Origin of the sequence: Jannaschia formosa (genome assembly GCF_003340555.1) — a bacterium.
In the GTDB taxonomy this organism is placed as follows: domain Bacteria; phylum Pseudomonadota; class Alphaproteobacteria; order Rhodobacterales; family Rhodobacteraceae; genus Jannaschia; species Jannaschia formosa.
In genome coordinates, this window is the sequence record NZ_QPLJ01000008.1 from 113,431 (window position 1) to 168,124 (window position 54,694).

Annotated in this window: 55 protein-coding genes (2 of these 55 running past the window's edge); 26 read left to right on the plus strand and 29 right to left on the minus strand. The window is 70.6% G+C overall.

Going from position 1 to position 54,694, the window contains the following annotated elements:
• Positions 1–1,151: the 3' portion of a cysteine desulfurase gene (locus DR046_RS10805; protein WP_115382393.1), read on the plus strand. The gene continues 70 nt to the left of window position 1, outside the view; only the last 1,151 of its 1,221 coding nucleotides appear in the window; its start codon lies off the left edge, out of view; the stop codon is at positions 1,149–1,151.
• On the opposite strand, the gene DR046_RS10810 is transcribed toward DR046_RS10805, so the two are convergent.
• Positions 1,152–1,619 carry a YbaK/EbsC family protein gene (locus DR046_RS10810; protein ID WP_115382394.1) on the minus strand — a complete coding sequence of 156 codons (468 nt, stop codon included), beginning with the start codon at positions 1,617–1,619 and terminating at the stop codon, positions 1,152–1,154. It abuts the gene before it with no gap.
• A gap of 52 nt (positions 1,620–1,671) precedes the next feature.
• Between DR046_RS10810 and DR046_RS10815 the strand changes: the two genes are divergently transcribed.
• Together DR046_RS10815 and DR046_RS10820 are read left to right on the plus strand one after the other, a co-directional pair.
• The gene (locus DR046_RS10815; RefSeq protein WP_115382395.1) at positions 1,672–4,401 is read left to right on the plus strand and encodes a [protein-PII] uridylyltransferase family protein; all 2,730 of its coding nucleotides are present in this window, start codon (positions 1,672–1,674) and stop codon (positions 4,399–4,401) included.
• Positions 4,402–4,421: 20 nt separating this feature from the next.
• Complete coding sequence (locus tag DR046_RS10820; RefSeq protein ID WP_115382453.1) at positions 4,422–4,688, plus strand: hypothetical protein; 267 nt, start codon at positions 4,422–4,424, stop codon at positions 4,686–4,688.
• A gap of 4 nt (positions 4,689–4,692) precedes the next feature.
• Here the strand turns inward: DR046_RS10820 and DR046_RS10825 are convergent, their stop codons facing one another.
• Entirely contained in the window at positions 4,693–5,697 is a 1,005-nt protein-coding gene (locus tag DR046_RS10825) for a GlxA family transcriptional regulator (RefSeq protein ID WP_115382396.1), read from the minus strand.
• A gap of 138 nt (positions 5,698–5,835) precedes the next feature.
• On the opposite strand from DR046_RS10825, the gene DR046_RS10830 reads away from it, so the two are divergent.
• Positions 5,836–7,200: a class II 3-deoxy-7-phosphoheptulonate synthase gene (locus DR046_RS10830; protein ID WP_115382397.1), complete on the plus strand. Its 1,365-nt coding sequence runs from the start codon at positions 5,836–5,838 to the stop codon at positions 7,198–7,200.
• Positions 7,201–7,236: 36 nt separating this feature from the next.
• On the opposite strand, the gene DR046_RS10835 is transcribed toward DR046_RS10830, so the two are convergent.
• The gene (locus DR046_RS10835) at positions 7,237–7,911 is read right to left on the minus strand and encodes a PAS domain-containing protein (protein ID WP_115382398.1); all 675 of its coding nucleotides are present in this window, start codon (positions 7,909–7,911) and stop codon (positions 7,237–7,239) included.
• Between the two features lie 197 nt (positions 7,912–8,108).
• On the opposite strand from DR046_RS10835, the gene DR046_RS10840 reads away from it, so the two are divergent.
• Genes DR046_RS10840 through DR046_RS10850 form a run of 3 tightly spaced genes read left to right on the plus strand, consistent with a single transcriptional unit; the run spans position 8,109 to position 10,140 of the window.
• Complete coding sequence (locus DR046_RS10840; RefSeq protein ID WP_306418043.1) at positions 8,109–8,969, plus strand: YicC family protein; 861 nt, start codon at positions 8,109–8,111, stop codon at positions 8,967–8,969.
• The gene (gene gmk / locus DR046_RS10845; protein WP_115382400.1) at positions 8,966–9,625 is read left to right on the plus strand and encodes a guanylate kinase; all 660 of its coding nucleotides are present in this window, start codon (positions 8,966–8,968) and stop codon (positions 9,623–9,625) included. Before DR046_RS10840 ends, gmk begins: the two co-directional genes overlap by 4 nt.
• Positions 9,622–10,140 (plus strand): gamma carbonic anhydrase family protein, encoded by a 519-nt coding sequence (locus tag DR046_RS10850; RefSeq protein WP_115382401.1) that lies wholly within the window; start codon positions 9,622–9,624, stop codon positions 10,138–10,140. The genes gmk and DR046_RS10850 overlap by 4 nt, the downstream gene beginning before the upstream one ends.
• 83 nt (positions 10,141–10,223) lie before the next feature.
• Here the strand turns inward: DR046_RS10850 and DR046_RS10855 are convergent, their stop codons facing one another.
• On the minus strand, positions 10,224–10,859 hold the full coding sequence (locus DR046_RS10855) for a histidine phosphotransferase family protein (protein ID WP_167767061.1): 636 nt from the start codon (positions 10,857–10,859) through the stop codon (positions 10,224–10,226).
• Between the two features lie 12 nt (positions 10,860–10,871).
• Here DR046_RS10855 and DR046_RS10860 point away from each other — a divergent pair, with 12 nt between their 5' ends.
• The 3 genes from DR046_RS10860 (at position 10,872) to olsA (ending at position 12,703) form a co-directional block, all read left to right on the plus strand.
• The gene (locus tag DR046_RS10860) at positions 10,872–11,054 is read left to right on the plus strand and encodes a DUF3553 domain-containing protein (RefSeq protein WP_115382454.1); all 183 of its coding nucleotides are present in this window, start codon (positions 10,872–10,874) and stop codon (positions 11,052–11,054) included.
• A gap of 84 nt (positions 11,055–11,138) precedes the next feature.
• On the plus strand, positions 11,139–11,867 hold the full coding sequence (locus DR046_RS10865) for a GNAT family N-acetyltransferase (RefSeq protein ID WP_167767063.1): 729 nt from the start codon (positions 11,139–11,141) through the stop codon (positions 11,865–11,867).
• Between the two features lie 5 nt (positions 11,868–11,872).
• The gene (olsA, locus tag DR046_RS10870) at positions 11,873–12,703 is read left to right on the plus strand and encodes a lyso-ornithine lipid O-acyltransferase (protein WP_245190905.1); all 831 of its coding nucleotides are present in this window, start codon (positions 11,873–11,875) and stop codon (positions 12,701–12,703) included.
• A 107-nt stretch (positions 12,704–12,810) separates the two neighbouring features.
• Here the strand turns inward: olsA and DR046_RS10875 are convergent, their stop codons facing one another.
• Both DR046_RS10875 and DR046_RS10880 read right to left on the minus strand, forming a co-directional pair.
• Positions 12,811–13,419: a thiamine phosphate synthase gene (locus DR046_RS10875; protein WP_245190906.1), complete on the minus strand. Its 609-nt coding sequence runs from the start codon at positions 13,417–13,419 to the stop codon at positions 12,811–12,813.
• 56 nt (positions 13,420–13,475) lie between these two features.
• The gene (locus tag DR046_RS10880; RefSeq protein WP_167767065.1) at positions 13,476–13,859 is read right to left on the minus strand and encodes a DUF1761 domain-containing protein; all 384 of its coding nucleotides are present in this window, start codon (positions 13,857–13,859) and stop codon (positions 13,476–13,478) included.
• Between the two features lie 100 nt (positions 13,860–13,959).
• On the opposite strand from DR046_RS10880, the gene DR046_RS10885 reads away from it, so the two are divergent.
• The 3 genes from DR046_RS10885 (at position 13,960) to DR046_RS10895 (ending at position 17,420) form a co-directional block, all read left to right on the plus strand.
• Entirely contained in the window at positions 13,960–14,709 is a 750-nt protein-coding gene (locus DR046_RS10885; RefSeq protein ID WP_115382457.1) for an RNA methyltransferase, read from the plus strand.
• A gap of 111 nt (positions 14,710–14,820) precedes the next feature.
• A complete protein-coding gene (gene ctaA / locus DR046_RS10890) occupies positions 14,821–15,951 on the plus strand; it encodes a heme A synthase (protein ID WP_115382405.1) in 1,131 nt (376 codons plus the stop codon).
• A gap of 2 nt (positions 15,952–15,953) precedes the next feature.
• On the plus strand, positions 15,954–17,420 hold the full coding sequence (locus DR046_RS10895) for a carboxypeptidase M32 (RefSeq protein WP_115382406.1): 1,467 nt from the start codon (positions 15,954–15,956) through the stop codon (positions 17,418–17,420).
• 19 nt (positions 17,421–17,439) lie between these two features.
• Here the strand turns inward: DR046_RS10895 and DR046_RS10900 are convergent, their stop codons facing one another.
• From DR046_RS10900 to pta, 4 genes are all read right to left on the minus strand, one after another.
• Complete coding sequence (locus DR046_RS10900) at positions 17,440–18,327, minus strand: dimethyl sulfoxide reductase anchor subunit family protein (protein ID WP_115382407.1); 888 nt, start codon at positions 18,325–18,327, stop codon at positions 17,440–17,442.
• A complete protein-coding gene (locus DR046_RS10905; protein ID WP_115382408.1) occupies positions 18,327–19,112 on the minus strand; it encodes a 4Fe-4S dicluster domain-containing protein in 786 nt (261 codons plus the stop codon). The genes DR046_RS10900 and DR046_RS10905 overlap by 1 nt, the downstream gene beginning before the upstream one ends.
• Before the next feature lie 115 nt (positions 19,113–19,227).
• The gene (locus tag DR046_RS10910; RefSeq protein ID WP_115382409.1) at positions 19,228–22,053 is read right to left on the minus strand and encodes a molybdopterin oxidoreductase family protein; all 2,826 of its coding nucleotides are present in this window, start codon (positions 22,051–22,053) and stop codon (positions 19,228–19,230) included.
• A complete protein-coding gene (gene pta, locus DR046_RS10915; RefSeq protein ID WP_115382410.1) occupies positions 22,050–23,045 on the minus strand; it encodes a phosphate acetyltransferase in 996 nt (331 codons plus the stop codon). The genes DR046_RS10910 and pta overlap by 4 nt, the downstream gene beginning before the upstream one ends.
• A gap of 80 nt (positions 23,046–23,125) precedes the next feature.
• On the opposite strand from pta, the gene DR046_RS10920 reads away from it, so the two are divergent.
• A complete protein-coding gene (locus DR046_RS10920; protein WP_115382411.1) occupies positions 23,126–23,635 on the plus strand; it encodes a hypothetical protein in 510 nt (169 codons plus the stop codon).
• Between the two features lie 53 nt (positions 23,636–23,688).
• Here the strand turns inward: DR046_RS10920 and xsc are convergent, their stop codons facing one another.
• From xsc to DR046_RS10940, 4 genes are all read right to left on the minus strand, one after another.
• Entirely contained in the window at positions 23,689–25,467 is a 1,779-nt protein-coding gene (gene xsc / locus DR046_RS10925) for a sulfoacetaldehyde acetyltransferase (protein ID WP_115382412.1), read from the minus strand.
• Between the two features lie 136 nt (positions 25,468–25,603).
• A complete protein-coding gene (gene pdxR, locus DR046_RS10930; RefSeq protein ID WP_115382413.1) occupies positions 25,604–27,055 on the minus strand; it encodes a MocR-like pyridoxine biosynthesis transcription factor PdxR in 1,452 nt (483 codons plus the stop codon).
• Between the two features lie 36 nt (positions 27,056–27,091).
• Positions 27,092–27,301 (minus strand): hypothetical protein, encoded by a 210-nt coding sequence (locus DR046_RS10935; protein ID WP_115382414.1) that lies wholly within the window; start codon positions 27,299–27,301, stop codon positions 27,092–27,094.
• A gap of 68 nt (positions 27,302–27,369) precedes the next feature.
• The gene (locus DR046_RS10940; RefSeq protein ID WP_115382415.1) at positions 27,370–28,767 is read right to left on the minus strand and encodes an aminotransferase family protein; all 1,398 of its coding nucleotides are present in this window, start codon (positions 28,765–28,767) and stop codon (positions 27,370–27,372) included.
• A 213-nt stretch (positions 28,768–28,980) separates the two neighbouring features.
• Here DR046_RS10940 and DR046_RS10945 point away from each other — a divergent pair, with 213 nt between their 5' ends.
• From DR046_RS10945 to DR046_RS10955, 3 genes are all read left to right on the plus strand, one after another.
• Positions 28,981–29,988, plus strand: a complete 1,008-nt coding sequence (locus DR046_RS10945; protein WP_115382416.1) for a taurine ABC transporter substrate-binding protein — start codon at positions 28,981–28,983, stop codon at positions 29,986–29,988.
• A gap of 68 nt (positions 29,989–30,056) precedes the next feature.
• Positions 30,057–30,860: a taurine ABC transporter ATP-binding protein gene (locus tag DR046_RS10950; protein WP_115382417.1), complete on the plus strand. Its 804-nt coding sequence runs from the start codon at positions 30,057–30,059 to the stop codon at positions 30,858–30,860.
• A gap of 10 nt (positions 30,861–30,870) precedes the next feature.
• Positions 30,871–32,124, plus strand: coding sequence for an ABC transporter permease (locus tag DR046_RS10955; RefSeq protein ID WP_115382458.1), 1,254 nt, complete (start codon positions 30,871–30,873; stop codon positions 32,122–32,124).
• Between the two features lie 66 nt (positions 32,125–32,190).
• Here the strand turns inward: DR046_RS10955 and DR046_RS10960 are convergent, their stop codons facing one another.
• Together DR046_RS10960 and DR046_RS10965 are read right to left on the minus strand one after the other, a co-directional pair.
• Positions 32,191–33,408: a porin family protein gene (locus DR046_RS10960; protein ID WP_115382418.1), complete on the minus strand. Its 1,218-nt coding sequence runs from the start codon at positions 33,406–33,408 to the stop codon at positions 32,191–32,193.
• Positions 33,405–34,124: a hypothetical protein gene (locus tag DR046_RS10965; RefSeq protein ID WP_115382419.1), complete on the minus strand. Its 720-nt coding sequence runs from the start codon at positions 34,122–34,124 to the stop codon at positions 33,405–33,407. Before DR046_RS10965 ends, DR046_RS10960 begins: the two co-directional genes overlap by 4 nt.
• A 245-nt stretch (positions 34,125–34,369) precedes the next feature.
• Here DR046_RS10965 and DR046_RS10970 point away from each other — a divergent pair, with 245 nt between their 5' ends.
• Both DR046_RS10970 and DR046_RS10975 read left to right on the plus strand, forming a co-directional pair.
• Positions 34,370–36,472: a sensor histidine kinase gene (locus tag DR046_RS10970; protein WP_115382420.1), complete on the plus strand. Its 2,103-nt coding sequence runs from the start codon at positions 34,370–34,372 to the stop codon at positions 36,470–36,472.
• A 3-nt stretch (positions 36,473–36,475) separates the two neighbouring features.
• Positions 36,476–37,108, plus strand: a complete 633-nt coding sequence (locus tag DR046_RS10975) for a response regulator (protein WP_115382421.1) — start codon at positions 36,476–36,478, stop codon at positions 37,106–37,108.
• Here DR046_RS10975 and DR046_RS10980 read toward each other — a convergent pair.
• From DR046_RS10980 to cobA, 3 genes are all read right to left on the minus strand, one after another.
• Positions 37,105–38,328: an MFS transporter gene (locus DR046_RS10980; RefSeq protein ID WP_115382422.1), complete on the minus strand. Its 1,224-nt coding sequence runs from the start codon at positions 38,326–38,328 to the stop codon at positions 37,105–37,107. The two genes, DR046_RS10975 and DR046_RS10980, sit on opposite strands and share 4 nt — an antisense overlap.
• 10 nt (positions 38,329–38,338) lie before the next feature.
• On the minus strand, positions 38,339–39,607 hold the full coding sequence (locus DR046_RS10985) for a cobyrinic acid a,c-diamide synthase CobB (RefSeq protein ID WP_115382423.1): 1,269 nt from the start codon (positions 39,605–39,607) through the stop codon (positions 38,339–38,341).
• 97 nt (positions 39,608–39,704) lie between these two features.
• Entirely contained in the window at positions 39,705–40,547 is an 843-nt protein-coding gene (cobA, locus tag DR046_RS10990; RefSeq protein ID WP_115382424.1) for a uroporphyrinogen-III C-methyltransferase, read from the minus strand.
• A gap of 96 nt (positions 40,548–40,643) precedes the next feature.
• On the opposite strand from cobA, the gene DR046_RS10995 reads away from it, so the two are divergent.
• The 6 genes from DR046_RS10995 to DR046_RS11020 all read left to right on the plus strand — a co-directional run bounded on the left by DR046_RS10995 (position 40,644) and on the right by DR046_RS11020 (position 45,386).
• The gene (locus DR046_RS10995) at positions 40,644–41,669 is read left to right on the plus strand and encodes a cobalt-precorrin-5B (C(1))-methyltransferase (protein WP_115382425.1); all 1,026 of its coding nucleotides are present in this window, start codon (positions 40,644–40,646) and stop codon (positions 41,667–41,669) included.
• On the plus strand, positions 41,659–42,378 hold the full coding sequence (locus DR046_RS11000) for a precorrin-6A/cobalt-precorrin-6A reductase (RefSeq protein ID WP_115382426.1): 720 nt from the start codon (positions 41,659–41,661) through the stop codon (positions 42,376–42,378). Before DR046_RS10995 ends, DR046_RS11000 begins: the two co-directional genes overlap by 11 nt.
• A complete protein-coding gene (locus DR046_RS11005) occupies positions 42,353–42,976 on the plus strand; it encodes a DNA-3-methyladenine glycosylase family protein (RefSeq protein ID WP_115382427.1) in 624 nt (207 codons plus the stop codon). The genes DR046_RS11000 and DR046_RS11005 overlap by 26 nt, the downstream gene beginning before the upstream one ends.
• On the plus strand, positions 42,973–43,635 hold the full coding sequence (locus tag DR046_RS11010) for an alpha/beta hydrolase (protein WP_115382428.1): 663 nt from the start codon (positions 42,973–42,975) through the stop codon (positions 43,633–43,635). The genes DR046_RS11005 and DR046_RS11010 overlap by 4 nt, the downstream gene beginning before the upstream one ends.
• Positions 43,636–43,821: 186 nt before the next feature.
• Complete coding sequence (locus DR046_RS11015) at positions 43,822–44,436, plus strand: HNH endonuclease (RefSeq protein ID WP_115382429.1); 615 nt, start codon at positions 43,822–43,824, stop codon at positions 44,434–44,436.
• A complete protein-coding gene (locus DR046_RS11020; protein ID WP_115382430.1) occupies positions 44,433–45,386 on the plus strand; it encodes an agmatinase in 954 nt (317 codons plus the stop codon). The genes DR046_RS11015 and DR046_RS11020 overlap by 4 nt, the downstream gene beginning before the upstream one ends.
• A gap of 177 nt (positions 45,387–45,563) precedes the next feature.
• Here the strand turns inward: DR046_RS11020 and DR046_RS11025 are convergent, their stop codons facing one another.
• The 9 genes from DR046_RS11025 to mazG all read right to left on the minus strand — a co-directional run bounded on the left by DR046_RS11025 (position 45,564) and on the right by mazG (position 53,364).
• Entirely contained in the window at positions 45,564–45,986 is a 423-nt protein-coding gene (locus DR046_RS11025; protein ID WP_115382431.1) for a cupin domain-containing protein, read from the minus strand.
• A complete protein-coding gene (locus DR046_RS11030; protein ID WP_115382432.1) occupies positions 45,983–46,900 on the minus strand; it encodes a DMT family transporter in 918 nt (305 codons plus the stop codon). The genes DR046_RS11025 and DR046_RS11030 overlap by 4 nt, the downstream gene beginning before the upstream one ends.
• The gene (gene eno / locus DR046_RS11035; protein WP_115382433.1) at positions 46,897–48,174 is read right to left on the minus strand and encodes a phosphopyruvate hydratase; all 1,278 of its coding nucleotides are present in this window, start codon (positions 48,172–48,174) and stop codon (positions 46,897–46,899) included. The genes DR046_RS11030 and eno overlap by 4 nt, the downstream gene beginning before the upstream one ends.
• Before the next feature lie 39 nt (positions 48,175–48,213).
• Complete coding sequence (locus DR046_RS11040) at positions 48,214–49,083, minus strand: DMT family transporter (protein ID WP_245190907.1); 870 nt, start codon at positions 49,081–49,083, stop codon at positions 48,214–48,216.
• A gap of 256 nt (positions 49,084–49,339) precedes the next feature.
• On the minus strand, positions 49,340–49,588 hold the full coding sequence (locus DR046_RS11045; RefSeq protein ID WP_167767067.1) for a PilZ domain-containing protein: 249 nt from the start codon (positions 49,586–49,588) through the stop codon (positions 49,340–49,342).
• A gap of 81 nt (positions 49,589–49,669) precedes the next feature.
• Entirely contained in the window at positions 49,670–50,095 is a 426-nt protein-coding gene (locus DR046_RS11050; protein ID WP_115382435.1) for a Fur family transcriptional regulator, read from the minus strand.
• A gap of 35 nt (positions 50,096–50,130) precedes the next feature.
• Positions 50,131–51,519, minus strand: coding sequence for a protein adenylyltransferase SelO (locus tag DR046_RS11055; protein ID WP_115382436.1), 1,389 nt, complete (start codon positions 51,517–51,519; stop codon positions 50,131–50,133).
• A gap of 72 nt (positions 51,520–51,591) precedes the next feature.
• On the minus strand, positions 51,592–52,518 hold the full coding sequence (locus DR046_RS11060) for a nucleoside hydrolase (protein ID WP_115382437.1): 927 nt from the start codon (positions 52,516–52,518) through the stop codon (positions 51,592–51,594).
• Positions 52,519–52,563: 45 nt separating this feature from the next.
• Positions 52,564–53,364: a nucleoside triphosphate pyrophosphohydrolase gene (gene mazG / locus DR046_RS11065; protein WP_115382438.1), complete on the minus strand. Its 801-nt coding sequence runs from the start codon at positions 53,362–53,364 to the stop codon at positions 52,564–52,566.
• Between the two features lie 56 nt (positions 53,365–53,420).
• Between mazG and DR046_RS11070 the strand changes: the two genes are divergently transcribed.
• Positions 53,421–54,581, plus strand: a complete 1,161-nt coding sequence (locus DR046_RS11070; protein WP_115382439.1) for a M20 aminoacylase family protein — start codon at positions 53,421–53,423, stop codon at positions 54,579–54,581.
• 55 nt (positions 54,582–54,636) lie between these two features.
• Here DR046_RS11070 and gluQRS read toward each other — a convergent pair whose 3' ends face one another.
• Positions 54,637–54,694, minus strand: the final stretch of a protein-coding gene (gene gluQRS, locus DR046_RS11075; RefSeq protein ID WP_115382440.1) for a tRNA glutamyl-Q(34) synthetase GluQRS. The gene runs 797 nt beyond the window's last position; only the last 58 of its 855 coding nucleotides appear in the window; the start codon falls outside the window, past its right edge; its stop codon occupies positions 54,637–54,639.

Below are 54,694 nucleotides of genomic sequence, written 5' to 3' on the forward strand. Positions count from 1 at the left end.
TCTATCTCGACAACGGCGCGTCGGCGCAGAAGCCGCGGGTCGTGCTCGACACGATCCAGCGCGCCTATGCGCAGGAATATTCCAACGTCCACCGTGGGCTGCACACCCTCTCGACCATCTCGACCGAGAACTACGAGGCGGTGCGCGGAACCGTGGCGCGCTTCCTGAACGCGCCGTCGGAGGAGAGCATCGTCTTCACCTCCGGCACGACGGAGGCGATGAACCTCATCAGCTACGGCTGGGCCGCGCCGCGGCTGGAGGCGGGCGATCAGATCGTGCTGTCGGTGATGGAGCATCACGCCAACATCGTGCCCTGGCATTTCCTGCGGGAACGGCAGGGGGTCGAACTGGTCTGGGTCGAGCCGGATGTGAACGGCGACCTCGATCCCCAGGCGGTGCTGGATGCCGTGACCGATCGCACGAAGATGATCGCGATTACTCATCTTTCCAACGTTCTGGGCACCGTCGTTGACGTGAAGGCGATCTGCTCCGCCGCGCGCGAGAAGGGGATCGCCACGGTCGTCGACGGCTCTCAGGCGGCGGTCCACATGCCGGTGGACGTCTCCGAGATCGGCTGCGACTTCTACGCCATCACGGGGCACAAGCTATACGGTCCAAGCGGTTCCGGGGCGGTCTTCATCCGGCCCGAGCGGATGGCCGAGATGCGGCCCTTCCTCGGCGGCGGCGACATGATCCGCGAGGTGCATCGCGACCGCGTCACCTGGAACGATCCGCCGATGAAGTTCGAGGCCGGGACGCCGGGGATCGTGCAGACCATCGGGCTCGGCGCCGCGCTGGAGTGGATGATGGATCTCGGCATGGACGCCATCGCCGCCCATGAGCGCGGCCTGCGCGACTATGCCCGTGACCGGCTGGGCGGGCTGAACTGGTTGAACGTCCAGGGGCAAAGCACGGAAAAGGCAGCGATCTTCTCGTTCACTCTGGAGGGGGCGGCGCATGCGCACGACATCTCGACCGTGCTCGACAAGAAGGGCGTCGCGGTGCGGGCGGGGCATCACTGCGCGCAGCCGCTGATGGAGCATCTGGGCGTCACGGCGACCTGCCGGGCGAGCTTCGGGGTCTACAACACGAAGCAGGAGGTCGACGTCCTCGTCGACGCGCTGGAGCTTTGCCACGACCTCTTCGCGTGATCAGTCGGCGGTGAAATTCGCCTGAATCGCACGGGTGATCCGCGTCAGATCCACGGGGGATATCGGGAAGACGTGTCGCGGCGTGCCCGCGGCGGCCCAGACGGTGTCGAACTCCGCAAGGCGGGGGTCGATCCAGACCGGGCTGGGCGTGAGGTGGCCGACCGGGGAGACGCCGCCGATGGCGAAGCCCGTCACCCGGCGCACGGTGTCCGCGTCGGCGCGGCCGAGCGGCGCCCCGGCGAGCGCGGTCGCCTTGTCCGGGTCGACCTGATTGCCGCCCGCGGTCAGGAACAACGCGCAGCCGTCGCCGAAGCCGAAGATGATCGACTTCGCGATCTGGTCCAGATGGCAGCCGACCGCGTCGGCGGCCTGCTGGGCGGTTCGGGTCTCACCCGGCATCTCGACCGGGCGGGCGGCGAGGCCTTCGGCCTCGAGACAGGCGGTGACGCGCTTCAGGCTCTTGCTCATGGGCTTTGACTGCCCGTTGACGCGCGCCGCGGCAAGGGGTTGAGGTCGGATCATGTTTCGTGACCGCATCACCCGCACGCCCTTGCCCTTTGACCGATGCGCTGGGGAGGAGGCCGTCGCGCGGCTGAGCCCCCCGGTGGAAGTCGCGCCGCTGATCGGGGGCGCGGCCGGGTGCAGCCCCTATCTCGCCGGGCTGATGGCGAAGGAGGCGGACTGGCTGGCGGAGGTCTGGGACCGCGATCCCGCCGCCGCCTTGGAGGAGACCTGCGCGGAGCTCGCAGCTTTCGACGGCGACCCGAAGGCCGTGCTGCGCCAGGCCAAGCGGCGGATGGCGCTGCTGTGCGGATTGGCGGAGCTGGGCGGCGTCTGGCCGGTCATGGAGGCGGCCGGGGCCTGGACCCGCTTCGCCGACGTCACGGTCGAGGCCGCGATGGCCTGGGGGCTGGCGCGCCACGGGCGCGGGTTGGAGGGTCCGAGCGGCGGGCTGGTCGCGATGGCGATGGGCAAGATGGGCGCCGGAGAACTCAACTATTCCAGCGACATCGACCTCGTGCTGCTGTTCGACGAAAGCCGCTACACGCCAGAGGATTACGGCGAGGTGCGAGCGCGGCTTCTCAAGGCGGCGCGGCTTGCGATGGCGACGCTGTCGGACGTGACCGCCGATGGCTACGTCTTCCGCACCGACCTGCGGCTTCGGCCCGATCCCGGATCCACGCCCATCGTGCTGTCGATGGAGGCGGCGGAGCGTTACTTCGAGGCCATGGGCCGCACCTGGGAGCGGGCCGCCTGGATCAAGGCGCGGCCGGCGGCGGGCGACATCGCGGCGGGCGAAGCGTTCCTCGACCGGCTTGCCCCCTTCGTCTGGCGGCGGCATCTCGATTTCGCGGTGGTGCAGGACGCCCATGACATGCGGCTGCGCATCCGCGACCACAAGGGCTATGGCGGCCCGTGGGAGGTGCCGGGCCATGACGTGAAGCTGGGGCAGGGCGGCATCCGCGAAATCGAGTTCTTCGCCCAGACGCACCAGATCGTCTCGGGCGGGCGCGATCCCTCGCTTCGGGTGCGCGGCACGCTGGAGGCGCTGGACCGGCTGGTCGCCGCGGGCTGGGTCGAGGCCGAGGAGGCCGCGACGCTGGGCCAGAGCTACTGTGTCCTGCGGCAGGTCGAGCATCGCGTGCAGATGGTGCAGGACGCGCAGACGCATCGCATCCCGGCCTCGCCCGAGGGGCTGGACCGGCTCGCGCGCTTCATGGGGGTGGCGGACACCGCCGCGTTCGTTGCCGATCTGCGCGCGCGGATGGAGGCGGTGGAGGCGATCGTGGAGCCGCGATTCCGGCCTGCCTCTCCGGCGCCCGCGCCGGACCCGATCCCCGGCGCCGTGGCCGTGACCGACCGGTGGGAGACCTATCCCGCGCTCCGCTCCGCCCGCGCGCGGGAGATCTTCGCGCGGCTGCGCCCCGCGCTCCTGACCTCGCTGTCCCGCGCGGCACGGCCGGAGGAGGCGCTGGCCGCCTTCGACGACTTTCTCCGCGGCCTGCCGGCGGGGGTGCAGCTTTTCTCGCTGTTCCAGGCGAACCCCGTGCTGGTCGACCTGATCGCCGATATCTGCACCACCTCGCCAGACCTTGCGCGCCATCTGGCGCGCAATTCGGGCGTGCTGGATGCGGTGATCGGCGGGGACTTCCTGGCCGACCTGCCGGAGCGGTACGAGGCCCCGCCCGCCGACGAGGATTTCGAGACCAGCCTCGGGCAGCTGCGGGTCTGGCACCGCGAATCGCATTTCCGAATCGGCGTGCATCTGCTGCGCGGGCTGGCCGGCCCGCAGGAGGCCGGGGCGGCCTACGGTCGGCTGGCCGAGGCCACGCTCGCCGCCTGCTGGCAGGCCGCCGAGTCCGAGACGGCGCGGCGCTACGGCCAGGTGCCGGGGCTGCGGCTGGCGGGGCTGGGGATGGGGTCGCTCGGCGTCGGTCGGCTGACGGCGCGGTCTGACCTGGACCTCGTCGTGCTGCATGACGGCGCCGAGGCGGGCGCCGTGTCGGACGGCCGGAGAGAGCTGGGCGCGGCGCAATGGTCGGCGAAGTTCACCCAGACGCTCATCACGGCGCTGTCGGCGCCGACGGGCGAAGGCCGGCTCTACGAGGTCGACATGCGGCTGCGCCCGTCCGGGCGGCAGGGGCCGGTGGCGACGGCGCTGTCGGGCTTCCGCACCTATCAGGCCGAGGAGGCGCGCGTCTGGGAGCATATGGCGCTGACCCGCGCCCGGGCCGTCGTCGGGGACGCAGCACTTTGCGAGGCGGCGGAGACGGCCCGCTGCGACGTGCTGGCCGGATCGCGGTTCGGCGCGGCCCGCGTGGTCGAGGAGGTTGGCGAGTTGCGGCGCAGGCTGGCCGAGGCGGGGCGGCGCGGCGAGCGGCTGTCGGTGAAGTCGGGCCCCGGGCGGATGCGAGAGATCGAGCTGGTGGGCCAGGCCCATGCCCTGATCGCCGGGGCCGACGCGCGCGCCATGGACGCGCAGCTGGCCCAGCCCGGCTGGCTGACCGAGGGCGAGCGGCGAAGCCTGTCTCAGGCCTACCGGACCCTGTCGGACACGCAGCAGGTGCTGCGGCTGCTCAGCGCCGAGGAGCCGCCGGGAACGCTCGGCGCCGGGGGCGAGGCCCTGCTGGCGGAGCGATTGGGCCGGCCCGATGCCGAGGCGGTGGCCGATGCCTGCGACGCCGCCGCCGAAACGGCTCGAATCGCCATCGAGACGGCGCTTGACCGTGGCGCGGGGCCGGGTAGCTGAGGCGCAGCATGGAGGATGCGATGGCATCGAAACCGGGGCAGGGGCCGGACGACCCCAAGGGGCTGATCCACGAGGCCTATCGCATCGAGGGCATCACCGAGCCGGAATGCCGCTCGATCTTCCTCGACTGGGCGCTGAGCCTGCCGGGCGAGACCTCCGAGGCGATCCCCCGCCTGCTGGCGATGCACGGCGCGCCGGACCATCCGATGAGCCGGGTCCTGCGCGACGGGCTCGAGGCGCCCGCGCGGAAGGGCCGCCGGGGCGGCCGGTCGGCGCGGGTGACCTGACCGCTCAGGCCGCAGGGCCGGCCTTGGCGCCGCGCTCCCGATAGGGCGTCGTGCCGTATTGCGCACGGTAGCATTTCGAGAAATGCGAGGGCGAGGTGAAGCCGCAGGCCAGCGCCACGTTGATGATCGTCATGTCGGTCTGCATCAGAAGGTTGCGCGCCTTCCCCAGCCGAAGCTCCATGTAGTAGCGCTTGGGCGAGCGGTTCAGGTAGCGCCGGAACAGCCGCTCCAGCTGCCGGGTCGACATGCCGACATCGGCGGCGAGGCTGGCGGGGCTGACCGGGTCCTCGATGTTCTGCTCCATCTCGCGGATGACCTGGCTCAGGCGCGGGTGGCGCACGCCGATGCGGGTCGGGATCGACAGGCGCTGCGTGTCCTGGTCGGTGCGGATCGAGCTGTAGATCATCTGGTCGGCGACCAGCGAGGCCAGCTCCTCCCCGTGGTCGCGGGCGATGAGGTGCAGCATCAGGTCGACCTCGGCGGTGCCGCCTGCCGTGCTCAGCCGCTTGCCGTCCACGGTGAAGACCGATTTCGTCAGCTCGATCTCGGGGAATTCCTCGGCGAAGCTGTCATGGTTCTCCCAGTGGATGGTCGCACGCTTGCCATCGAGCAGCCCGGCCGCCGCCAGCGTCCAGGACGCGGTGCAAAGGCCCCCGATGGTGATGCCGCGCCGCGCCTCGCGCCGCAGCCAGGCCAGGACCCGTTTGGTGGACGCCTCGGCCACGTCGATGCCGCCCACGACCAGCAGCGTGTCGTCGCGCCCGATCTCCTGCAGGTCGCGGTCGGTGACGAAGCTGGTTCCGGCCGAGCAGGTGACGGTGCCGCCGCCCTCGCCCACCAGTTCCCAGGAATAGAGCTTCGCGCCCGACATCCGGTTGGCGATCCGCAGCGCGTCGATGGCGCTGGCCAGGCACATCAGCGTGAACCCGTCGAGCAGCAGGAAGACGTAATGCGATGTCCGCCCCTCGGGCGCCGCCGTGACCGCTCCGGTCTGCCGCTGGCTGGTCATCGCCTGCCTCCCAAATCACCGGAACCGGCAAATCCCATCCGCGGGCCGGGATCAAGACAATGATGCGCGCCAGCGCTGGCCCCGAGCGGCGGAATCGGCTAGGCGGGCATTCCGTGACCGGACCGGAGGAACTTGAGGATGGCGTGGTCTAAGAGCGACTGGAGAGCGAAACCGCGGGTGCAGATGCCCGACTATACCGACGCCGAGGCCCTGGCGGCGGTCGAGACGCGGCTGCGCCGGTATCCTCCGCTGGTCTTCGCCGGCGAGTCCCGCACGCTGAAATCCGAGCTGGCCGCCGCGGGCCGCGGCGAGGCCTTCCTGCTGCAGGGCGGCGATTGCGCTGAGAGCTTCGCCGAATTCTCCGCCGACACGATCCGCGACACGTTCAAGGTCATGCTGCAGATGGCCATGGTGCTGACCTACGGCGCCAAGGTGCCCGTCGTGAAGGTCGGGCGCATGGCGGGGCAGTTCGCCAAGCCGCGCTCCGCCCCGACCGAGGTGGTCGACGGGGTCGAGCTGCCGTCCTACCGGGGCGACATCATCAACGACCTGCCCTTCACGCCCGAGGCGCGCATCCCCAACGCCGCCAAGATGCTGGAGGCCTATACTCAGGCCGCCGCGACGCTGAACCTGCTGCGCGCCTTCTCGAAGGGCGGTTTCGCCGACATGCACCGCGTCCATTCCTGGACGCTGGGTTTCACCGAGGGCGAGCGCGCCGCGCAATATCGCGACATCGCGACCCGCATCCAGGATACACTCGACTTCATGGCGGCGGCGGGCATCACCGTCGACACCAACCACGAGATGGCGACGGTCGATTTCTACACCTCGCACGAGGCGCTGCTGCTAGAATACGAGGAAGCGCTCTGCCGTCAGGACTCGCTGACCGGCCAGTGGCTCGCCGGCTCGGGCCACATGATCTGGATCGGCGACCGCACGCGGCAGCCGGACGGTGCGCATGTGGAGTTCTGCAAGGGCGTGCTGAATCCGATCGGGCTGAAATGCGGGCCGTCGATGACCTCGGACGACCTGAAGGCGCTGATGACGGCGCTGAACCCGAAGAACGAGATGGGCCGCCTGACCCTGATCGCGCGCTTCGGCGCGGGCAAGGTGCAGCAGAACCTGCCGCGCCTGATCCGGACGGTGCAGGAGGCGGGGGCCAATGTCGTCTGGAGCTGCGATCCGATGCACGGCAACACGATCAAGTCGGCCTCGGGCTACAAGACCCGCCCCTTCGAGAGCGTGCTGGCCGAGGTGCGGGAGTTCTTCGCCGTCCATCGCGACCACGGCACGATCCCGGGCGGGGTGCATTTCGAGATGACCGGCCAGGACGTGACCGAATGCACCGGCGGCGTGCGGGACGTGACCGACGAGGACCTGTCGGACCGCTACCACACCGCTTGCGACCCGCGGCTCAACGCCTCGCAGGCGCTGGAGCTGGCCTTCCTCGTCGCCGAAGAGCTGTCGTCGCTGCGTCAGGACCGGGCGCGCGCCGCCTCCTGACCAGACGGCCGGGCGCGCCCTGCGCCCGGCCCCCTTCTATTTGACGACCCGCAGATAGGGTTTCGGGCGCGGGGCGTAACCGGTCCGCGGCTCCGCCAACTCCATCGGCAGCCCGGCGCGGCGCTCGGGCCTGTCCCTCTCCTGCAGCGCGGGATGGCGCCGCAACGGGCTCAGCCGGTTGCGCAGGATGGTGAAGCGATGCGGCGGCTCGGGATCGACGCGGTCGAGCGCGAGGCAGGTCAGCGCCTTGCTCACCTCGCCGTTGAGGTCCTGCAACGGCAGGACCAGCAGGCGGGCATGGGTCGGCCCACGCCGGGTCAGGCTGACCAGGTCCATCTCGAGTGTCGCCGGCAGCTCGAACACCCGCTCGACCAGCGAGGCGGCGCGCTTGCGCTCGGCGATCTCGAAGAAGGCGCGGATCGGCAGGCCGCGGACCTCCATCCCCATCAGCCCGTTCATGACCCGGCCGCCCAGCCGCACCCGGACGGTGCCGGGGCGGATGCGGTCGAGGATCATCGAATGGCCCAGCGTCAGCGACATCGCCCGCGGGTCCAGCTCGTCCCGGCGCGGCAGGTTGCGGCCGGCGCGAAGCGAGGACCAGTAGCGCCAGGCCTCCTCCAGCAGTGGCGAGTGCCGCTCCATCCGGCGGCCGGTCAGGTCGTGCAGCTCGGCGGCGGGGGGGAGGTCCCTGTCTTCGGTCGCTTCGGTCATCCTGTCGTTCCCATCTTGCCGGGCGGTCCGCGTCCCGTCCCGTGCGATCGGAACCCGAGAGACGCGATCTCGCCGAGATCGCGTCCGATTTACCCCGGATTGCCGCGAAATGCGCTCAATTCCTTAATCTCTGGTTAACGCTGCGGGCGCCGGCCTCGGCGCTTGCCGGGGCCGGGCGGGGCCGCTAGGCCTGCGCCATGAAGTCTATGACGGGATATGCCGCGCGCGATGCCGAGGGGCGCCGGTGGGAACTGCGCTCGGTCAATGCGCGGGGGCTGGACCTCCGGCTGCGTCTGCCCGACGCGCCCGCGGGGCTGGAGCCGATGGTGCGCGCCGCCGTCTCGGCGGTCGTCGCGCGGGGCAACGTGACGCTGTCGCTGCGGCTGGGCGCTGGGGGAACCTCCGGGCCGGTGCTGAACCCCGAGACGCTGGGCCGCGCGGTCGAGGCGATGGCGGCCGCCGAGGCCGAGGCACAGGCGCGCGGCCTGCCGCTGGCCCCGTCCTCCGCAACAGGGCTTCTGTCCGTGCGCGGAGTCTGGGAGGCCGGGGAGCCCGAGGCGCCGCCGCCCCTTGACGTGCTGCGGGCCGATCTTGACGTCCTGGTCGCCGAGTTCGACGCCGACCGGGCGCGCGAGGGCGCCGCGCTGCGGGCGCTGCTGTCGGACCGGATCGACGAGATCGCGCGCCTGCGCGAGGCGGCGCTGGCGCTGGGTCCCGCGCGCGAGGCGCATATCGCCGCCACCTTCCGCAACGCTGCCGGGCGGTTGGCCGAGGCCGGGATCGCCGACGAGCGCGTCCGGCAGGAAGTGGCCGCGCTGGCCGTCAAGGCCGACATCGCCGAGGAGCTGGACCGCCTCGCCATCCATGTCGACGCCGCGCGGGCGCTGCTGGCCGCGGAGGGGCCGGTGGGCCGTCGCCTCGACTTCCTGACGCAGGAATTCATGCGCGAGACCAATACGATCTGTTCGAAGTCCGGCCTTTCGGAGCTGACCGCCATCGGGCTGGAGCTGAAGTCGACCGTCGACGGCCTGCGCGAGCAGGTCCAGAACGTGGAATGACCGGCGTGACCCCGATCCGGCGCGGCCTCGCCATCATCCTCTCCAGCCCCTCGGGCGCGGGCAAGTCCACCATGGCGCGCCGCCTGATGGCCTGGGACCCGACGCTCAGCTTCTCGGTCTCGGCCACCACGCGGCCCCCGCGGCCGGGCGAGGTCGAGGGGCACGACTATTACTTCGTCACCCGCGAGGCCTTCGGCCAGTGGATCATGGACGGCGAGATGCTGGAACATGCCGAGGTCTTCGGCAATCATTACGGCAGCCCGCGCGCCCCGGTCGAGGCGGCGCTGTCCGCGGGCCGGGACGTGATCTTCGACATCGACTGGCAGGGCACGCAGCAGATCGCGCAATCCTCGATCCGCAGCGACATGGTCTCGATCTTCATCCTCCCGCCCTCCATCGCCGAGCTGGAGCGGCGGTTGCGCTCGCGCGGGCAGGACGGGGCAGAGGTCATCGCCAAGCGGATGGCCAAGTCCGAGGCCGAGATCAGCCATTGGGCGGAATACGATTACGTCCTGGTCAACGACGACATGGACGCGACCGAGGCACGGCTGCGCACGTTGCTGCAGGCCGAACGGCTCAAGCGCATCCGCCAGCCCTGGCTGACCGGGTTCGTGAACCGTCTGTCCGAGGAATTTCGCGAAAGGGAGAGCACATGATCTATGCGTTGGACGGGCTCGCGCCCGAACTGGCCGAGGGCGCCTGGGTCGCGCCCGACGCCAACGTGATCGGCGCCTGTACCCTGATGGAGGACGCGAATGTCTGGTTCGGCGCCACGCTGCGGGGAGACAACGAACGGATCACGGTCGGGCGCGGCTCCAACGTGCAGGAGGCTTGCGTTCTGCATACCGACCCGGGCTTTCCGCTGACCATCGGGGCCGATTGCACGATCGGGCACAAGGCGATCCTGCATGGCTGCACCGTCGAGGACGGGTCTCTGGTCGGCATGGGGGCGACGGTGCTGAACGGCGCCGTGATCGGCGCCGGCTCGCTGATCGGGGCGGGGGCGCTGGTGACCGAAGGCAAGGTGATCCCGCCCGGGTCGCTGGTGATGGGTGCGCCGGGCAAGGTCGTGCGGGAGCTGGACGAGGCCGCCCGCGCCGGGCTGCTGCACTCGGCGCGGCACTATGTGGCCAACGCCGCACGCTTCCGCGCGGGTCTGCGCGCGGTCTGATCCCGGAGGGCTGCCGTTCTGAAGGAGGGCGGCTGGAACGGCTGCCATTCGGAATGGCTGCCGACGGGCCGGGCCCAAGCGGCTCAGACCAGCAGGCTCAGATGGCTGTCATCTGCGCTGACCGAGATCGGGCGCCGCATCGCCCGGCAGTCGCGCGCGAGGATGCCGAACTGCACCTCCGAGCCCTTCAGGTCGGACGGGATCGCCGCGCGGCCGAGACCATGCCAGAGCGCTGCGTCGATCTTCAGCCGGTCGGCATCGACATGGAACACCCAGGCATTCGGATTTCGCGTCACCTCGACCGTCGCGCCCCAGGGGATCGCCACCTCGATGCAGAGCAGGGCAAGGCAGGCGAGCCGGATCTCGGCGCGGGGCCGGTCCTCGGTGTCGCGCCAGAGCACCCTGGTGCGGCTGTCGCGATACATCGCCGCGATCACGCCCCGAACCTCCCGCTCGGAGACGGGCTTCGCCCCGGGGGCCGCGCCGAAGGCCAGCCGGAAGAACGCGATCCGCGCCAGAGCGGCGTCCAGCGACTGTCGGATCAGCGCCATCTCGTCGCCCCCCGATCCGCCCGAGGCTTCCAGCAATTCCAGGCCGTTATGGATCGCACCCATCGGGCTGACGAGGTCGTGGCACAGTCGGGAGCCGAGCAGCGCCACGAGATCGGGCTCGCCCGCGGCGTCCTTCGCCTTATCGTTCACGGAGAGAACGTCGCTCATCGGAGACACCTCATGTCGCAGGACCTCAATGCGTTGCTGGAGCCCGGGATGCTCGTCCGGCATTCCGGCGCCCCGGACTGGGGCATCGGACAGGTCCAGTCCGTGATCGGCAGCCGGATCACGGTCAATTTCCAGGAGGCCGGCAAGCAGGTCATCGACGGATCGCGGGTCCTCTTGCTGCCGGTCTTCGAGTGAGGCCACCTTGCCGGTGGAATGGTTAACGAAGGGTTGACGGCTGGCAAGCCCGGGCAGGCAAGTCCGGCGACGCGGCGGCTTTTCTTGCGCGCCGAAAGCCACTACCTCGGCGGCATGGACGGCGGCCTGAGCTTCGAGATCACGCGGGATGCGCGCGCCGCGCGCGCCCTGCGCCGCGCCGTGTTCACCCGCGAGATGGGCGTGCCCACTTCGGTCGAGACCGATGCCTTCGACGCGGTCTCCGAGCATGCGATCCTGCGCGACCCGTCCCGTCCCGATCTCGGCGCCATCGCCGCCGCGCGGCTCGCCCCCGGCACGGGCTATACCGGGCGGGAATTCGACCTGTGGCGGCTGCATGCCACCGGGCGGCCGATCGTCGAGCTGGGCCGCACCTGCGTGCATCCCGCCTATCGCGGCAGCGCCGCCGGGCTGATCCTGTTCCACGGCATCGCCAAACGGCTGGCGCAGCAGGACACCCGCTATCTGGTCGGCACCGCCTCGCTGCCCGGCGCCGAGGCGAAGGCGCATCTGGGCGCGCTGCGCGCCCTGCGCGCCGCCGCACTCGCCCCGCCGGAGGTCCGCCCCGTCGCCCGCGGCCCCGAGGCGCTGGCCGTGACCGGCCCGCCCCCGCCCGACGCCATGCGAACGGTCCCGCCGCTCATCAAGTCCTACCTGCGCGCCGGGGCCTGGGTCGGGGACGGCGCCTGGGTCGACCGCGCCTTCGGCTGCGTCGACATCTGCATCCTTCTCGACATGACCCGCCTGCGGCTTCCGGGATCGCGGCGGCGGGCGATCATGGGCGCTCCGGCCTGACCTTCGTGACCTGGGATGGCGCACCTCATCCGGCCTTCGCGCCGTTCGGCCCCGCGGCCTGGCTGCGCGTCGCCCTGAAGGGGGGGGCGATGATCGCGCTGGTCTTCGGCTGCCTGTTGCTGCTGCTGGCCGTGCGGCTGGTGGAGCGCCCGCTCTGCGGACTGCGCCGCCCGGTCACGCCGTTCATCACGCAATTCGTCTGCATCAACGCGCTGCGCCTGCTGGGGCTTCGCCGCCGGATGCGCGGGACACCGATGCGGGGTGCGGGGGCGGTGGTCGCCAACCACGTCTCCTGGCTGGACATCTTCGCGCTGAACGCCTGCCGCCGGGTCTATTTCGTCTCGAAGTCCGAGGTGGCGGACTGGCCGGGGATCGGCTGGCTGGCCCGCGCGACCGGCACCGTCTTCATCCGGCGCGACCGGCGCGAGGCGCGGGCACAGGCCGCCCTTCTGCGGGAGAGGCTGGGCCTCGGCCACGAGATCCTGTTCTTCCCGGAGGGGACCAGCAGCGACGGGCTGCGGGTGCTGCCGTTCAAGACGACGCTCTTCGCCTCGTTCCTGGGAGAGGGGGGCCTGCCGGAGCTGCGCATCCAGCCCGTCACGCTGGCCTATCATGCGCCGCCGGGCGCGCCTGCGCCGTTCTACGGCTGGTGGGGCACCCAGTCGGCCGGGGAGCACATGCTGGCGATGCTGGCCGCCGCACGGCACGGGACGGTCGAGGTGATCTTCCACCCGCCCCTCGTCGCCGCCGACTACGCCGACCGCAAGGCGCTGGCGCGGGCCGCGGAGGAGGCGGTGCGGGCGGGGCTGCGCGGTTCCGGCGTGCCGATGGCCTGACGCGTCGGAGGGCATCGGGCCGGGGTGTCTTGAGACGGAACGGCCCGCCAAGCTTGTTTTGGGTCGAGAGCGTCGTCGGACGCTATGGGCTGCCGGAAGGTCCCCGGTCAGGCGAAGGCGGCGGTCAGTTCGGCGAGGCGGGCGGCGGGGTCCTCGGCGCTCCAGACCTCCTCGCCCAGCGCGACGAAGTCGACGACGGGGGCGAGGCTGGCCAGCGTGTCGGCGTTGAGCGGACCTTCGGCCACGACCGGAAGCTCGATCATCTCGGACCACCAGGCGAAGAGGTCGCGGTCCGCATGGCTGCCGTCGCCGAGCCCCGTGCCGGTGGCGGGGCCGAAGCTGACATAGTCCGCCCCCGCCTCGCCCGCGGTCATCCCGTCGTGGCGGGACGTTCCGCAGAAGGCCCCGATGATCGGGTCCGACCCCCAGTCGCGCCGCAGCTTGCCGACCGCGCGGGTGTCCGTCAGGTGCACGCCGTCCAGCCCGAGCCGCGTCACCAGCGCGACGTGATCGGTCACGACCAGCGGCACGTCGAAGCGATGCGCCACCTCGCGGCAGAGATCGGCGGCGCGCACCACCCGCTCCTCGTCCCGCGTGGCGAGGTCGAGGCGCAGGCAGGCCACGGCATGCGCGTCGAGCAGCCGGGCCAGCCGGTCGGGGAAGTCCGCGCCGATCTCGGGCGGGGTCACGAGGTAGAGTTGCGGCGCGTCGGTCATCGGGTCCCCCATCTGCCGCGGGTGGTAGTGCGCCGGTGCCGGGGCCGCAAGCGGGCTCAGACCGTGGTCAGGATCAGCCCCATCAGCGCCATGCCGACCGTCGGATAGACGCCGTCCATCCAGATCAGGTCTCTCGGGCGCTGGGAGAAGAGGACGATGGTCGCGATCCAGGGCGTCGCCACGAAGAGGCCGAGGCCGAGACCCGTCACCATGCCGGACCACGCGCCCTCGACGCCCGAACTGACCAGCACGTGGCGCAGCATCCCGGCGACGAGAAGGGCGCAGAGGAAGCTGCCGACATAGGGGACCGGGTTCCCGCGGTCGATCGACTCTTCCGTCAGGCCCGAGGCCGCCATCCACTGGCGCCCGATCACGCCGTACCACACCGCCCCGAACACCCAGGCCGCCACCGCGGCCAGCACGACGCTCAGGATGCCCATGATCCGATTCTCCCCTGCTGTCCCTTTGGTCATTCTGGCGCGGCATGCGGAGTCTGGGAAGCCGTTGCACGCCGCCTCCGCCGCGCGTATCCGGGCGGCCATGACCGACCCGCGCCCCGCCTTCGTCCTGGTGCGCCCGCAGATGGGCGAGAACATCGGCGCCTCGGCGCGGGCGATGCTGAACTTCGGGCTGGAGCACATGCGCGTCGTGGCCCCCCGCGACGGCTGGCCGAACGAGCGGGCGGTGGCGCTCGCCTCCGGCGCGGGGCGGCTGCTCGACGGCGCGATGCTGACCGGGGACGTGCCGGCGGCGGTGGCCGATTGCAGCTTCGTCTTCGCCACCACCGCGCGCGACCGGGACATGACGAAGCCGGTCTACACCCCCGAGGCCGCCATGCAGGAGGCGCTGCGCCGCGGGACGGCGGGCGAGAAGGTCGCGATCCTCTTCGGGCCGGAGCGGGCTGGCTTGGAGAACGACGACATCGCCCGCGCCTCGGCGATCGTGCAGGTGCCGACGAACCCGGATTTCGCCTCGCTCAACCTCGCGCAATGCGTGCTGCTGATGGGCTACGAATGGCGCCGCGTCTCGACCGGGGCTGCGGGCGTCGAGATGGAGATGGCCGGGACCGACTGGGTCAACCAGGCCGAGCTGGAGGCGCTGGCCGCCCATTACGAGGAACGGCTGGAGGAGGCGGGCTTCTTCTTTCCGGCGGGAAAGGCCCCGGCGATGAAGCGGACGCTGCGCAACATGTGGTCGCGCCTGCCGCTGACGCGGGCCGACGCGCAGGTCTTCCACGGCATCCTGCGGCAGATGGTGCGGTGGAAGGAGCGCGGTCAGGCGCCTAAGTGAGGTCTGCCTGACAGAGGACCGTCGCGCGAGCGGCGAGGCTGGGGGGCCAGCCCCCCAGACCCCCCGGAGTATTTTCGGCCACAGGAAGGGGGACGGACGGAGAGGTGCGAGATGGCGAAACGAGCGATCTTCGAGGAGGTGGGCGAAGCCCGGCGTCCGGAGGCGAAGGGCGGCGCGATCGACGCGGCGCGCCGCGGGTCGCGGGGGGCGGCGCGCGTCTGGCTGATCCTGCTCTTCGTGCTGGTCGTGGCGATGATCGCGGTCGGCGGGCTGACCCGGCTGACCGACAGCGGCCTGTCCATCACGGAATGGCGCCCCGTCACTGGCGCGCTGCCGCCCCTCACGACGGAGGCGTGGCAGGCGGAATTCGACCTCTACCGGGCGATCCCGGAATACCAGTTGCAGAACCGCGGCATGACCCTGTCGGAATTCCAGGTGATCTACTGGTGGGAATGGGGCCATCGGCAGTTGGGCCGCGTCATCGGGCTCGTCTGGCTGCTCGGCTTCGCCTGGCTGCTGCTGTCGCGGAAGATGCCGGTCGGCTGGACCGGCCGCTTCGCTGCGCTGGGTGTGCTGGGCGGGCTGCAGGGGGCGATCGGCTGGTGGATGGTGTCCTCGGGCCTGACGGGGACGATGCTCGACGTCGCCTCCTACCGGCTGGCGACGCATCTGGGGCTGGCCTTCGTCATCCTGGCGCTGATCGCCTGGTTCGTGCTGTCGATGTCGCGCCCCGAGGCGGCGCTGCTGCAGGCGCGGCGGGACCGGAACGCGACGCTGATGACGCTGGGCTCCGTCGTGATCGGGCTGACCTTCCTGCAGATCGTGATCGGCGCGCTGGTCGCGGGGATCGACGCGGGGCGCAACTATATCGACTGGCCGTTGATGGCGGGCGGGCTGACCCCGCCGGGCATGTGGGAGATCACGCCCTGGTGGCGCAACCTGTTCGAGAACGATGGCACCGTGCAGTTCTTCCACCGGCTGACGGGCTACGTCCTGTTCGTCGTCATCGCCGCCGTCTGGTGGCGCGCGCGCCGGTCCAGCTATGCCGCGACGCGCGGCGCCTTCGCCGCCGTGCTGGCGATGGCGGTGCTGCAGATGGTGCTGGGGATCGTCACGGTCATGAACTCCTCGCCCTGGCATCTGGCGATCCTGCACCAGTTCGGGGCGGTGGTGCTGATCTGCCTTGCGGTCCGGGCGCGGCACCGGTCCAAGTACCCGCTGGCCCAATCTGTAAGGGGATAGGAATGGCAGCCTATGACGATCTGATGGCGTTCCAGCGCGTGACCGAAGCGCTGGCGCAGGTCTCGGGCCGCACCGGCTGGGACCAGGAGACGGTCATGCCCCCCGGTGCCGCCCCGCAGCGCGCCGAGGAGATGGCCGCGCTGGAGGAGGTGCTGCACGCCCGCCGCACCGACCCGCGGCTGGGCGACTGGCTGGACGAGGCCCATGCGCCCGACGATGTCGCCGACGCCAACCTGCGCGAGATGCGCCGCAGCTACGAGCGCAACCTGAAGGTGCCCGCGCGGCTCGCGGCGGAGCTGGCGCGCGTGACCTCGCTGGCGCAGGGCCAATGGGCCCGTGCGCGCGCGGACCAGGACGCGGACGCCTTCCGCCCCGTGCTGGCCGAGGTCGTGCGTCTGCGCCGGGAGGAGGCCGCGCATCTGGCCGAGGGGGGCGACCCCTACGACGCGCTGATGCAGGATTACGAGCCAGGCGGGTCGTCGGCGGCGATGGCCGGGATGTTCGCCGCGATGCGGCCCCGGCTGGTGGCGCTGCGCGAGGCCGCGCTGGCGGGGCCCGCGGCGCCGGTGCTGTCGGGGCATTTTCCGAAAGCGGAGCAGCTCGCGCTCGCCCGTGAGATCGCGGAGCGCTTCGGCTACGACTTCGGGCGCGGGCGGCTGGACCTGGCCGTGCACCCGTTCTCCTCGGGATCGGGGCTCGACGTGCGGATCACGACGCGGGTGGACGAGAGCGATCCGTTCAACTGCCTCTATTCGACGATCCACGAAGTCGGGCATGCGGCTTACGAGCAGAACGTCTCGCCGGACTACCTGCTGACGCCCATCGGCAACGGCGTCTCGATGGGCGTCCACGAGAGCCAGTCGCGCAGCTTCGAGAACCAGATGGGCCGGTCGGAGCCGTTCTGCGGCTGGCTCTACGGGCGCATGCGGGACGTGTTCGGCGAGATCGGCGTCGACTCGGAGCGGGCCTTCTACCGCGCCGTCAACGCCGTGCGCTCCGGCTATATCCGGACCGAGGCGGACGAGCTCCATTACAACCTCCACATCATGCTGCGCTTCGACCTGGAGCGGGCGCTGATCCGGGGCGAGTTGGAGGTGGATGAGCTGGAGGCCGCCTGGAACGCGCGCTTCGCGGCGGATTTCGGCGTGCCGGTGGACAGGCCGTCCAACGGGTTCATGCAGGACGTGCACTGGTCTGTCGGGCTGTTCGGCTATTTCCCGACCTATTCGCTGGGCAATCTCTATGCCGGCTGCCTGATGGCGGCGGCGCGGGCGGAGCTTCCGGGGCTGGACGACGCCTTGGCGCAGGGCGACCCGTCGCCCGCGACAGGCTGGATGCGCGACCGGTTGCAGGTGCACGGCGCGCTGCGCCCGCCGCAGGAGACGATCCGCCACGCGACCGGCGAGGCGCCGTCGGCCGCGCCGTTGCTCGACTACCTGGAGCGGAAGTTCACCGACCTCGCGGCGTAACCTCGCGGTGTAGCCCGCCTCAGGCGGCGATGGGGCGGTCGTGGGCGCCGTAATAGAGGCCCACGACATGCTCCGCTTCCGCGAAGAACAGCCAGCGCTGCGTCAGCACGCCGGCGAGATAGGACAGCACGGCGATCACGGCCGTCAGGTGGCTCATGGGCAGCAGCACCAGGATCAGGGGCAGTCCGACCATCAGCGCCAGGGCCACGACGCGCAGCTTCAGGGCGTGCTTGCGGCCGATCTGGAACACCATCTCGCGCGTCAGGTAGTTGCCGCCGGTATGGGGCTTCTCCCAGAGCGAGACATGGCCGTTGAGCCCGGTCGCGGTGCGGGTCGTCGACCCGACCTCGCCGAAGCGCCTGTCTCCGGCGAGCCAGTGCCAGACCGTCGCCGCCCCGGCGAGGACCAGCAGGATGCCTGCGGCGGCCAAATTGGCCGAGAGCAGCGCACCGCCGGCGAGCGCCGTGGTGAGGAACATCACCGGCGTCGCCGGCAGCTGGTTCCAGCGCGGCACCGTCCGAAGCTGGGCGTAGATCATCGAGGTCGTCAGCACGGTGAAGAGCGACAACGCCGCGCCGATCCAGCCCAGCGGCGGGACCGTGATGGCGAAGAAGACCTGAAGGAAGGCGTAGACCCCCATCGCCAGCAGCGCCAGCACCGCCGCCCAGCCCTCGCGCGAGAGCCAGGAGCTGCGCCACTGGCTGTAGGATTTCCATGCGTTCTTCGGGTTCTTCAGGTGGAACACCGCCGAGAGCAGACCGCCCACCGCCAGCGCGAAGCCGATGAAGTAGAAGCCGAAGGCGACCCAGCCGGTCACGACCGGCAGGCCGAGCCCCAGGAAGACCAGCAGGCCGAAGCCCGCGCCCGACAGGGTCGAGAAGATGATGACGGAAGGGGCGGGATGCATCAGATCTTCTCCAGCGCGCGGTCGACCCAGGCCAGAAGGCCCTTGGGTTCTTCGGCGACGGGGGCGAGGAAGGGGGCGAGGATGTCCTCGTCCCCGGTCAGCTCGGGCGCCTGGATCGCGTCCTTGGGGCGGGGCGGCAGGTACTTGTTGACGGGCCGGGTGCCCTGCTCGGGCATCAGGTCCATGCCGCCGCGCGCCGCCACCAGTTTCGAGACATGGCTGTCGGGGTCCGCCAGGTCCCCGAAATGCCGCGCCCCGGTCGGGCAGGTCCGCACGCAGGCGGGCTGGCGGTCCACCTCGGGCAGGGTCTCGTTGTAGATGCGGTCGACGCAGAGCGTGCATTTCTTCATCACGCCCGCTGCCTCGTCGACCTCGCGCGCGCCGTAGGGGCAGGCCCAGGCGCAGAGGCCGCAGCCCATGCAGGCATCCTCGTTCACCAGCACGATGCCGTCCTCGGCGCGCTTGTAGCTGGCGCCCGTCGGGCAGACCGTGACGCAGGGCGCGTCGTCGCAATGCAGGCAGGACTTCGGGAAGTGGATCGTCTGCGCAAGCCGCGGCGGCACATGGTCGGCGAGCTTGGGGTCGGGCTGGACCTGGAACGCATGGATGCGGTTCAGGAACGTCCCCGAGGCGTCGCCATAGGCGTCCTGATCCGACAGCGGCACGCCGTAGTTCTGGGTGTTCCAGCCCTTGCAGGCCGTGACGCAGGCGTGACAGCCGACGCAGGTGTCGAGGTCGATGACGAGGCCCAGCTTCTTGTGGACCGTGGTGGGGAGGGAGGTCATGTCGTCGGTCCTCGCTTGCTGGTAGCGCCGGGGGCCTTCCCGTCGCCGGTGGTTCCCGACCCGATGGCACACCACCGGCGACCCTCCGCAGGATTACTGGCCACAGGAAGGAAGCTCATTTCACCTCCCAGGCGACCTGGTTCGGGCCCTTGCCGACCGGACTCTTCTGTTCCCCGACATCGGGCTTCGAGCGCAGGTCGGCGGGCGGCGCGACCTTCTCGATCGCGACCTTCAGGTCGAACCATGCGGCCTGTCCCGTGATCGGGTCGGAGTTCGACCAGCGCATCCCGTCCTTCTTCGGCGGCAGCAGCTCGTGGATGAGGTGGTTCAGCAGGAAGCCCTTGTTCACCTCGGGCGCGTTGTCGTGCAGCGCCCAGGCGCCCTTGCGCTTGCCGATGGCGTTCCAGGTCCAGACCGTGTTCTCGTTGAGCGCGGGCATGTGCGCGACCGGGACCGTGATCTCTCCGTGCGGGGAGGTCACGCGGGCCCAGTCGCCCTCTGCGAAACCATGCGCTTCCCACAGCTTCGTCGGGACGTAGAGCGGGTTGCGCCCGTGGATCTGGCGCAGCCAGGCGTTCTGCGTGCCCCAGCTGTGATACATCGCCATCGGGCGCTGGGTCAGCGCGGTGATCGTGAACCTGCCTTCGCCGCCATGCGCCGAGCTCGGGTCCCACCAGATCGGCAGCGGGTCCATCGTGGCCTTCATCCGCTCGCGCAGGTGATCCGGCGGCTGGCGGTCGCCATGCCCCTCGGCGGCCAGCTGGAAGCGGCGCAACGGCTCGCACCAGAGGGTGAAGATGTAGGGCGAGGCCTTGTCGAAGAGGCCGATCTCGACGGCCCAGTCCTGATAGGCCCGGTTCCACGGCTTGTAGAACTGCGCGTCCTCGGGGATGTGGGCGACGCAGAACCCGCCGTTCTCGATATAGGCGTCCAGCTGGTTGGGGTTCGGCGCCCCGCGGCCCGTCTGGCTGCCGTTGCCGCGCCAGCCCATCAGCGGGCCGACTCCGGGCCGCCGCTCGTGGTTGACCATGTAGTCGGCATAGTCCCTGAACTTCGGCGAGCCGTCGTCCTTCACGAAGCCCGGCAGGCCCAGCTTCGCGCCGAGCTGGATCAGCGCCGTCTGGAACCCGCGCACGTCGCGGTCGGGCTCCACCACCGGCCAGCGGATCGCGTCGGCGGCGGCCTCCGCCTCGCAGATCGGCCGATCGAGCATCGAGATGCAGTCGTGCCGTTCCAGATAGGTGGTGTCGGGCAGGATCAGGTCGGCATAGGCCACCATCTCCGACGAATAGGCGTCGGAATAGATGATGTGCGGTATGACGTAGGAGCCGTCCTCCTTCCGGTCCGACAGCATCTTCATCGTGCCCGACGTGTTCATCGACGAGTTCCACGCCATGTTCGCCATGTAGAAGAACAGCGTGTCGATCTCGTAGGGATCGCCGGCATGGGCGTTCGAGATGACCATGTGCATCATCCCGTGGGCCGACATCGGGTTTTCCCAGGTATAGGCCTTGTCGATCCGCGCGGCGGAGCCGTCCTCCTTCAGACAGAGGTCGGCGGGCCCGTGGACGAAGCCCAGATGCGGCCCGTCGAGGGGCGCGCCGGGCGTCACCTTGCAATGCGGCTTCGGGTGGATCGTCGCGGGCTTGGGGTAGGGCGGCTTGAAGCGGAAGCCGCCGGGCGTCTCGACCGAGCCGATCAGGATCTGCAGCATGTGCAGCGCCCGGCAGGTCTGGAAGCCGTTGGCATGGGCCGAGATGCCGCGCATCGCGTGGAAGCTGACCGGGCGGCCCTTCATGGTCTTGTGGGTGCGTCCGCGGAAGTCGGTCCATTCCCGGTCGAGCACTATCTCTTCCTCGAAGGCCACGCGGGCGATCTCGGCGGCCAGCGCGCGAATGCGCCGCGCGGGGATGCCGACCCGCTCGGCCACCGCCTCGGGGGCGTAGTCGGCGCTGAGGTATTTCTCGACCATATGGGCGAAGACGGTGCGATGGGTGACGCCGTCCTGCTCCCAGGTCGCGGTCAGCGAGGGCTCGACCCCTTCCGCATCATAGCAGCGAGGCCTGTTCTCGGCCCGGCACCAGACCAGCGCATGGCCGTCGTCGTCCTTCAGCGGCAGGCCGTGGCCGGCGCCGGGGCGCGCGTCGATCAGGACGGGCGCGTCGGTGAACTGCGACAGGTAGTCGAGATCGACCTTGCCCGCCTTCAGCAGGCAGTGGACGAGGCTCAGGATCAGCAGCCCGTCGGTGCCCGGCGTCACGCCGAACCAGTCGTCCGCCACGGCGTTGTAGCCGGATCTGACCGGGTTCACCCCGACGACGCGCCCGCCGAGCGCCTTCATCTTGCCGATACCCATCTTGATCGGGTTCGAATCGTGGTCCTCGGCCACGCCGAAGAGGATGAAGAGCTTCGTCCGCTCCCAGTCCGGCTGGCCGAACTCCCAGAAGGCGCCGCCCATCGTGTAGATGCCGCCGGCCGCCATGTTGACCGAGCAGAAGCCGCCATGCGCCGCGTAGTTGGGCGTGCCGAAGGCCTGCGCCCACCAGGAGCTGAAGCTCTGCGACTGGTCGCGGCCGGTGAAGAAGGCGAGCTTCGAGGGGTCGGTCCTGCGGATCGGCTCCAGCCAGGACGCGGCGATGTCGTAGGCTTCATCCCAGGAGATCTCCTCGAACTCGCCCGACCCGCGGGGGCCCGTGCGCTTCATCGGCGCGCGCAGGCGAGAGGGCGCGTTGTGCTGCATGATCCCCGCCGAGCCCTTGGCGCAGAGCACGCCACGGTTCACGGGATGGTCCCGGTTGCCCTCGATATAGGCGACCTTGTCGCCTTGGTCGGTATGCTTGACATGTACGTCGATACCGCAGCGGCAGGCGCACATGTAGCAGGTGGTCTTGCGGATCTCGTCCCCCACCTTCGGGGAGAGGTTCAGCTTGGGCTGGTTCATGTCGTCTCCCCCGGGATGGCTTTGCGCGCGTCGATCTGCGCGGACGTGACCGCGATCATGTCCAGGATATCGTCGGCCGTGCACCCACGGCTCAGGTCGTTGGCTGGCCTGGCGAGGCCCTGGAGCACGGGGCCGATGGCCGTCGCGCCGCCGATGCGTTGGGCGATCTTGTAGCCGATATTGCCCGCGTCGAGATCGGGGAAGATCAGGACGTTCGCCTGACCCGCCACTTCGCTGCCCGGTGCTTTCTTCTGGCCGACACCGGCGTCGAAGGCGGCGTCGAACTGAAGCTCCCCGTCGATGGGGAAATCGGCGTCCTTGCGAGCGATGTCAAGGGCTTCGGTGACGGCAGTGACCTTCTCGTGCCGGGCGCTGCCCTTCGTCGAGAAGCTGAGCATGGCGACCTTCGGCATCTCGCCCAGCAGCGCCGCGGCCGAGGCGGCGGCCTGGTGGGCGATGGCGGCCAGTTCCTTCGGCGACGGCGCGATGACGAGACCGCAATCGGAGAAGATCAGCCCCGCGCCGGGGCGGGTCGGGTGGCTGTCGGGCAGCACCATGAGGAAGAAGCTGGAGACGAGCGGCGCGCCCGGCGCCGTCCCGATCATCTGCAGCGCCGCGCGCACCGTGTCGGAGGTGGTGGCCACCGCGCCGCCGATCGTCCCGTCCGCCAGCCCCTCGCGCACCATCAGCGCAGCCCAGACCAGAGGGTCCGAGATGGCCTCCTCGGCCTGCTCCGCCGTGGGCGCCTTCTTCGCGCGCACGCGCAGATAGGCGTCGCGCATCGCCTCCCGGCGGGGGCTGACCGCCGGGTCCTCGGAGGTCACGCCCTCGGGCATCGCCGTGCCTTCGGGGGCGAGCAGCGTGACCCGGGCCAGCCCTTCGGCGACGGCGCGGCCCGCCGCCTCCTGCACGCGCGGATCGGTGCCCTCGGGCAGGACGACGTGGTGGCAGGCGCCGCGGGCGCGGTCGCGCAGGGTGTCGAGGACGTTCATGCCGGGATTTCCCCGCGCCGGATCGGGCCGCCCCGTGCTAGGCTGGCCATGTGGAAAGATATCGTTTCAGGAGAGAGTTGATGAGCCGTTTTCTTGCCCTGGCCCTCGCGGCCCTCGCCGCCGCAGGGCCGAAGCCCGCCGCGGCCGACCATTACATGCAGACCGCCGACCCGCAGGTCGTCCAGGCCATCCAGGAGATCGTCTGGGCGCTGGGCCAGGGCTGCAACGCCGGGAACGCCGGCGCCTGCCAGGCGATCCCGATGGCGCAGCAGCAGGCCCACATGATGCTGAGCGCGGGCTACGACTGCCGCATGCAGAACGACCCGCAGGCCTGCCAGTTCTACCAGGCGAACCTTCAGCAGCTTCAGCAATCCTACCAGCAGGTCGCCCAGGCGATGCAGACCGGCGCGCTGATGCAGCCGCAAGGCGGCATGGGCGGCGGTGGCGCCATGCCCGGCATGGGCTCGACCCACGAGGAGCGGATGCAGCAGATCCACAACTGGGGCCAGCAGCGCCTGGAATGGGGCCGCCAGAACCAGACGATCATGGACAACAGCCACCAGCGGTTCCTCGAGACGCTTCGCCAGTAGAGCGGGGGCCGGTAGGACGGGGGCCGCGGCCCCCGTCTGCGCCCTTGCGGCGGTCATTCGGCCGCGTGGGCCATGTCGTCCTTGGAGATGCCCGCCACGCGCACGGGCTTCTTCATGGCGTCGCGGCGGAAGGGCTCGCCCAGTTCCTGGTTGAGGATGACCTCGATCAGGGTGGTCGTGTTGTTCTCCATCTGGTCCCGGATGGCGGTATTGAGCGCCTCGGTCAGCTCGTCCATCGTCTTCGCCTGCACGCCCTTCAGCCCGCAAGCCTCGGCGATCTTGGCATAGCTCACCTTCATGTCGAGCTCGGTGCCGACGAAGTTGTCGTCGAACCAGAGCGTCGAGTTCCGCTTCTCCGCGCCCCACTGGTAGTTGCGGAAGACGATCTGCGTGATCGCGGGCCATTCCTCGCGGCCGATGGCGGTCAGCTCGTTGACTGCGATGCCGAAGGCGCCGTCACCGGCGAAGCCCACGACCGGCACGTCGGGCTTGCCGATCTTGGCGCCCACGATCGAGGGCAGGCCATAGCCGCAGGGGCCGAAGAGGCCGGGCGCCAGATACTTACGCCCCTCGTCGAAGTCGGGATAGGCGTTGCCGATGGCGCAGTTGTTGCCGATGTCCGACGAGATGATCGCGTCGCGCGGCAGCGCGGACTGGATCGCGCGCCAGGCCTGGCGGGGCGACATCCAGTCGGGGCGGGCGTTGCGGGCCCGCTCGTTCCAGCTGGTGCCGGGATCGTCCTGCTCGTGGTCGAGGCTCGACAGCTCCTGCTTCCAGGCGGATTTCGTCTGCGCGATCTTCGCCTTGCGGTCCTCGCGGCCCGCATCGCCGGCGCTGTCGGACAGGCCGTTCAGGATCCCGGTCGCGACCTTGGCCGCGTCGCCGACGATGCCGACCGAGACCTTCTTGGTCAGGCCGATCCGGTCGGGGTTGATGTCGACCTGGATGATCCTGGCGTCCTTGGGCCAGTATTCCATGCCATAGCCCGGCAGGGTCGAGAACGGGTTGAGCCGCGTGCCGAGGCACAGCACGACATCCGCGTCCTTGATGAGCTGCATCGCCGCCTTGGAGCCGTTGTAGCCCAGCGGCCCGGCGAACAGCGGATGGGAGCCCGGGAAGGCGTCGTTATGCTGGTAGCCCACGCAGACCGGCGCATCGAGCCGCTCGGCCAGCGCCATCGACGCGGCGATCCCGCCCTCGGACAGGACCACGCCCGCGCCGTTCAGGATGACCGGGTTCTTCGCAGAGGACAGAAGCTCCGCCGCCTTCTTCACGGAATTCTCGCCGCCCGGAGAGACCTCGAACTCGATGGGCTGCGGGATCTCTATATCGACGACCTGAGTCCAGAAGTCGCGCGGGATGTTGATCTGCGCGGGCCCCGACAGGCGCTTGGCCTTGGCGATGACGCGGGCCAGCGTCTCGGCGATGCGGGACGGGTCGCGGACCTCTTCCTGGTAGGCCACGCAATCCTTGAACAGGTTCATCTGCTCCATTTCCTGGAAGCCGCCCTGGCCGATGGTCTTGTTGGCGGCTTGCGGCGTGACCAGCAGGCAGGGGGTGTGGTTCCAGTAGGCCGTCTTGACCGCCGTCACGAAGTTCGTGATGCCCGGGCCGTTCTGCGCGATCATCATAGACATCTCGCCGGTCGCGCGGGTGTAGCCGTCGGCCATGAACCCGGCCGAGCCTTCATGCGCGGCATCCCAGAAGGTGATCCCCGCGGCCGGGAAGATGTCGGAAATCGGCATCATGGCCGAGCCGATGATCCCGAAGGCATGCCGGATGCCGTGAACCTGAAGCGTTTTGACGAAGGCTTCCTCGGTGGTCATCTTCATTGTGGTCTGTCCTCCCCCGGAACATATCAAAATTGAGACCGTTGGTCTCGTTATGGCCTAACTTGTAGCAAGATTAGGCTCCGGGTCAACGCGTGGTTAGGGCCAGCGGAGAAGGTGACTTAAGGCCAGAGCGGCGTCATCCGCCCGCTTCGGCAATCCGGCGCAGTCCTTCGGGGATGTCTTCCGCCGCGATGGAGGAATAGGCCAGCCGGTAGCGGTCGCCCGGATCGGCTGCGCCGAAGAAGGGGCCGCCCGGCTCGATCAGGACCCCCCGCGCACGAAGCCGGGTGGCCAGCAGATCGGCAGGCAGGGTCCGGCTGCGCATCCAGAAGGACGAGCCGCCGAAGGTGTTCGCGCCCAGGGCCGTCAGCCCGTGCTCGGCGATCCCGGCCTCGGCGGCGGCGCGGCGGGCGCGATAGGCGCGGGCCATCCGGTGAACCTGCGCGTCGTAATGGCCCTGCTGCAGGAAATAGGCCGCGGCGCGCTGCAGGTGGCCGGACAGGTGCCGCATCAGAAGCGAGCGCAGCGCCCGGGCCTCGGCCACGAAGGGTTCGGGCGCAACCAGATAGCCGAGGCGCAGGCCGGGGAAGAGGCTTTTGGCGAAGCTGCCGATGTAGATGACGCGGCCGGAGCGGTCGAGCGACTTCAGCGCGGGGGCAGGGGGCGCGGCGAAGGCCAGCTCGAACTCGTAGTCGTCCTCGACGACCAGGAAGTCGTGCCGGTCCGCCCGGTCCAGCAGCGCGCGGCGCCGCGCGACCGGCATCGTCGCCGAGGTCGGGCAGTGATGCGAGGGCGTGACGAAGACGACGTCGGTCTCGGGCGGGACGGTCTCGGGTGGCAGGCCGCCGGCATCGACCGGCAGCGCGACATGGCGCGCGCCCGAGGCGTCGAGGATCGTCCGCAGCGCCGGATAGCCCGGATGCTCGATCGCGGCCAACCGATCCTGGCCCAGCAGGATTCGCGTCACCATCCACAGCGCGTTCTGCGCGCCCATCGTGACCAGCACCTGCTCGGGCGCGGCGGCGATGCCGCGGCGGGGCAGGATGTGACGCAGGATCTGCTCGACCAGCAGCGGGTCGTCGCGGCCGTAGCTGTCGGAGGTGGTGGCCTCGAAGTCGCGCGCGCCCAGCGCCTGCAGCGCGCAGCGCCGCCAGTTGCGATGGTCGAAGAGCCGCGCGTCGGTCTGCCCGTAGATGAACGGATAGCGGTAGCGGCGCCAGTCGCGGGGACGTTCCGGCACGGGGCCCTCGGAATAACGCCGCACCATGGCCGCGCTCCAGTCGACGCGATCCGACTCGGGCGGCGCGCCCCGCGGCAGCAGCGACGGGGTCGGCGCGCCCTCGGACACGAAGTAGCCGGAGCGCCCCTGCGACGACAGGTAGTCGTTGGCGATGAGCTCGGTATAGGCCAGCGTCACGGTGATGCGGCTGATCCCCAGATGCCGCGCGAGCCCGCGGGACGAGGGCATCCGGTCCCCGGGCCGGAACCGGCCCGAGAGGATGCCGTCGGTCACGATCTCCTGCAACTGGCGCTGCAGCGTGCCGGTATGGGCCGGATCGAGGACGAAGGCTTCGGCGGCGATGGCCATGTCGCACCTATGCCTTGGCGCGGCCGGTCTTGCCCCTCAGTCGGAGCCTTCGACCAGAAGCAGGACCAGCGTCGCCAGCGGCGCCGCCATGCCCGCGACATGCAGCCAGATCAGCGTCAGCACCAACGGCCCGAGCCCGGCCAGCACCGCCCCCAACCCGCCCGGGTCGAGCAGGAGGATCGATTCGAGCGCGAGCGTCGAGACCACGACGCCGATGGCCGCGCTGTCGAGGAAGAGATCGGGCATGGACCTGTTCATGCACGAAAGATAGCCTCCCCAGCCGCGCGGTCGAGGAGGCAGGGCGCCACAAGGGATCAGGCCCCGAAGACCCGGGTCAGGGCGCCGTCGACCGCGTCGGTGATGGCGTCGATATCCTCGGGCTTCGCGATCAGCGCGGGCGAGAAGCACAGCGTGTTGTTGCGCTCCGGCACGGACCGGTTCGAGGCGCCGATGATGACCCCCTGCTTCATGCAGTCGGCCAGCACGGCCTGGATCTTCGGCTCGGGGACCGGGGTCTTGGCAGCGCGGTCGCTGACCAGCTCGGCGCCGAGGAACAGGCCCTTGCCACGCACGTCGCCGATGATCTCGTGCTTCTCCATGAGCTTGCCGAGATTGCCGAGCATCCGCTCGCCCATCTTCTGGCAGTTCTCCAGAAGGCCCTCGCGCTCGATGATCTCCATGTTGACCAGCGCCGCGGCGGGGCCCGCCGCGCAGCCGCCGAAGGTCGAGACGTCGCGGAAATAGTGCAGCTTGTCGGTGGGATCGTCCTTGAACTGCTCGAACACCGCCTCGGTCGTCACCATGCACGAGATCGCCGCGTAGCCCGAGGCGACGCCCTTGGCCATGGTCACGAAGTCCGGGCGGACGCCGTAATGCTGGTATCCGAACCAGGTCCCGGTGCGACCGACGCCGCAGACGACCTCGTCGATGTGCAGAAGCAGGTCGTACTTGTCGACGATCTCCTGCACGCGCTCCCAGTACCCCTCGGGCGGGACGATGACGCCGCCGCCCGCCGTGATCGGCTCCAGGCAGATCGCGCCGACGGTGTCGGGCCCCTCGCGCAGGATGACCTCCTCGATGGCATCGGCGGCGGCGCGGCCGTATTCGGCGCCGGACAAAGTCCCCAGCCCCTGCTCGTGGTTGCGATATTCGAGGCAGTGCGGCACCTCGACGAAGCCCGGCGTGAAGGGGCCGTAATGGGCGTTCCGCTCCTGCTGGCCGCCGGCCGAGAGGCAGGCGATGGTGGTGCCGTGGTAGTCGCGGTCGCGGTAGAGGATCTTCTGCTTCTTGCCGCCATGCTTCCGGGCGCTGATCTGGCGGATCATCTTGAACGCCTTCTCGTTCGCCTCGGAGCCGGAATTGGCATAGAACACCCGGCTCATCCCCGGCATCTTCGAGATCAGCTTCTCGGCGAACAGGGACCCCGGAATCGACCCGGCCGTCTGCGCGAAGTAGTTCATCTTCACGAGCTGGTCGCGCACGGCGTCCGCGATCTCCGCGCGGCCGTAGCCGACATTGACGGTCCAGACCCCGCCCGAGACGGCGTCGAGATGCTCCTTGCCGTGCTGGTCCCAGACCCGCATGCCGCGGCCTTCGACGATGATCCGCGGATCGGTCGTCTCCAGCGCCTTGTGGGGCATCAGATGGTGCCAGACATGCGCCCGGTCGGCTTCGACGACGGCGCTCAGATCGTTGGGGTTCAGGTCGTCCATGCCAGTCTCCTCGGGGGACGGGGCGGACCACGATCCGCCGCCTGTCGCAGCACTACGCCCGATCTGCGCGCCTTTGACAAGCCGCAATAGGGCCAGCACCGGATGGCGCGTAAGTCCAGTCTGGCTTCACCTTGCGAAACGGCCGCCCGCATGTTCCCGTGACGTCAAGGAGGCCTCAGACGTCTCCGCAACGTCACGAACGGGAGAACATGAATGTCACCTAAGTCCAAGCTGCTCGGCGCCGTCGCCGCCGCGACCCTGCTGTCGGGCGGACAGGCCGTCCTCGCCCAGGACGTCGACGAGATCACCGTCGCCTACTTCCTCGAATGGCCGATGCCCTTCCAGTACGCCAAGGTGAACGGCACCTACGAGGAAGAGATGGGCGTCGACATCAACTGGGTCGCCTTCGACACCGGCACCGCGATGTCCGCCGCGATGGCCTCGGGCGACGTGCAGCTCGCCGTCAGCCAGGGCGTGCCGCCCTTCGTCGTCGCGACCTCGGCCGGGCAGGACCTGAAGATCCTGGACGTGGCGGTCAGCTATTCCGACAACGACAACTGCGTCGTCGCCGAGGCGCTGGAAATCGACAAGGACACCGCTGGGGACCTCGCCGGCAAGCGCGTGGCCGTGCCGATCGGGACCGCGGCGCATTACGGCTTCCTGAGCCAGATGAACCATTTCGGGGTCGACGTGGCCTCGATGGAAGTGGTCGACATGGCCCCGGCCGAGGGCGCCGCGGCGCTGGCGCAGGGCTCGCTCGACATGGCCTGCGGCTGGGGCGGCGCGCTGCGCCGCATGAAGGAGCATGGCAACGTCCTGCTGACCGGCGCCGAGAAGGAAGACCTCGGCATCCTCGTCTTCGACGTGACCTCGGCCCCGGCCGACTTCGTGGCCGAGAATCCCGACCTCGTCGCCAAGTTCCTCAAGGTCACGGCCGACGCGAACGCGATGTGGAACTCCGGCGAGCACACCGAGGAAATGCTGCCGGTCATCGCCCAGGACGCGGGCATGGAACTGGAGGCCACGCGCGAGACCATCGAGACCTTCGTCTTCCCGCCGGTCGACGCGCAGCTGAGCGAGCGCTGGCTGGGCGGCGGCGCGCAGGAGTTCATGAAGGGCGTCGCCGGTGTCTTCGAGGAGGCGGGCTCCATCCCCGCCGCACGCGAGACCTATGCGGACGCGGTCGATACCGGACCGCTCGCGGCCACGCAGGACATGTGAGCCGGATCTGACGACGTCGGGCCGGGGGGCGAGGGCCGCGCCCCGGCCCGAGAGATGAGGGGACATCCATGACAGGACTGACCATCGACGACGTGTCGATGCGCTTCGACCTGCCCAGTGGCAGCTTCGTGCAGGCGCTTAAGAACGTCTCGCTCGACCTCCGGGCGGGGGAACTGATGAGCGTGCTCGGCCCTTCGGGCTGCGGGAAGACGACGCTCCTGAACATCGTGGCCGGGTTCCTCGCCCCCACCGGCGGAGAGGTGGTGCTGAACGGCCATCGCGTGACCGGCCCGGATGCCGAGCGCGGGATGGTCTTTCAGCAGGGCGCGCTGTTCGAGTGGATGTCGGTGCGCGAGAACGTGGAATTCGGCCCGCGCATGAAGGGCACGCCGGTGGCCGAGCGGCGCGCGACCGCCGACCGGCTGCTGCAGATCACCGGGCTCGGCGACTTCAAGGACAAGGCCATCTACGAGCTGTCGGGCGGCATGCAGCAGCGCGTGGCGCTGGCCCGCTGCCTCGCCAACGATCCCGACGTGATCCTGATGGACGAGCCGCTGGGCGCGCTCGACGCGCTGACGCGCGAGAAGATGCAGGGCCTCGTGCTCAAGCTCTGGAAGGAGACGGGCAAGACCATCATCCTCATCACCCATTCCGTCGAGGAGGCGCTGCTGCTGGGCGAGCGGCTTCTGGTCATGGCCCCGCGCCCGGGCCGCATCCACCGCGAATACCGCCTTCCCTTCGCCGAGATGGGCGTGAACCAGGATCTGCGCGAGGTGAAGAAGCACCCGGATTTCGGCAAGCGGCGGGAAGAGATCCTGTCGATGATCTGGGAGATGGAGGAAGAGATCATGGGCCGGACGGAGAGCGCCTGACATGACCGGACTGATCCTCCTGCTGCTCTACGTCGCGCTCTTCGTCGGGGCGATGCTGCTCGTCGGCCTCGCCACCCGGGGCCGCAAGCGCCGCGACTTCACCGCGCTCAAGACCGTGACCTTCGGCGACGAGAGCGCGGTGCGCCCGAACCGCGCCGCCTCGGTCATCTCGGTCGTGGTGATCTTCCTGCTCTGGGGCGCCTTCACCGGCTCCTCTCTGGTGCCGGTCCACGTGCCGGGGCCGTTCACCGGCGACACCTCCTTCACCTACACCGCCCGCAACGCGGGCGGGGCCGAGGACGAGGCCACCGTCTTCCTCCGCGTCTTCCCCCTGGGCGAGCAACCGCCCGAGATCGAGGCCGAGCCCGGCGAGGGCTTCGCCAGGAACGACGCCGCCATGATCGCGGCCTACCGGTCCGAACTCGTCCGCGCGGACCGCAACGACGAGGGCGAGGATGTCGAGGTCGTCGCCGTCGAGGGGCAGCCCATCGCGCCGGGTGTGACCGTCGCCTTCGCCGATGGCGAGGTGACGATGACGCCGCGCGGCTCGCTCAACGTCTCGCCCGCGCGCGGCCTGCAGATGGAGGAGATCTGGCTGCCCTCGCCCGAGAGCGTCGTCGCCGCACTCGTCGACATCGCCACCAACGGCTTCCAGAACGTCCCCCTGTGGGAGCATCTGTTCTACTCGCTGATGCGCGTCCTCGTCGGCTTCGCCATCGGCGCCGCCGTCGGCATCCCGCTGGGCTACGCGATGGGGCTGAACGACTGGTTCCGCGGCTGGTTCGATCCCATCGTGGAATTCATGCGCCCCGTCCCGCCGCTGGCCCTGATCCCGCTGGTCATCATCTGGTTCGGCATCTGGGAGACGGGCAAGATCGTGCTGCTGTTCCTCGCCGCGCTCTGGATCATGGCCATCGCCGCGCGGGCAGGGGTGTCGGGCGTGAACATCACCAAGGTCCATGCGGCCTACAGCTTGGGCGCCTCCAAGGCGCAGATCCTGCGCCACGTCATCATCCCGAACTCCCTGCCGGAAATCTTCACCGGCGCGCGGGTCGCGATGGGCGTCTGCTGGGGCACCGTCGTCGCGGCCGAGCTGGTCGCCGCGCAGAAGGGCGTCGGCATGATGATCATCGCCGCCTCCAAGTTCCAGTCCACCGACGTCGTGCTGATGGGGATCATCCTGATCGGCATCATCGGCTTCGGCATCGACATCCTGATGCGCAAGGCCGAGAACTGGCTGGTGCCCTGGAAGGGTCGAAGCTGAGCGGCGCGACGTCCGACGCGGATCACCCGTGGATCACCCCTGGATCACCCACGCATCCCCGGCGGTTCAGAACCGCCGGGTGAAGCTGATCGAGGCGCGGTCGTTCTCGTAGCGTAGCAGCGGGATCGTGCTGTCCTGCCGCTCCCGCGCGATCTCGGCGACCGGAGCGAAGCCCATCACGTTGAGCCGTGAGTGCGACGCCCGCAGGGCGACCGTATCCCGGGTATCCTTCTGAACCACCGTGAAGAATCCCGTCGCCGCGTCCCGCCAGCTGCGCGTCCGGGTCAGCGTCCCGCCGACCGACAGCCCGCCGCGGAAGCTGTGGTCGATCCCGATCGCCTGGTTCACCGTCGTCAGCCGCGACCCCTCCGCCCGCGCGTTCCGCCGCGCATATCCCAGCGCGAAGGACAGCCGCGTCGAGGGCGAGAGAGCATAAGCATATCCGATACTTGCACCGGAGTCGGTCCCGTCCAGCCCGGGCAGATCGCCATAGGTCAGCCGGTCCAGCCAGGCCGAGACATACCCGTCCCCATGCCGCCCGAGCGGCCGGGCCAGCGAAGCGGTGACGCCCGGACCCTGTGCCAGCGCCGTGTCTTCGACGAGGATCTCGCTCCACCGCAGGGCGGCCTCGACCTTCGTGGCGCCCACCACCGTCCGAAGGCCGCCCCGCGCGCGCAGGACGGTCGTGTCCTCCAGCTTGCCGGAACGCGCGACATGCTCGACCGAGCCGGCGGCGAACAGGGCGCGGCGCGGGCTCAGCGCCCACTGCCGCCCGCCCTCGGCGGTGACGGTAAAGGACCGGCCCGGCTCGCCCGCGCCCGCCGTGCCTACCTCGACCGGGACGCCGTTGACGAGGATGAACCCCGTCGAGCCGCGCGCGGGGTTCGACTCGGGTCGGAACGCGAAGGAAAGCGACCGCTCCCATGTCGTGCGCAGCGGAAGGCCGGCCAGAAGGCCGTTCACCGTCTCGCGCACGTCGTCCGGCAGGGCGCCGCCCCGGGCGCGGGCGAGGTGGAACCGCGCGCGCTGACCCTGGCCGAGCCGCAGCAGGACTGCGGCCAGTTCCAGCCGATAGGGCGCATTGTCGGGCGCGTCGGCGACGAGCATCTCGAGCAGCGGCAGCGCCTCGGCGGGCCGCCCGGCGCGCACCAGCTCGCCGGCCTCGACCCAGCGCGGATCGGCCGCCTCTTGCGCCTGCGCCATCGGCGCGACGCAGAGAAGGAGCGCCAGGCCCAGCGCACCGAGGCGTCGCAGGGCCCCGCGCGGGGTGCGGGCAGGGATCACTTGGTGGCGTAGAACGTGCTCTCGGGGCCAGCCACGACGGCGGTGGAGCCGTCCGGCAGGATGAAGCCGCCCGTCCCGAAGCTGCCGGAGCTGACGGCGCCGGTCATGCCCTGGTTGTCGTTCGTCACGAAGCCGCTGAGCAGCAGCGACGAGTCGCCCCCGGCGGTGCCGCCGTCGGCCTGCAGGCTGCCGTTCATCTCCAGCGTCACGGCGCTGGTCCGCGCCGACGGGTCGACCGGGCAGGCCTGGCCCGCCGGGATCGCTGCGCAGATCTGGGCGCCGTCGAAGACCTGGATGCGGTTGAACGGGGCGGAACTGGTCGCGGCCAGCTCTCCGTTCCAGGTGGTCGCGGTGCCGTTGACCTCGCCTGCGAAGTTCCGGGCCGTTCCCGTGAAGGCCGGGCCGGCCTGACCCTCGCGCCAGTTGGCGTTCAGCTCCAGATCGCCGACGGCGAAGCCGACCGGGGTGGTGCCGCCGCCCGCGGCGACCTCGTTGAGCTGCGCCTGGAGGCCGCCGGTGAAGGTCCCGGTGAAGGTCTGGGGCATCGTCGACGTGGCGCCCTGGCCCGAGACCGCGGCGAAGGCCGCATCATGCGCCGGGTCACTGGCTGCGGCACCTCCGCCGCCACCGCCACCGCCGCCTCCACCGCCGTTATCGCTATTGCACCCGGCCAGCGCCAGAGCCCCCATCAGCAGCGCCGCATTTCTGATCGTCATGTCCCGTCTTTCCGTTCGTTTCGGTCGCGACCGCCTTCGTCGAGGCCGCCGCCCTCGGGCTTAGGCCAAGCGGCCCGCCCCGTAGACCCCCCGATCGGGGGGGGCCGGCAAGGTAGGGACCTGATCTGCTTGACCCGTGGTAAGGAAGGCCTCCAGATTATCCCTCATTTTAGGGAGCGACGATGGACGCTGTGACGATTCGGGGCGGTCGTGGAGCCCCAGCGCTGGGCACGGCCGCGGCGGTGATGCTGGCACTGCTGCTCGGGATCGCGGTGACCTGGCTTGCGACGGCGCAGCCCTGGCTCGGCATCCAGAAGCAGATCGGGGGGGCAGGGCCCGGAATTGCGCTCCAGGCGCCGAACCCGGAGGGCCCGTCCGCCGAGGTCGCGGGGACCCAGCTTCTGGCCATTGAGGCGGGCGGGGCGCGCGTCGCGTTCTCGCCCGAGGACGGCGTCGAGGAGCCGGACGTCGTGCCGACCCGCGCGGGGATGCTCGCGCTCTTCGACCGCGCGGACCGCGTCCACGAGATGCTGCGCGCGGGGCCGGTCACGCTGGTCACCGAGGCGGGCGCCTTCGAGGTCGTCCCGGCCCCGGCGCGGCCGCTCTCGGACCTGCCATCCGTCTTCTGGATCCAGCTGATGACCGCGATCACGATCGCCGCGCTCGGGGGCTGGGTGCTGAGCCTCAGGCCCCGCGACCCGGCGGCGGCCCTGTTCGCGGCGGCGGGGTTCGGCCTCGCCCTCGCGATCTTCGCGGCGGCCTGGTACTCGACGCGCGAGTTGGCGCTGGACGGCACCGCCTTCCGCCTCGCCTCGGGTCTCAACATGTTCGGCGCGCTGACCTTCGGCGCCTGCATGGGCTCGATGATGCTGATCTATCCGATGCGTCTGATCCCGCTCTGGGCGGTCTGGGTCCAGCCGGCGGTCTTCTTTCTCTGGTTCCTCGGCAACCCCCTCGGCATCTGGGAGGGCCGGGGCACCGGCGCCCATCTCGCCACCGCGGTCGAGATGGCGCTGATCGTGGCGGGCCTTCTGGCCCAGCTCTGGGCGACGCGCGGCCGCCCGAAGGAGAGGGCGCTGGTCACCTGGTTCGGCGTCAGCCTCGTCTTCGGCTCGGGCAGCTTCATCGCGCTGATGGCCGTGCCCGGCGCCATGGGTTACGAGCCGACGATCCGCCAGGGCCATGCCTTCCTGCTGTTCCTCTTCGTCTATCTCGGCCTCGCCATCGGGGTTGCGCGGTTCCGGATGTTCGACCTGGGCGACTGGTCCTTCCGGGTCCTCTATTACGCGGCCGGGGCGGCGCTTCTCTTTGCGGTGGACGCGGCGCTGATCGGCTGGCTGTCGCTGGACCGGATGCCCGCCTTCAGCGCCTCGCTGCTTCTGGTGGTGCTGCTCTACCTGCCGTTCCGCGATGCCATCGCACGGCGGGTGCAGCGCCGGGGGCCGCCAAAGGACCTGGCGGACGCCCTGGGCGCGGTGGCGCTGGCCACGAACCCAGTCGAGCGGGAGGCACGCTGGCGCAGCCTGCTCGAGGACGCGTTCCATCCCCTGGGCATGGACCCGGCGCGCGCCGCCCCCGCCGCGCCGCTGCTGATCGACGAGGGCGCGGCGCTCCATTTGCCCGCGGTCGCGGGGCTGCCGGCGCTCAGGCTCAATTGGACCGGCGGGGGCCGCCGCCTCTTCTCGCCCGCCGACCGGGACCGGGCCGCGCGGCTGGTCGAGACCGTCGCCCGGCTGGACGAACTGGCCCGCGCCCGCGACCGCGCCGTCGCCGAGGAAAGGGCACGCATCGACCGCGACGTCCACGACAACATCGGCGTGCAGCTTCTGGGCGCGCTTCACTCCGATGCGCCGGACCGCAAGGACGCGCTGATTCGCCAGACCCTCGCCGACCTGCGCGACATCGTCTCGAACACGCGGATGGAGGACGTCCCGCTGCGCGACCTCGTGGCGGATCTGCGCGGCGAGATCGGAGGCCTCTACGAGGCGGCGGGGCGGCGGCTGGACTGGAGCGACGAGGGGCTGCCCGACCGCAGCCTGCCCGCCCTGCAGGCCGCGACGCTGCGCGCGCTGCTGCGCGAGGCGACGGGCAACGCGTTGCGCCACAGCGGGGCCGCGCGGGTCGCCGTCGCGCTGGCGGTCGAGGGCGGCGCGCTGCGCCTGCGGATCGAGGATGACGGACAGGGCATCGCCCCCGAGGCGCCCCGCGGCAAGGGGCTGCGCAACCTGCGCGAGCGGGCCGAGGATGCGGGCGGCACCCTGGTGCTTGAGACCGGCGCCACGGGCACGCGGATCGAGGCGCGGCTGCCGCTGGAGCCCCGCCTCGAACTGGCCGTGGCGGGGGCCTGACCGGTGCGCTCCGCCCTGCTGGTGGAGGACATGCCGGCGACGCGTGACTGGCTCCACGGCATCGTCGCAGAGGCGTTCCCCGACTGCGTCATCGTCAGCGCGGCGACCCTGTCGCAGGCGCGCAAGGCGCTGTCGCGGCGCCGAAGCCTGCTGGTGGTCGATCTGAACCTGCCCGACGGCGACGGCGTGACCCTGCTGCGCGAGGTCAAGCGGCGCACGCCCGAGACGGTCTGCGTGGTGGCGACGGTGATGTCGGACGACGCGACGCTGGTGGGCGCGCTTTCGGCCGGGGCGGACGGCTACCTTCTGAAGGAGACGCCGCGCCCGATGCTCGTCCACCAGCTGCGCCAGATCGAGCAGGGCCTGCCCGCTCTCTCGCCAGCCATCGCGCGGCGGATCATGGAGCATTTCCGCCTCACCGGCCCGGTCGAGCCCGAGGCCCGGCTGACCGCGCGCGAGACCGACGTGCTGGCCCTGATCGGGCGCGGGTTGCGCACCGCCGAGGTCGCCCACGAGCTCGGCCTGGCCGAGACGACGGTGGCCGGCTACATCAAGGCCGTCTACCGCAAGCTCGGCATCTCCAGCCGGGCAGAGGCCGCCTGGCATGCGACCCGGATGGGCCTGCGGCAGGGCTAGGCGGTCGCCCGCCCCCGCACCGCCTGCCAGATCAGCGCCCCGGCGGCGAGCGCGAGGAAGGGCGCGATGGCGAGGTTGACCGCGGTCCACCCGGCCTCCGCATCCGGCCCCGTGTTCATCAGCACGCCGGAGCTGAGCGAGGCGAGCGTGACCATCCCGAAGACCAGCGTGTCGTTGAGGCCCTGCACCGTGCCCCGCTCCTCGGGCGCATGAAGGCTCGACAGCATCGTCGTCGCGCCGATGAAGCCGAAGTTCCAGCCCAGCCCCAGCAGGACCAGCGCCACGTAGAAGTAGGGCAGCTCGGTCCCCGACAGCGCGACGGCGCCCGCCGCGGCCAGCATGGCGAGACCCGTCGCGACGATCTTGCCGGTCCCGAAGCGCAGGATCAGGTGGCCGGTGAAGAAGCTGGGCGCATACATCGCGATGACGTGGAAGGTCACGATGTTGGAGGCGTCTGACACGCCGAAGCCGCAGCCGACCACGGCCAGCGGGGTCGAGGTCATCACCAGGTTCATCAGCGCGTAGCTGACCATCGCGCAGATGATCGCCACCCGGATCCCTGGATCGGCGAGCAGGGCCTTCCGGCTGCGGCCTTTCGCGTCGCCCAGCTTCGGCGCCGGCGGCTTCGGGATGTCGAGCAGCAGGAACAGCCACACGCCGACGGCGTTCAGCGCGAAGACCGCGCCATAGGTTGCGAGGAAGGGGATGATCGTCGCCGTCTCGGTCCCGGTGACGACGAAGCGCGCCACGAAGGCCGAGATCAGGCCCCCCGCCATCACGTAGCTGATCGCCTTCGGACGGAACGCGTCCGACGCCGTGTCGGTCGCGGCGAAGCGGTAGAAACCCAGCGTCGACATGAAGATGCCGGTCAGATAGGCGCCCGCGAGGAACAGCCAGAAGCTGCCCAGCACCAGCGCCGTCATCGACAGCGCCGCGCCCGCCGCCCCGGCCCCCGCCCCCAGCATGAAGCCCGCACGGCGCCCGTACCGCTGCATCAGCGGCGAGATCCAGGACGCCGTCGTCATCGACCCGAAGACGATGACCGAGATCGGCACCGTCGCCCAGATCGGCGAGGGCGCGATCGTCAGGCCGACCAGCCCCGCGACGGTGAAGTTGATCGGCAGCTGCGCCCCCAGAAGGGCCTGCGCCGTGACGAGCACCATGACGTTGCGCTTCGCGCGCCGGTCGTCATCTGCCCCGGAAAGGACGGTATCGGTCATGGGCTTGTGCCTACGCCCCTCCGCCGACCCCGTCCAGCGGCGCCGGCGTGATGAGGTGCAGGAACGACCCCTGCGCGGGGCCCCGCCGAAGCCCGGCCGGGGGGAGCGGCGCGCCCTCCGCGTCCCATGCCTCGAAGAGCGGGGTGCCTTCGGCGCGGAGCGTCGTGGCATAGTGGAACTCGTGCCCGGCCCAGGTCCCGGCGAAGGGGCCACCGGTCGCGCGCAGGCGGCGATAGCCGAGATGCAGGCGCCGCTCGGCAAAGCTGGTGGCGAGGCCCAGCAGACCGGCCATGCGGTACGTCCTGCCTTCGGCATCGCTCAGCGTCTCGCCCATGACCATGTAGCCGCCGCATTCGCCGTGGACCGGCCTGTCGGCGAGCGAAGCGAGGAAACGCCGGTTGGTGGCCAGCCGCCCGGCATGAAGCTCCGGGTAGCCGCCGGGCAGGTAGACGAGATCGGCTACGGGCGCGGGCTCGTCGGCGAGCGGAGAGAAGGTCGCGATCTCGGCACCGGCGCGCCGCCAGCCCTCCAGGAGATGCGGGTATACGAAGGCAAAGGCGGCGTCGCGGGCGACGGCGATGCGCTGGGCCGGGGGATCGAAGCGCGGCGGAGCGGCGTCGGGCAGGGGCGCGGCGAGGCTCTGGAGCATGGCGAGGTCGATGCGCTCCGCCATGACGGCGCCGGCGGTGGCGAGGAAGGCGTCGAGATCCGGCCGCTCCTCGGCCTGCACGAGGCCGAGATGCCGCGAGGGGGTCGCGAGCCGCGCGTCGCGGGGCACGCAGCCCAGCACCGGCAGCGGGCAGGCGGCGCGCAACATCGCCTCGTGCCGGGGCGATCCGATGCGGTTCAGGATGACGCCGGCCACCCGCACCTCGGGATCATGCGCGGCGAAGCCCGCGACGAGCGGCGCGACCGACTGCGCCATCCGCGCCGCATCGACGATCAGGACCACCGGCAGCCGCAACTGCCGCGCGAGGTCCGCGACGGCGCCCCGCCCGTCCGGCGCCGCGCCGTCGAAGAGGCCCATCGCGCCCTCGACCAGCAGCAGGCCGGGCCCGGCGCCGAGCCCCGCGATCATCCCGGGCGTCATCGCCCAGGCATCGAGATTGGGGCAGGGCGCACCGGAAGCGGCCTCGTGAAAACGCGGGTCGATGTAGTCAGGGCCGGACTTCGCCCCGCGCACGTCGATGCCCGCGTCCCGCAGGGCGCGCAGCAGGCCGAGGGTGATCGTCGTCTTGCCGCTGCCCGAGGAGGGCGCGGCGAGGATCAGGCCGGGCATCGGTTTCGGACCGCTGACGCGGTCCGACCCGGCGGGGGGGCTTCGCCCCCCCGCGCCCCCCCAGAGTATTTACGGCCACAGGAAGGGAGGAGGCGGATCATCCGGCCTCGGCGGGGCGGCGCAGCTCCAGCGGGTCGACATCGCGCGGGAGCGCGCCCGCCTCCATCGCGCGCCAGTCGAGGGCCTGGCGCAGCAGCGCGGCGCGGCCGACGCAGATGATTGCCGGCGGCTCCAGCGCGGCGGCGGCGATATCGGCGGCGCAGGCGGCGAGCGTGGTCTCGATCGTGCGCTGTTCGTCCAGCGTGGCCGTGGTCGTGACGGCGACCGGCTCGTCCGGTGACCGGCCGGCGGCGATCAGCCGGTCCGCGATCTGGCCTATGTGCTTCATCCCCATGTAGATCACGATGACCTGGCTGCCCTTCGCGATCCCCTCCCAGTCGAGCGCGGTCGGCGCGGCCCCGGTCGCGTCGTGGCCGGTGACGAAGGTGACGGACTGGTTCACGTCGCGATGGGTGACGGGGATGCCCGCATAGGCCAGCCCCGCGATGCCTGCGGTGATGCCCGGCACGACCCGGATCGGCACGCCGTGCTGCACCAGCGTCTGCGCCTCCTCTCCGCCGCGGCCGAAGACGAAGGGGTCGCCGCCCTTGAGCCGCAGCACGCGCTTGCCCTGCCGCGCAAGCTCCACCAGCCGCAGCGAAATGTCACGCTGCACCGCCGAGGGCTTGCCGCCGCGCTTGCCCGCATATTCGTGCCGGGCCTGCGGCGCCCAGTCGAGGATGCCCTGGCCCACCAGCGCGTCGTAGACGATCACGTCGGCCTGCCGAAGCGCGTTGAGGCCGTGCAGCGTCAGAAGGCCCGGGTCGCCCGGCCCCGCGCCGCAGAGCCAGACCCAGCCGGGCTTCAGTTCAGGCCAGTCGTGAGGGGGCAGGTCGGTCATGGCCCCGGTATGGCGCGGGCGTCCTGCGAGGGGAAGACCGTCCGCGACGGCCCGCGGCCCATTGGCGGCATGGGGAGCACATGCCACAGAAGGCGTATGAGCGATGTGCCGCCCCTCCGCCGTGGCTGGACCACGGGCGCCTGCGCCACCGCCGCGACAAGGGCGGCGGTCGAAGGGCTGTGGACGGGGCGGGTCCCGGCGGAGGTGACGATCCGGCTGCCGCGCGGGCAGACGCCGTCCTTCGTCATCGCGGGCGCGCGGCTGGGCGAGGGCTGGGCCGAGGCCGAGGTGGTGAAGGACGCGGGCGACGACCCGGACGTGACCCACGGGGCGACGATCCGGGTTCGGGTGCGCGCCTCGGCGGGCGGCGTGACCTTCCGCGCGGGTGAGGGGGTGGGGATCGTGACGAAGCCGGGCCTGCCGATCCCGGTGGGTGAGCCGGCGATCAACCCCGTGCCGCGGGCGATGATGGACGAGGCGGTCGCCGAGGCTGCCGTTCTGTTCGGCGCGGACCCGGGGGTGGAGATCACGGTCTCGGTCCCCGGCGGGGCCGAGATCGCGAGGCGGACCTGGAACCCCCGGCTCGGGATCGAGGGCGGGCTGTCGATCCTCGGGACGACGGGGATCGTGCGGCCCTTCTCCTGCGCGGCCTGGATCGCGTCGATCCACCGGGGCGTCGACGTGGCGCGGGCCGACGGGCTGACGCATGTCGCCGGCTGCACCGGCGCCACCAGCGAGCGGGTCGTGCAGGCACTGCACGGTCTGCCCGATCACGCGATGCTCGACATGGGGGACTTCGCCGGGGGCATGCTGAAATACATCGCGCGCCATCCGATCCCGCGCGTCACGGTCGGCGGGGGCGTGGGCAAGCTTGCGAAGCTGGCGCAGGGGGCGTTGGACCTGCATTCGAAGCGCTCGCAGGTCGATCTGGCGCTTCTGTCGGACTGGGCCGGGCAGGACCTGACCGGCTGCAACACCGCGCTGGAGGCGGCGACGCGCGCGCCGGACCTGCCGGCCCGGATCGCCGAGGAGGCGCGGGCGCGGGTGCTCGGGATCGTCGAGGCCGAGGTCGACGTGGTCGTGATCGACCGCGCGGGCGAGGTGCTCGCCCATGCGCGGTAGGGTCCTGATCCTAGCGGGGACCGCGGAGGCGCGGCTCGTCTGCGCCGCCGTGGCGGGTCTCGACGTCCTCGCCTCGCTCGCGGGCGCGACGGCGCAGCCCGCGCCGCTGGCGGTGCCGACGCGCGTCGGGGGCTTCGGCGGTTCGGTGGGCCTCGCGGCGGCGCTGGAGGGCGTGGCGGCGGTGCTGGATGCCACGCATCCCTACGCCCTGCGGATCTCCCGCAAGGCGGCGGAGGTCTGCGCGGCGCGCGGCGTGCCGCACCTGCGGCTGACCCGACCCGGCTGGCCTCCGCGCCCGGGCTGGCGGACGCATCCGGATGCGAGGGCGGCGGCAGAGGCGTTGCCGCAGGGGGCGCGGGTCTTCCTGTCGGTCGGGCCTGGCGGGCTGGCGCCCTTCCTCGGACGGGGGCTCGACCTGGTCTGCCGGCGGCTGGATCCCGCCCCGGCGGAGCCGGGCGTGACGTGGGTGGTCGGACGGCCGCCTTTCGCCCTGGCTGACGAGATCGCGACGTTCCGGCACCACGGGATCAGCCACCTCGTGACCAAGGACTCCGGCGGCCCGGCCGCGAAGCTGGACGCGGCCGAAGCGCTCGGGCTAGCGGTGCACGTGATCGCGCGGCCCCCGCCGCCGCCGGGGGAGGAGACCCATGACATCGACCGCGCCATCGCCTTCGTCCGCGCCCATGCGGCGGATCGAGACGGCGGATGACCTGGCCCGTGGCGCGGCGGAGCTGGCGCGGATTGACCCGCGGCTCGCCCCCGCGCTTGCGCTTTGCGCGCCGCTGCCGCTCCGGCGCAAGCCCGACGGGTTCGCGACGCTGCTCGAGGCGATCGTCGGGCAGCAGGTGAGCACGGCTTCGGCCGCCGCGATCTGCGGGCGGCTGCGGGCGGCGGGGCTGGACGCGGCCGCGCCGATCCGCGCGGCGACTGACGAGGACCTCCGCGCCTGCGGCCTGTCGCGGCCGAAGATGCGCTACGTCCGGTCTCTGGCCGAGGCGGATCCCGACTGGGCCGCGCTGCGCCACGCCCCGGCCGAGGACGTGACCCGCATCCTGACCGCTCTGCCGGGCATCGGCCCCTGGACCGCCGAGACCTACGCCATGTTTGCGCTGGGCCACGAGGATGTCTTCGCCCCCGGCGACCTCGCCTTGCAGGAGGGCGCGCGGCTGCTGCTCGACCTGCCCGCGCGGCCCGGGGCCCGGGAGATGCGCGCCATCGCGGAAGGCTGGTCGCCCTGGCGCGCGGTTGCGGCCCGGCTGCTCTGGGCCTACTACGCGCGGGCCAAAGGACGGGAGGGCACCCTGTGAGCCTTGACTACCAACGCCGCGGGCCGGACGCCCCGAAACGCCTGCTGATCTTCCTGCACGGCTACGGCGCGAACGGCGCAGACCTTATTGGCCTTGCCGATCCGCTGGCCGCGCACCTGCCGGACACCGCCTTCCTGTCGCCCGACGCGCCGGAGCGTTGCCCCGGCGTGCCGGGCGGCTACCAGTGGTTTCCGATCCCCTGGATCGACGGATCGTCGGAGGAGGAGGCGATGGCGGGCATGGCCCGCGCCGTGGCCGACCTGGGCGTCTTCCTCGACGAGACGATGGCGCGGGAAGGTGTCGCCGCGAAGGACGTTGCGCTGTTTGGCTTCAGCCAAGGCACGATGATGTCGCTGCATGTGGCGCCCCGGCGCGCCGAGCCCTTCGCCGGGATCGTCGCCTTCTCCGGTCGGCTGCTCAAGCCCGAGTGGCTGGCCGACGAGGCCGTGTCGAAGCCGCCGGTCCTTCTGGTCCATGGGGACGCGGACGAGGTCGTGCCGGTGCAGTCCCTGCCCGAAGCCGCCGAAGCGCTCGAACAAGCCGGGTTCGAGCGGATCTACGCCCATGTCATGAAGGGCACGGGCCACGGCATCGCGCCCGACGGCCTGCAGGTGGCGCTGGCCTTCCTGCGCGACGTCTGGGGGCTGGAGGCGGGGTGACGAAGGGGCCCGCGCGGGGGCCGATCCGGGGCTTTGCGCGGGCGCACAAGAAACCGTCATATTCGCGCTCTATCGCCACACCCGATCTGGAGGCTTGTCTGGGGTCTCTCCCAAGATATAGTCGCCAGGAGAGGGCCGCGCGCCCGAGGGCCGGGCGGGCCGCTCTCCGATGAGGGAAGCGAGCCGATGCCTGCGTTCAGCGACACCCAGTCGAGCCCCGAACCGGACTTCCGGACCGAGTTCACCCGCACCGGTGCGGGGCTGAAGCACTTCCCCGCGCTCGTCCTGAACGCCGACTACCGGCCGCTCAGCTATTACCCGCTCTCGCTCTGGCCCTGGCAGGACGCGATCAAGGCTGCTTTCCTCGACCGCGTCGACATCGTCAGCGAGTACGAGGAGGTCGTGCGCTCGCCCACCACGACGATCCGCATTCCCTCGGTCGTCGTGCTGAAGGACTACGTCGCGCCCCAGAAGAAGGCCGCCTTCACCCGGTTCAACCTGTTCCTACGGGACGAGTTCTCCTGCCAGTATTGCGGATCGAAGGGCGACCTGACCTTCGACCATGTCGTGCCACGCGCCCGCGGCGGCATCACCTCGTGGGAGAACGTCGTTGCCGCCTGCGGGCGCTGCAACCTGCGCAAGGGGTCTAAGTCGCTCAAGCAGGTCGGCTATCACCTGCGCAAGCCCGTGCGCCAGCCGACGCCCGCGCAGCTGATGGATGTGGGGCGAAAGTTCCCGCCCAACTACCTGCACGACAGCTGGATGGACTTCCTCTACTGGGATGCCGAGCTCGAGGCGTGAGCGATCCGTTCTTCCAGCCGGTCTCGGGCATGACGCTTGCCCGCTACGCGGGCGTGCCGACCTTCATGCGTCTGCCGCATCTGCCCGAAGGCCACCCCCGGCGGGCCGAGGTCGATGTCGGCCTGCTCGGGATGCCCTGGGACGGCGGCACGTCCAACCGGCCCGGCGCGCGGCACGGGCCGCGAGCCCTGCGCGACGCCTCGACGATGGTGCGCGAGATGAACCGCGCGACCGGCATCCGCCCCTTCGCATCGATGAACGTCGCCGACCTTGGCGATGCCACCATGAGCCCGGTCGACCAGGATGCCGCGCTTTCCGCCCTGAGCGACGCGGTGCGCTCGGCGGTCGCGGACGGGATTCGTCCGCTTTCGGTCGGGGGCGACCATCTCTGCACGCTGGCGGTGCTGCGCGGGCTGGGCGGTCCGCCCCCGGCGCTGGTGCTGCTCGACAGCCATACCGATCTCTACCCGCCCTATTTCGGCGGCGGCACGCTGACCCACGGCAACCCCTTCCGGCAGGCGGCGGAGGAGGGGCTGATCGATCCCGCGCGCTCAACCATGATCGGGATGCGCGGGACGGCCTATGACAGCGCGGATTTCGACCACGCGGCAGAGCTGGGCATCCGCATAGTGACGACGGACCGGATGCTGGAGGACGGGCTGGCCGCGACCGCCGCGCTGGCGCGGGAAAGGGCCGGGCCCGGGCCGGTCTACCTCAGCTTCGACATCGACTTCGTCGACCCGGCCTTCGCCCCCGGGACCGGCACGCCGGAGGTGGGCGGTCCGACCTCGCAGCAGGCGCTGACGGTGCTGCGCGCGCTGGCGGGGCTGGACCTCGTGGGCGCGGATCTCGTCGAGGTCTCGCCGCCCTTCGACACCGGCGGGATCACCGCGTGGCTGGGGGCATCGGTCCTGTTCGAGCTGCTCTGCCTGATGGCGCCGCGGAGCTGACGGTCACAGCATCAAGGGCGAGCTGAAGTCTCAGGAGGTTGTTCATGACTCGTCCGGAGGGGTGCCGATGGTCGATGGCAGCTTCAGGAAAAGGTAGGTGATTGCCCCGAACGCGGCGGCCGCGACCAGCAGCAGCGACGCGAGTTGCAGGATTTCAATGGGGCTGAACCCCCTGCTTCATGTCGGAATGTCGAAGCCCGGAGGCGCCAGCTCGAACCCCTCGAAGCGGAAGCCGGGGGAAACGGTGCAGCTGACCAGCGACCAGGCGCCGGTCGTCCGCGCCGCCTGCCAGTGGTTCGGCTCGACCACCGCCTGAAAGCTCAGGTCGACGCCCAGCGTCACCTCCTGCGCGGGTCCGGCCTCGGTCTCGGCGCGCGACAGGACCAGCGGCGCCCCCGCATGCCAGAGCCAGATCTCGGCGGCATCGACCCGGTGCCAGTGGCTGCGCTCGCCTTCGGCCAGCAGGAACAGGATCGCGGTGCCCGCCGGGCGCGCGCCCTCGGGCGCGTCGGCGACCCAAGTCTGGCGGTACCAGCCGCCCTCGCGATGCCGCACGAGGTCGAGAGCGGCGATCACCTCCTTGGCGGGGCGCCCGGTCATGGCAGGGCCCTCTGGTCGGCGTTCTCGCGCCAGAGGATGTAGAGCCCGGTCCCGATCGTCACGGCGATCCCGATCTGCGCCAGCCCGTTCGGCCATTCGGCGAAGATCAGAAGGCCGATCACCGCGGCGACCGGGATTTCGAGATACTGCAGGGGCGCCACGGTCGAAGCAGCGGCGAAGCGCAGCGACCAGGTCATCAGAAGATGCGCCACGGTCCCCAGAAGTCCCATGGCGAGCCAGAGCGGCCAGTCCGTGCCGACCGGCTCCAGCGCCAGGACACCCTCGTTCGGCAGCACCAGATAGGCGAGCCCCAGACCGGCCACGGCGACGGCGCCCGAGATGCCCTGCAAGGCAATCGGGTCCGCCTCATGCGCGATCCGGCGCGTGACCAGAATGAAGGCGGCGAAGACGAAGGCCACGGCGAGCGGGTAGAGCACGGGCCAGCCGATCTCGACGAAGCTGGGCTGCATCACCATCAGCGTGCCGCAAAAGCCTACGCCGCAGGCCGTCAGCCGCCTCCGCCCGACGGTCTCGCCAAGGATGAAATGCCCCATCAGCAGCAGGATGAAAGGCATCACGAAGGCGATGGCAATGGCATCGGCCAGCGGCAGGTAGGTCAGCCCGGTCACCATCAGCCAGATGCCCAGCACCTGCAGCGCCGTGCGCAGCGCCGTCAGCTGCCAGCCCAGCCGCGACATCGACAGGCTGCGCCCGGTCAGGAAGACAAGCGGCAGCAGCACCCCCGCCTGGATCATGAAACGGACCCAGACCAGTTCCAACACCGGGTAGTCCGTCGCAAGGATCTTGCTGATCGCGTCGCTCAGCGGCGCGAGCAGGCAGAAGCCGAGCATCAGCATCAGCCCGAGGGTCGGGCGGTCGAACCCTGCGGGGGCGAGGGCCGGGCGATCCGTCATCCGCGCAGGATCGTGCGGCCGGCATAGACCGCCGTCTCGCCCAGCATCTCCTCGATGCGGATAAGCTGGTTGTACTTCGCCAGCCGGTCCGACCGCGCCAGCGAGCCGGTCTTGATCTGCCCGCAATTCGTCGCCACGGCGAGGTCGGCGATCGTGGCGTCCTCGGTCTCGCCGGACCGGTGGGACATGACGCAGGTCATGCGGTTTCGATGGGCGAGGCTGACGGCTTCCATCGTCTCGGACAGGGTGCCGATCTGGTTGACCTTGACCAGCAGCGAATTGGCCGCGCCCTTCTCGATTCCTTCGGCAAGGCGGACGGGGTTGGTCACGAAGAGGTCGTCGCCGACAAGCTGCACCTTGCCGCCCAGCGCCTCGGTCAGCGCGACCCAGCCGTCCCAGTCGTCCTCGGACATGCCATCCTCGATCGAAAGGATCGGGTAGTCGCGCACGAGATCGGCCAGATAGCGCACGTTCTCGTCCGAAGAGAGCACCTTTCCTTCGCCTTCAAGGTGATACGCGCCGTCCTTGAAGTACTCCGTCGCCGCGCAGTCGAGCGCCAGCATCATGTCCTCGCCCGGGGTGTAGCCCGCCTTCTCGATGGACTTCAGCACGAAATCCAGCGCTTCGCGGGTCGAAGGCAGGTCGGGGGCGAAGCCGCCCTCGTCGCCGAGCCCGGTGCTGAGGCCCGCCGCCGACAGCTCGCCCTTCAGCGTGTGGAACACCTCGGACCCCATGCGTACCGCATCCGCGACCGTCTCGGCCGAGATGGGCATGATCATGAATTCCTGGATGTCGATCGGGTTGTCGGCATGCTCGCCGCCGTTGATGATGTTCATCATCGGCACCGGCAGGACCCGCGCCGCGGTGCCGCCGACATAGCGGAAGAGCGGCAGGGCGCTTGCATCGGCTGCCGCCTTCGCCACCGCCAGCGACACGCCGAGGATCGCGTTCGCGCCCAGCCGGCCCTTGTTGTCGGTCCCGTCGAGCTCGATCATCGCGGCGTCGATGGCCTCCTGCTCGGAGGCGTCGAAGCCGACCAGCGTGTCTGCCAGCTCTCCGTTGACCGCGTCCACCGCGCCGCGCACGCCCTTGCCCTTGTAGCGCGACTTGTCCCCGTCGCGCTTCTCGACCGCTTCGTAGGCGCCGGTCGAGGCGCCCGAGGGGACGGCGGCCCGGCCGAGGGTGCCGTCCTCCAGGACGACGTCGACTTCGACGGTCGGGTTGCCCCGGCTGTCCAGGATCTCGCGGGCGTGGATGTCGGTGATGGTGAACATGGAAGCCTCCTTGTGTCGGGCGATCCCTAACGCGCAGCCTCACGCGAGGGAAGTGCGCGACTCCCGCCAGAGCGTGTAGACACCCGAGGCGATGACGATGGCCGCCCCGATCACCGTCCAGAGATCGGGTATCTCGTCGAAGAAGGCGATGGCGATCAGCATCGCGAACAGCAGGCGAGTATAGCGGAAGGAGGACGCGATGGCGATGTCGCCGGACCGCGTGGCGCCGACGACCGCGAGATAGGCCACCATCCCGATCCCGACGCTGACAAGCAGGATCAGGAATTGCAGCGCATCCGGCCGGACGACGGGAACGCCCTGGACGACCTGCAGGCCCAGGCCGCCGACCATCAGCGCGGCATAGGCATGGATCGAGAGCCGCGCGCCGGTCGCGTCCGCGGTCATGCCGCGGGTCATGAGGTCGCGTCCCGCGAGGCCGATCACCCCGCCCACGGCAAGCCAGGCCGCCGCGTCCACGTCGTCCGACCCCGGGCGCAGGATCAGCAGCACGCCGAGGAAACCGACCGAGATCGCCGCCCAGCGGCGCGGCCCGACTTGCGCACCGAAGAACAGCCAGGCGCCCAGCGCCACCAGCAGCGGCGTCGCCTGCACGATCGCCGAGACCAGCGGCAGCGGCGCCAGCACCAGCGCGGACACGAACATCAGCGCGCCCCCCGCCTCGAAGCCGGAGCGGAGCAGGACGCGCGGGCGCAGGTAGATCGGCGAGAGGATCGGGGCGCCCGACAGCCGGAACCACGCCGCGAAGGCGAGCGTGCCGCCGATGCCAAGCATCCAGAGGATCTGCGCCGCCGAGAACGCCCCGCCCAACGCCTTGATCAGCGCGTCCTCGATCGCGAACAGGGCCATGGCGAGCGTCATCAGGCCCGCGCTGCGAAGCGTGGGGGTCATTCCAGCCGGGACCGGCGCGGTGGCGCGGCTTCATGCTGTCGGGAGCCGGTTCTGCACCGGTTCGGCGCAAGTCGGCCGAGGGACACCCGCTCCCGCGTGACTTGCACCGACCGACGCCCCCAGCCTCTCGGCGAGCCCGCCGCGCGGCCGGCGCCGCCCGGGACCGATCCGCCGGCATGGCCGGCCGGGACGCGCGGCCGGGTTCCCGCCGGATACGCGTCGCCGGGGCGATGCCCCGCGCCGCCTCGGGGCAGGGTCAGTAGCCCCAGGTCATCCCGGCCAGTTCCGCCTGCTCGGCGGCAGAGAGCGGCTCTGTCAGGGTCAGGCCGATCGCGCCGCGTTCGGCCCATCGGACATGGCCGCTGCGCGCGATGCGCGGCGTCGATACCTCGACCGGGACATCCGCCGGCAGCGGCTCCGTGCAGGCGAGCTTCATCCCTGTCTCCGACACGTCGAGAAGCTGAAGATCCTTCCTGAACCCGGGCGCCGAGAGCGTGATGCGCATATGCGACGGCCGGCGCATCGGCCGATACTGTTCCATGGCAAGCCTCGATTCCGTTGCTCCGGCAACCTGGCATGCGATGTCCTAAGATTCCGTTTCCGGCCGGCGCCGTCGCACCGCGAAAAGCTCCAGCCGGTGGCCCTTAAGCTCGAAGCCGAGCCGGGCGGCGATCTTCTCCTGCAGGGCCTCGATCTCGGGATCGACGAACTCGATCACCTCGCCGGTCTGCACGTCGATCAGGTGGTCGTGATGGTCGCGCTCCGCGTCCTCCCACCGGGCGCGGCCGTCGCCGAACTCGCGCCGCTCCAGTATGCCGAGCTCCTCGAAGAGGTTGACCGTCCGATAGACCGTGGCGAGCGAGATCGACGCGTCCCGCGCCGCCGCGCGCGCGTGGATCGTCTCGACATCGGGATGGTCGGAGGCCTCCTCCAGCACCTCGGCCACGATCCGGCGCGGGGCGGTCAGGCGGAGGCCCTGCGCCTCGCAGCGCTGGAGGATGGTTGCAGTCATGGCGTCGTCCTAGCGGCCGGTCCGGCCCGCGTCCATCACGTCCCGCAGAAGGTGCGGGTGACGGCCTCGTCCGGCGCGGCAGGGCGGCGGTAGGCGGCGTTGGCCTCGGTCTCCTCCCACGGATCGGCGAGCACGGCGCGCAGCGCGTGGAATGGCGCAAGGTCGTCCCGATAGGCGGCGGAGATCGCCTCCTCGACCCGGTGGTTGCGCGGGATCACCGCCGGATTTGCGCGGCGCATGGCCTCCACATCGGGGCCCTTGGCCTGCCAGCGCGCGATCCAGTCGTCCAGCCGCTCCCGGCTGGTGACCTGATCGCGCGCCGTGTCGGGCGCGACCGTCAGCGCGCGGAATGTGTTGGTGAAGTCGCCCTGGTCCTCGGCCATGATCGCCAGCAACTCCATGGCCAGCGCCATGTCGTCGGTTCCGATTTTTGCCGTCATGACCCGGCTCCAGGCCTCGGCATAAAGGTCGCGGAAGCCCTCCAGGACCTCGGTCGCCTCGGCCACCGCCGCCTCCCGCTCGCCCATCAGCGGCAGCAGGGCAGTGGCAAGCTGCGCGAGGTTCCAGAGCGCGATGTCCGGCTGCGCCTTCCAGGCATAGCGCCCGAACTGGTCGATGGAGCTGTAGACCGTGTCCGGGTGATAGGCTTCCATGAAGGCGCAAGGGCCATAGTCGATCGTCTCGCCCGAGATCGTCATGTTGTCGGTGTTCATCACCCCGTGGATGAAGCCCAGCCCCATCCATCGCGCTACAAGATCCGCCTGCGCCCGCATGACGTGGCGCAGAAGGCCCATCGGCCACTCGGCCCCCGGCGCGTGGCGGGCGATGGCGTGGTCGAGCAGGATGCGCAGTCCCTCCACGTCGTCGCGGGCGGCGAAGACCTGGAAGGTGCCCACCCGAATGTGGCTCGATGCGACCCGCGTCAGCACGCCGCCGGGCAGGGGGCCCTCCTGGCGCAGGACGGTCTCGCCCGTCGTCACGGCCGCCAGCGCCCGCGTCGTCGGCACGCCCAGCGCGTGCATCGCCTCGGAGACGAGATACTCCCGCATGACCGGCCCGAGCGCGGCGCGCCCGTCGCCCATCCGGCTGTAGGGCGTGGGACCGGAGCCCTTGAGCTGCACGTCCCAGCGCCGCCCCTCAGACACATGCTCGCCCAGCAGGATCGCGCGCCCGTCGCCCAGCTGCGGCGACCAGCCGCCGAACTGGTGCCCGGCATATAACTGGGCCAGCGGGTCGGCCCCCTCCGGCACGGCGTTTCCGGCGAAGACTTCGGGCGCCGCGCGCATTGCCTCGACATCCAGCCCCATCTCGCGCGCCAGCTCCTCGTTCAGCGCAATCCAGTCGGGCTTGGCCACCGGCGTCGGCGCCATCTTCGTGTAGAAGCGATCCGGGAGGCGGCCGTAGCTGTTGTCGAACGAGAACATCGTCCCTCCTTCCTGTGGCTCCAAATACTCCGGGGGGAGCCCGAAGGGCGGGGGGCAGAGCCCCCCTCGCGCTCACAGCCGGGCGATCCGCTCGGTGAGAAGCGCGAAGAACCCCTCGGCATCCACGTCCCCGATGAAGGTGGCGTTGACCGGGCGGTCCGTCACCCCCCACCAGTCCGCGACGGTCATGCCGCGGGTCAATGGCGAGTCTACCTCGATCTCCACGTTCACGTCGCGGCCGGTGAAGAGCTCGGGCTTCAGCAGCCAGGCGATCACGCAGGGGTCGTGCAGCGGGGCCCCTTCGGAGCCGTATTTCTCCTTGTCGTAGCGCTCGAAGAAGCCGGTCCAGCCGGCGACGACTTCTCCGACCCGTCCCGCCGTGCGGAAGGCGTCGTTGCGCGCGCGCGTCGTCAGCGCCTTGTGGGTGGCATCGAGCGGAACCACCGTCAGCGGGACGCCCGCGCCGAACACGATCTTCGCGGCCTCGGGATCGACATAGATGTTGAACTCGGCGGCGGGGGTGATGTTCCCGACCTCGAAATAGGCGCCGCCCATCAGCACGATGCGCCCGATACGCGGCGCGATGTCGGGGGCGCGCTGCAACGCGGTCGCGACGTTCGTCAGCGGCCCCAGCGGGCAGAGCGTGACCGAGCCTTCGGGCTCGGCCCGCAGCGTCTCGATCAGGAAGTCGACGGCATGGCCCTCGGCCAGCGGCATCTGCGGATCGGGCAGGTCGGCGCCGTCGAGCCCGGTCTTGCCGTGGACATGCTCCGCCGTCACGAGATCGCGCGCGAGCGGTCGGTCGCAGCCGGCATGGACCGGCACGTCCGTGCGTCCGGCCAGCTCGCAGACGATGCGGGCGTTGCGGGCAGTCAGGTCGAGCGGGACGTTGCCCGCGACGGCGGTGATGCCCAGCACCTCGATTTCGGGCGAGGCGAGGGCCAGCAGGATCGCGACGGCGTCGTCCTGACCGGGATCTGTGTCAATGATGATCTTCATGCGGCTATCTGCGCCCCCGCGCCCGCGATTGTCCAGACGGGCCCGTCACGCCCGCTTCTCCGCCCGCTTCGTCGCGTCCCAGAGCGCATCCATCTCGGCCAGATCGCTCTCGGCCGGCGTCCGACCCTTCGCGGCGAGCCCGGCCTCCACGGCCTCGAAGCGGCGCTCGAACTTGGCATTGGCGGCACGCAGCGCGCCCTCCGGCTCGACCCCGAGATGGCGGGCGAGGTTCGCCATGACGAAGAGCATGTCGCCCATCTCCTCGGCGATCTGCTCCGGTCCCAGCGTCTCGCGGGCCTCCACCAGCTCCGCAGCCTCCTCGCGCAGCTTGTCGAGAACCATTCCCGTCTCCGGCCAGTCGAAGCCCACCCGCGCGGCCCGGTTCTGCAGCTTCACGGCCCTCAGCAGCGCCGGCAGCCCCAGCGCCACCCCGTCCAGGACGCCGCCCGTCCGTTCCCGCGCCTTGGCGGCCTCCCAGTCGGCGACCTGCTGGTCGGCGGACTTGTCGCGCGAGGCGTCGCCCCAGATATGCGGGTGCCGGTCGACCATCTTCTGCGCGACCCGTTCGGCAATGGAATGGAAGTCGAAGCGCCCCTCCTCCTCGGCCATCCGCGCGTGGTAGACGACCTGCAGGAGCAGGTCGCCCAGCTCTCCCTCCAGCTCGTCCCAGGCGCCGCGCTCGATGGCGTCGGCGACCTCGTAGGCCTCCTCGATCGTGTAGGGAGCGATCGAGGCGAAGTCCTGCTCGATGTCCCAGGGGCATCCCGTCTCGGGGTCGCGCAGCCGCGCCATGATCGCCAGCAGGCGGGGCAGACCCCCGCCGGGCGTCGTGCAGATGTCGTCCATTGCGCGTCCCTCCGATCCGGGATCATGTGGCGCGACACCTGCCCGGAGGACAAGCCATGCCCGTCATCAATTCCATCGCCGCGCTGGAGCCCGAGATGCGCGAATGGCGCCGCTGGCTGCACCGCAACCCCGAATTGCAGTTCGACCTGCCCAAGACCTCCGGCTTCGTCGCGACCAAGCTGCGGGAGTTCGGCGTGGACGAGCTGCACGAGGGCATCGCGAAGACCGGCATGGTCGCGATCATCGAGGGCCGCCGCTCCGGACCGACCATCGGGCTGCGCGCCGACATGGATGCGCTGCCAATCCAGGAGGCGACGGGGGCGGAGCATGCCTCCGAAAATCCCGGCAGGATGCATGCCTGCGGCCATGACGGCCACACCACCATGCTGCTGGGCGCGGCGAAGTACCTGGCCGAGACGCGCAACTTCGCGGGCCGCGTCGCGCTGATCTTCCAGCCCGCCGAGGAGGGCGGTGGCGGCGGCGAGGTCATGGTGCAGGAAGGGATCATGGACCGCTTCGGGATCGAGCAGGTCTACGGCATCCACAACGCGCCGAATTTCGGCGAAGGCCGGTTCTACACCGCGCCGGGGCCGATCATGGCCGCGGTGGACACGTTCCATATCGACATCACCGGCAAGGGCGGCCACGGCGCCATGCCGCACGAGACGCGCGACCCGATCGTCGCCGCGCTGGGCATCGGCAACGCCATCCAGACGATCGTCTCGCGCAACCACTACGCCATGGACGAGCTGGTCGTCTCGATCACCCAGATCCACAGCGGTTCGGCCGACAACATCATTCCCGGCACGGCCTATCTCTGCGGGACGGTGCGCACCTTCGACCCCTCGGTCCAGGACATGGTGGAACGCCGCCTGTCGGAGATCACGCGCGGCCAGGCTGCCAGCTACGGCGTCACCGCGACCTGCCGCTACGAGCGGCACTATCCGGCCACGGTGAACGACGCCGACCGGGCGCGCTTCGCCGCACAGGTCGCCTCGGACGTGGTGGGTGCCGACCGGGTGGTGCCGGATTCGGGGCGGGAGATGGGGGCGGAGGATTTTTCCTACATGCTGAATGCCCGTCCCGGCGCTTACCTGTTCCTCGGGACGGGGCCGGGGGCGGTGCTGCACCATGCCGAATACGACTTCAACGACGAGGTCGCCCCCATCGGCGCCAGCTTCTTCGCGCGCATGGTCGAGATGGCGCAGCCTCTCTGAGCGGGGCGCATCGCGGGTCGACCCGCGATGGGCCTCCGGTCGACCGGAGGCGGCGCTACGGCGCCGTCAGCGCCCGGTCCAGCCGGGTGCGCAGGGCGGCGGCGGTCCATCCC

What these genes read in the sequence shown, in the direction of transcription:
- DR046_RS10985 (WP_115382423.1), bottom strand. Translation starts at nt 39,607, where the DNA reads ATGCCCGGCCTGATCCTCGCCGCGCCCTCCTCGGGCAGCGGCAAGACG.
- eno (WP_115382433.1), bottom strand. Translation starts at nt 48,174, where the DNA reads ATGTTCACCATCACCGACATCCACGCCCGCGAGATCCTGGACAGCCGG.
- DR046_RS11025 (WP_115382431.1), bottom strand. Translation starts at nt 45,986, where the DNA reads ATGACCGGGCGCCCCGCCAAGGAGGTGATCGCCGCTCTCGACCTCGTG.
- DR046_RS10815 (WP_115382395.1), top strand. Translation starts at nt 1,672, where the DNA reads ATGTTTCGTGACCGCATCACCCGCACGCCCTTGCCCTTTGACCGATGC.
- DR046_RS10855 (WP_167767061.1), bottom strand. Translation starts at nt 10,859, where the DNA reads ATGAGCGACGTTCTCTCCGTGAACGATAAGGCGAAGGACGCCGCGGGC.
- DR046_RS11040 (WP_245190907.1), bottom strand. Translation starts at nt 49,083, where the DNA reads ATGACCCCCACGCTTCGCAGCGCGGGCCTGATGACGCTCGCCATGGCC.
- DR046_RS10825 (WP_115382396.1), bottom strand. Translation starts at nt 5,697, where the DNA reads ATGACCAGCCAGCGGCAGACCGGAGCGGTCACGGCGGCGCCCGAGGGG.
- DR046_RS10970 (WP_115382420.1), top strand. Translation starts at nt 34,370, where the DNA reads ATGCTGGCACTGCTGCTCGGGATCGCGGTGACCTGGCTTGCGACGGCG.
- DR046_RS10895 (WP_115382406.1), top strand. Translation starts at nt 15,954, where the DNA reads ATGGCAGCCTATGACGATCTGATGGCGTTCCAGCGCGTGACCGAAGCG.
- DR046_RS10945 (WP_115382416.1), top strand. Translation starts at nt 28,981, where the DNA reads ATGTCACCTAAGTCCAAGCTGCTCGGCGCCGTCGCCGCCGCGACCCTG.
- DR046_RS10910 (WP_115382409.1), bottom strand. Translation starts at nt 22,053, where the DNA reads ATGAACCAGCCCAAGCTGAACCTCTCCCCGAAGGTGGGGGACGAGATC.
- mazG (WP_115382438.1), bottom strand. Translation starts at nt 53,364, where the DNA reads ATGGACGACATCTGCACGACGCCCGGCGGGGGTCTGCCCCGCCTGCTG.
- DR046_RS11000 (WP_115382426.1), top strand. Translation starts at nt 41,659, where the DNA reads ATGCGCGGTAGGGTCCTGATCCTAGCGGGGACCGCGGAGGCGCGGCTC.
- DR046_RS11015 (WP_115382429.1), top strand. Translation starts at nt 43,822, where the DNA reads ATGCCTGCGTTCAGCGACACCCAGTCGAGCCCCGAACCGGACTTCCGG.
- DR046_RS10835 (WP_115382398.1), bottom strand. Translation starts at nt 7,911, where the DNA reads ATGACCGAAGCGACCGAAGACAGGGACCTCCCCCCCGCCGCCGAGCTG.
- DR046_RS11060 (WP_115382437.1), bottom strand. Translation starts at nt 52,518, where the DNA reads ATGAAGATCATCATTGACACAGATCCCGGTCAGGACGACGCCGTCGCG.
- DR046_RS10885 (WP_115382457.1), top strand. Translation starts at nt 13,960, where the DNA reads ATGACCGACCCGCGCCCCGCCTTCGTCCTGGTGCGCCCGCAGATGGGC.
- DR046_RS10810 (WP_115382394.1), bottom strand. Translation starts at nt 1,619, where the DNA reads ATGAGCAAGAGCCTGAAGCGCGTCACCGCCTGTCTCGAGGCCGAAGGC.
- DR046_RS11055 (WP_115382436.1), bottom strand. Translation starts at nt 51,519, where the DNA reads ATGTTCTCGTTCGACAACAGCTACGGCCGCCTCCCGGATCGCTTCTAC.
- DR046_RS10830 (WP_115382397.1), top strand. Translation starts at nt 5,836, where the DNA reads ATGGCGTGGTCTAAGAGCGACTGGAGAGCGAAACCGCGGGTGCAGATG.
- DR046_RS10905 (WP_115382408.1), bottom strand. Translation starts at nt 19,112, where the DNA reads ATGACCTCCCTCCCCACCACGGTCCACAAGAAGCTGGGCCTCGTCATC.
- DR046_RS10935 (WP_115382414.1), bottom strand. Translation starts at nt 27,301, where the DNA reads ATGCCCGATCTCTTCCTCGACAGCGCGGCCATCGGCGTCGTGGTCTCG.
- DR046_RS10995 (WP_115382425.1), top strand. Translation starts at nt 40,644, where the DNA reads ATGAGCGATGTGCCGCCCCTCCGCCGTGGCTGGACCACGGGCGCCTGC.
- DR046_RS11005 (WP_115382427.1), top strand. Translation starts at nt 42,353, where the DNA reads ATGCGGCGGATCGAGACGGCGGATGACCTGGCCCGTGGCGCGGCGGAG.
- DR046_RS10850 (WP_115382401.1), top strand. Translation starts at nt 9,622, where the DNA reads ATGATCTATGCGTTGGACGGGCTCGCGCCCGAACTGGCCGAGGGCGCC.
- DR046_RS10875 (WP_245190906.1), bottom strand. Translation starts at nt 13,419, where the DNA reads ATGACCGACGCGCCGCAACTCTACCTCGTGACCCCGCCCGAGATCGGC.
- DR046_RS10940 (WP_115382415.1), bottom strand. Translation starts at nt 28,767, where the DNA reads ATGGACGACCTGAACCCCAACGATCTGAGCGCCGTCGTCGAAGCCGAC.
- cobA (WP_115382424.1), bottom strand. Translation starts at nt 40,547, where the DNA reads ATGACCGACCTGCCCCCTCACGACTGGCCTGAACTGAAGCCCGGCTGG.
- DR046_RS10965 (WP_115382419.1), bottom strand. Translation starts at nt 34,124, where the DNA reads ATGACGATCAGAAATGCGGCGCTGCTGATGGGGGCTCTGGCGCTGGCC.
- DR046_RS10950 (WP_115382417.1), top strand. Translation starts at nt 30,057, where the DNA reads ATGACAGGACTGACCATCGACGACGTGTCGATGCGCTTCGACCTGCCC.
- pta (WP_115382410.1), bottom strand. Translation starts at nt 23,045, where the DNA reads ATGAACGTCCTCGACACCCTGCGCGACCGCGCCCGCGGCGCCTGCCAC.
- DR046_RS10860 (WP_115382454.1), top strand. Translation starts at nt 10,872, where the DNA reads ATGTCGCAGGACCTCAATGCGTTGCTGGAGCCCGGGATGCTCGTCCGG.
- ctaA (WP_115382405.1), top strand. Translation starts at nt 14,821, where the DNA reads ATGGCGAAACGAGCGATCTTCGAGGAGGTGGGCGAAGCCCGGCGTCCG.
- DR046_RS11070 (WP_115382439.1), top strand. Translation starts at nt 53,421, where the DNA reads ATGCCCGTCATCAATTCCATCGCCGCGCTGGAGCCCGAGATGCGCGAA.
- DR046_RS11050 (WP_115382435.1), bottom strand. Translation starts at nt 50,095, where the DNA reads ATGACTGCAACCATCCTCCAGCGCTGCGAGGCGCAGGGCCTCCGCCTG.
- DR046_RS10920 (WP_115382411.1), top strand. Translation starts at nt 23,126, where the DNA reads ATGAGCCGTTTTCTTGCCCTGGCCCTCGCGGCCCTCGCCGCCGCAGGG.
- DR046_RS11045 (WP_167767067.1), bottom strand. Translation starts at nt 49,588, where the DNA reads ATGCGCATCACGCTCTCGGCGCCCGGGTTCAGGAAGGATCTTCAGCTT.
- gmk (WP_115382400.1), top strand. Translation starts at nt 8,966, where the DNA reads ATGACCGGCGTGACCCCGATCCGGCGCGGCCTCGCCATCATCCTCTCC.
- DR046_RS10840 (WP_306418043.1), top strand. Translation starts at nt 8,109, where the DNA reads ATGAAGTCTATGACGGGATATGCCGCGCGCGATGCCGAGGGGCGCCGG.
- pdxR (WP_115382413.1), bottom strand. Translation starts at nt 27,055, where the DNA reads ATGGCCATCGCCGCCGAAGCCTTCGTCCTCGATCCGGCCCATACCGGC.
- xsc (WP_115382412.1), bottom strand. Translation starts at nt 25,467, where the DNA reads ATGAAGATGACCACCGAGGAAGCCTTCGTCAAAACGCTTCAGGTTCAC.
- DR046_RS10820 (WP_115382453.1), top strand. Translation starts at nt 4,422, where the DNA reads ATGGCATCGAAACCGGGGCAGGGGCCGGACGACCCCAAGGGGCTGATC.
- DR046_RS10980 (WP_115382422.1), bottom strand. Translation starts at nt 38,328, where the DNA reads ATGACCGATACCGTCCTTTCCGGGGCAGATGACGACCGGCGCGCGAAG.
- DR046_RS10880 (WP_167767065.1), bottom strand. Translation starts at nt 13,859, where the DNA reads ATGGGCATCCTGAGCGTCGTGCTGGCCGCGGTGGCGGCCTGGGTGTTC.
- DR046_RS11030 (WP_115382432.1), bottom strand. Translation starts at nt 46,900, where the DNA reads ATGACGGATCGCCCGGCCCTCGCCCCCGCAGGGTTCGACCGCCCGACC.
- DR046_RS10900 (WP_115382407.1), bottom strand. Translation starts at nt 18,327, where the DNA reads ATGCATCCCGCCCCTTCCGTCATCATCTTCTCGACCCTGTCGGGCGCG.